This window comes from Flavobacterium sp. ZB4R12, assembly GCF_048276375.1.
Taxonomy (GTDB): domain Bacteria; phylum Bacteroidota; class Bacteroidia; order Flavobacteriales; family Flavobacteriaceae; genus Flavobacterium; species Flavobacterium gawalongense.
Genome location: NZ_JBLNKS010000012.1, coordinates 57,672 through 115,342 on the forward strand (window position 1 = coordinate 57,672; position 57,671 = coordinate 115,342).

At 34.7% G+C, this 57,671-nt stretch carries 60 protein-coding genes and 1 pseudogene (2 of these 61 cut by a window edge); 31 read left to right on the forward strand and 30 right to left on the reverse strand.

The window, feature by feature from the left end:
- The 4 genes from cobT to ACNO7W_RS10160 all read right to left on the reverse strand — a co-directional run.
- Positions 1-1,548: the 5' portion of a nicotinate-nucleotide--dimethylbenzimidazole phosphoribosyltransferase gene (gene cobT / locus ACNO7W_RS10145; RefSeq protein WP_417938045.1), read on the reverse strand. Its footprint begins 138 nt before the window's first position; the window shows 1,548 of its 1,686 coding nt (coding positions 1-1,548); the start codon lies at positions 1,546-1,548; the stop codon falls past the left edge of the window.
- A 240-nt stretch (positions 1,549-1,788) separates the two neighbouring features.
- Positions 1,789-2,433: a diphthine--ammonia ligase gene (locus tag ACNO7W_RS10150; RefSeq protein ID WP_417938046.1), complete on the reverse strand. Its 645-nt coding sequence runs from the start codon at positions 2,431-2,433 to the stop codon at positions 1,789-1,791.
- On the reverse strand, positions 2,430-2,945 hold the full coding sequence (gene cobU, locus ACNO7W_RS10155) for a bifunctional adenosylcobinamide kinase/adenosylcobinamide-phosphate guanylyltransferase (RefSeq protein WP_417938047.1): 516 nt from the start codon (positions 2,943-2,945) through the stop codon (positions 2,430-2,432). The genes ACNO7W_RS10150 and cobU overlap by 4 nt, the downstream gene beginning before the upstream one ends.
- Before the next feature lie 2 nt (positions 2,946-2,947).
- Positions 2,948-3,160, reverse strand: a complete 213-nt coding sequence (locus ACNO7W_RS10160; RefSeq protein ID WP_417938092.1) for a DUF5522 domain-containing protein — start codon at positions 3,158-3,160, stop codon at positions 2,948-2,950.
- On the opposite strand from ACNO7W_RS10160, the gene ACNO7W_RS10165 reads away from it, so the two are divergent.
- The 4 genes from ACNO7W_RS10165 (at position 3,072) to ACNO7W_RS10180 (ending at position 6,594) form a co-directional block, all read left to right on the forward strand.
- A complete protein-coding gene (locus ACNO7W_RS10165) occupies positions 3,072-3,332 on the forward strand; it encodes a hypothetical protein (RefSeq protein WP_417938095.1) in 261 nt (86 codons plus the stop codon). The genes ACNO7W_RS10160 and ACNO7W_RS10165 overlap by 89 nt on opposite strands.
- A gap of 90 nt (positions 3,333-3,422) precedes the next feature.
- Positions 3,423-4,565: an ABC transporter substrate-binding protein gene (locus ACNO7W_RS10170; RefSeq protein ID WP_417938048.1), complete on the forward strand. Its 1,143-nt coding sequence runs from the start codon at positions 3,423-3,425 to the stop codon at positions 4,563-4,565.
- A gap of 123 nt (positions 4,566-4,688) precedes the next feature.
- Positions 4,689-5,720: an iron chelate uptake ABC transporter family permease subunit gene (locus ACNO7W_RS10175; RefSeq protein WP_417938049.1), complete on the forward strand. Its 1,032-nt coding sequence runs from the start codon at positions 4,689-4,691 to the stop codon at positions 5,718-5,720.
- A gap of 88 nt (positions 5,721-5,808) precedes the next feature.
- Positions 5,809-6,594 carry an ABC transporter ATP-binding protein gene (locus tag ACNO7W_RS10180; RefSeq protein WP_417938050.1) on the forward strand — a complete coding sequence of 262 codons (786 nt, stop codon included), beginning with the start codon at positions 5,809-5,811 and terminating at the stop codon, positions 6,592-6,594.
- Between the two features lie 124 nt (positions 6,595-6,718).
- On the opposite strand, the gene ACNO7W_RS10185 is transcribed toward ACNO7W_RS10180, so the two are convergent.
- The 4 genes from ACNO7W_RS10185 to ACNO7W_RS10200 form a co-directional block, all read right to left on the reverse strand.
- The gene (locus ACNO7W_RS10185) at positions 6,719-8,326 is read right to left on the reverse strand and encodes a class I SAM-dependent methyltransferase (RefSeq protein WP_417938051.1); all 1,608 of its coding nucleotides are present in this window, start codon (positions 8,324-8,326) and stop codon (positions 6,719-6,721) included.
- Between the two features lie 113 nt (positions 8,327-8,439).
- Positions 8,440-8,895, reverse strand: coding sequence for a tRNA (cytidine(34)-2'-O)-methyltransferase (locus ACNO7W_RS10190; RefSeq protein WP_417938052.1), 456 nt, complete (start codon positions 8,893-8,895; stop codon positions 8,440-8,442).
- 58 nt (positions 8,896-8,953) lie between these two features.
- Positions 8,954-9,529: a pseudouridine synthase gene (locus ACNO7W_RS10195; RefSeq protein ID WP_417938053.1), complete on the reverse strand. Its 576-nt coding sequence runs from the start codon at positions 9,527-9,529 to the stop codon at positions 8,954-8,956.
- Between the two features lie 151 nt (positions 9,530-9,680).
- Positions 9,681-10,322, reverse strand: a complete 642-nt coding sequence (locus ACNO7W_RS10200) for a Pr6Pr family membrane protein (RefSeq protein ID WP_417938054.1) — start codon at positions 10,320-10,322, stop codon at positions 9,681-9,683.
- Between the two features lie 138 nt (positions 10,323-10,460).
- On the opposite strand from ACNO7W_RS10200, the gene rmuC reads away from it, so the two are divergent.
- The 4 genes from rmuC to ACNO7W_RS10220 all read left to right on the forward strand — a co-directional run bounded on the left by rmuC (position 10,461) and on the right by ACNO7W_RS10220 (position 13,483).
- Positions 10,461-11,840: a DNA recombination protein RmuC gene (gene rmuC, locus ACNO7W_RS10205; protein ID WP_417938055.1), complete on the forward strand. Its 1,380-nt coding sequence runs from the start codon at positions 10,461-10,463 to the stop codon at positions 11,838-11,840.
- A complete protein-coding gene (locus tag ACNO7W_RS10210; protein WP_417938056.1) occupies positions 11,837-12,202 on the forward strand; it encodes a 6-phosphogluconate dehydrogenase in 366 nt (121 codons plus the stop codon). Before rmuC ends, ACNO7W_RS10210 begins: the two co-directional genes overlap by 4 nt.
- A 5-nt stretch (positions 12,203-12,207) precedes the next feature.
- On the forward strand, positions 12,208-12,756 hold the full coding sequence (locus tag ACNO7W_RS10215; RefSeq protein WP_417938057.1) for an acyl-CoA thioesterase: 549 nt from the start codon (positions 12,208-12,210) through the stop codon (positions 12,754-12,756).
- Between the two features lie 187 nt (positions 12,757-12,943).
- Entirely contained in the window at positions 12,944-13,483 is a 540-nt protein-coding gene (locus tag ACNO7W_RS10220; RefSeq protein WP_417938058.1) for a YceI family protein, read from the forward strand.
- Here ACNO7W_RS10220 and ACNO7W_RS10225 read toward each other — a convergent pair.
- From ACNO7W_RS10225 to ACNO7W_RS10235, 3 genes are all read right to left on the reverse strand, one after another.
- Entirely contained in the window at positions 13,422-13,568 is a 147-nt protein-coding gene (locus ACNO7W_RS10225) for a hypothetical protein (protein ID WP_417938059.1), read from the reverse strand. The genes ACNO7W_RS10220 and ACNO7W_RS10225 overlap by 62 nt on opposite strands.
- A 165-nt stretch (positions 13,569-13,733) precedes the next feature.
- The gene (locus ACNO7W_RS10230) at positions 13,734-14,609 is read right to left on the reverse strand and encodes a DUF5777 family beta-barrel protein (protein WP_143388861.1); all 876 of its coding nucleotides are present in this window, start codon (positions 14,607-14,609) and stop codon (positions 13,734-13,736) included.
- 13 nt (positions 14,610-14,622) lie between these two features.
- Positions 14,623-15,015: an OB-fold protein gene (locus ACNO7W_RS10235; protein WP_417938060.1), complete on the reverse strand. Its 393-nt coding sequence runs from the start codon at positions 15,013-15,015 to the stop codon at positions 14,623-14,625.
- Positions 15,016-15,111: 96 nt separating this feature from the next.
- Between ACNO7W_RS10235 and ACNO7W_RS10240 the strand changes: the two genes are divergently transcribed.
- Together ACNO7W_RS10240 and ACNO7W_RS10245 are read left to right on the forward strand one after the other, a co-directional pair.
- Positions 15,112-15,480 carry a hypothetical protein gene (locus ACNO7W_RS10240; RefSeq protein WP_417938061.1) on the forward strand — a complete coding sequence of 123 codons (369 nt, stop codon included), beginning with the start codon at positions 15,112-15,114 and terminating at the stop codon, positions 15,478-15,480.
- On the forward strand, positions 15,410-16,039 hold the full coding sequence (locus ACNO7W_RS10245) for a YceI family protein (protein WP_417938062.1): 630 nt from the start codon (positions 15,410-15,412) through the stop codon (positions 16,037-16,039). Before ACNO7W_RS10240 ends, ACNO7W_RS10245 begins: the two co-directional genes overlap by 71 nt.
- A 191-nt stretch (positions 16,040-16,230) precedes the next feature.
- Here ACNO7W_RS10245 and ACNO7W_RS10250 read toward each other — a convergent pair whose 3' ends face one another.
- From ACNO7W_RS10250 to ACNO7W_RS10285, 8 genes are all read right to left on the reverse strand, one after another.
- The gene (locus ACNO7W_RS10250) at positions 16,231-17,145 is read right to left on the reverse strand and encodes a TIGR01777 family oxidoreductase (RefSeq protein WP_417938063.1); all 915 of its coding nucleotides are present in this window, start codon (positions 17,143-17,145) and stop codon (positions 16,231-16,233) included.
- A gap of 126 nt (positions 17,146-17,271) precedes the next feature.
- Complete coding sequence (locus ACNO7W_RS10255) at positions 17,272-18,567, reverse strand: cryptochrome/photolyase family protein (protein ID WP_417938064.1); 1,296 nt, start codon at positions 18,565-18,567, stop codon at positions 17,272-17,274.
- Positions 18,567-19,028: an SRPBCC family protein gene (locus ACNO7W_RS10260; RefSeq protein ID WP_417938065.1), complete on the reverse strand. Its 462-nt coding sequence runs from the start codon at positions 19,026-19,028 to the stop codon at positions 18,567-18,569. Before ACNO7W_RS10260 ends, ACNO7W_RS10255 begins: the two co-directional genes overlap by 1 nt.
- 164 nt (positions 19,029-19,192) lie before the next feature.
- Positions 19,193-19,633: a sterol desaturase family protein gene (locus ACNO7W_RS10265; RefSeq protein ID WP_143387923.1), complete on the reverse strand. Its 441-nt coding sequence runs from the start codon at positions 19,631-19,633 to the stop codon at positions 19,193-19,195.
- A gap of 210 nt (positions 19,634-19,843) precedes the next feature.
- Positions 19,844-20,683, reverse strand: a complete 840-nt coding sequence (locus ACNO7W_RS10270) for a phytoene/squalene synthase family protein (RefSeq protein WP_143387924.1) — start codon at positions 20,681-20,683, stop codon at positions 19,844-19,846.
- Positions 20,684-20,685: 2 nt separating this feature from the next.
- On the reverse strand, positions 20,686-22,155 hold the full coding sequence (locus ACNO7W_RS10275) for a phytoene desaturase family protein (RefSeq protein WP_417938066.1): 1,470 nt from the start codon (positions 22,153-22,155) through the stop codon (positions 20,686-20,688).
- 36 nt (positions 22,156-22,191) lie between these two features.
- Positions 22,192-23,088, reverse strand: coding sequence for a MerR family transcriptional regulator (locus tag ACNO7W_RS10280; protein ID WP_417938067.1), 897 nt, complete (start codon positions 23,086-23,088; stop codon positions 22,192-22,194).
- 74 nt (positions 23,089-23,162) lie between these two features.
- Positions 23,163-24,125, reverse strand: coding sequence for an ion channel (locus ACNO7W_RS10285; RefSeq protein ID WP_143387927.1), 963 nt, complete (start codon positions 24,123-24,125; stop codon positions 23,163-23,165).
- A gap of 286 nt (positions 24,126-24,411) precedes the next feature.
- On the opposite strand from ACNO7W_RS10285, the gene ACNO7W_RS10290 reads away from it, so the two are divergent.
- From ACNO7W_RS10290 to ACNO7W_RS10325, 8 genes are all read left to right on the forward strand, one after another.
- Complete coding sequence (locus tag ACNO7W_RS10290) at positions 24,412-25,047, forward strand: phosphoribosyltransferase (RefSeq protein ID WP_417938068.1); 636 nt, start codon at positions 24,412-24,414, stop codon at positions 25,045-25,047.
- A gap of 43 nt (positions 25,048-25,090) precedes the next feature.
- Positions 25,091-25,744 carry a dienelactone hydrolase family protein gene (locus ACNO7W_RS10295; protein ID WP_143387929.1) on the forward strand — a complete coding sequence of 218 codons (654 nt, stop codon included), beginning with the start codon at positions 25,091-25,093 and terminating at the stop codon, positions 25,742-25,744.
- A 166-nt stretch (positions 25,745-25,910) separates the two neighbouring features.
- Positions 25,911-26,306 (forward strand): hypothetical protein, encoded by a 396-nt coding sequence (locus tag ACNO7W_RS10300; RefSeq protein ID WP_417938069.1) that lies wholly within the window; start codon positions 25,911-25,913, stop codon positions 26,304-26,306.
- Positions 26,307-26,376: 70 nt separating this feature from the next.
- Positions 26,377-26,814 carry a VOC family protein gene (locus tag ACNO7W_RS10305; RefSeq protein ID WP_417938070.1) on the forward strand — a complete coding sequence of 146 codons (438 nt, stop codon included), beginning with the start codon at positions 26,377-26,379 and terminating at the stop codon, positions 26,812-26,814.
- An 86-nt stretch (positions 26,815-26,900) separates the two neighbouring features.
- Complete coding sequence (locus tag ACNO7W_RS10310) at positions 26,901-27,509, forward strand: sterol desaturase family protein (protein ID WP_417938071.1); 609 nt, start codon at positions 26,901-26,903, stop codon at positions 27,507-27,509.
- A gap of 17 nt (positions 27,510-27,526) precedes the next feature.
- Positions 27,527-28,486 carry a DUF6695 family protein gene (locus ACNO7W_RS10315; protein ID WP_417938072.1) on the forward strand — a complete coding sequence of 320 codons (960 nt, stop codon included), beginning with the start codon at positions 27,527-27,529 and terminating at the stop codon, positions 28,484-28,486.
- Between the two features lie 222 nt (positions 28,487-28,708).
- On the forward strand, positions 28,709-29,602 hold the full coding sequence (locus tag ACNO7W_RS10320) for a dienelactone hydrolase family protein (RefSeq protein ID WP_417938073.1): 894 nt from the start codon (positions 28,709-28,711) through the stop codon (positions 29,600-29,602).
- A gap of 237 nt (positions 29,603-29,839) precedes the next feature.
- Positions 29,840-30,361: a DinB family protein gene (locus ACNO7W_RS10325; RefSeq protein ID WP_417938074.1), complete on the forward strand. Its 522-nt coding sequence runs from the start codon at positions 29,840-29,842 to the stop codon at positions 30,359-30,361.
- A gap of 280 nt (positions 30,362-30,641) precedes the next feature.
- On the opposite strand, the gene carB is transcribed toward ACNO7W_RS10325, so the two are convergent.
- A complete protein-coding gene (carB, locus tag ACNO7W_RS10330; protein WP_417938075.1) occupies positions 30,642-33,494 on the reverse strand; it encodes a carbamoyl-phosphate synthase large subunit in 2,853 nt (950 codons plus the stop codon).
- A 155-nt stretch (positions 33,495-33,649) separates the two neighbouring features.
- A complete protein-coding gene (gene rpmH, locus ACNO7W_RS10335) occupies positions 33,650-33,811 on the reverse strand; it encodes a 50S ribosomal protein L34 (RefSeq protein WP_007136275.1) in 162 nt (53 codons plus the stop codon).
- Positions 33,812-33,975: 164 nt separating this feature from the next.
- Between rpmH and ACNO7W_RS10340 the strand changes: the two genes are divergently transcribed.
- Positions 33,976-34,491, forward strand: a complete 516-nt coding sequence (locus ACNO7W_RS10340; RefSeq protein ID WP_416847158.1) for a DUF2892 domain-containing protein — start codon at positions 33,976-33,978, stop codon at positions 34,489-34,491.
- Between the two features lie 206 nt (positions 34,492-34,697).
- Here ACNO7W_RS10340 and ACNO7W_RS10345 read toward each other — a convergent pair whose 3' ends face one another.
- On the reverse strand, positions 34,698-35,591 hold the full coding sequence (locus ACNO7W_RS10345) for a lytic transglycosylase domain-containing protein (RefSeq protein WP_417938076.1): 894 nt from the start codon (positions 35,589-35,591) through the stop codon (positions 34,698-34,700).
- Positions 35,592-35,620: 29 nt separating this feature from the next.
- Positions 35,621-36,304 (reverse strand): alpha/beta hydrolase, encoded by a 684-nt coding sequence (locus ACNO7W_RS10350; protein WP_417938077.1) that lies wholly within the window; start codon positions 36,302-36,304, stop codon positions 35,621-35,623.
- 217 nt (positions 36,305-36,521) lie between these two features.
- Here ACNO7W_RS10350 and ACNO7W_RS10355 point away from each other — a divergent pair, with 217 nt between their 5' ends.
- On the forward strand, positions 36,522-37,139 hold the full coding sequence (locus tag ACNO7W_RS10355) for a pirin family protein (RefSeq protein ID WP_417938093.1): 618 nt from the start codon (positions 36,522-36,524) through the stop codon (positions 37,137-37,139).
- A gap of 24 nt (positions 37,140-37,163) precedes the next feature.
- Positions 37,164-37,448: a GNAT family N-acetyltransferase gene (locus tag ACNO7W_RS10360; RefSeq protein ID WP_143387979.1), complete on the forward strand. Its 285-nt coding sequence runs from the start codon at positions 37,164-37,166 to the stop codon at positions 37,446-37,448.
- Between the two features lie 75 nt (positions 37,449-37,523).
- Here the strand turns inward: ACNO7W_RS10360 and ACNO7W_RS10365 are convergent, their stop codons facing one another.
- Both ACNO7W_RS10365 and ACNO7W_RS10370 read right to left on the reverse strand, forming a co-directional pair.
- Complete coding sequence (locus ACNO7W_RS10365; protein WP_417938078.1) at positions 37,524-38,615, reverse strand: hypothetical protein; 1,092 nt, start codon at positions 38,613-38,615, stop codon at positions 37,524-37,526.
- A 250-nt stretch (positions 38,616-38,865) separates the two neighbouring features.
- The gene (locus ACNO7W_RS10370; RefSeq protein ID WP_417938079.1) at positions 38,866-40,500 is read right to left on the reverse strand and encodes an ABC-F family ATP-binding cassette domain-containing protein; all 1,635 of its coding nucleotides are present in this window, start codon (positions 40,498-40,500) and stop codon (positions 38,866-38,868) included.
- 318 nt (positions 40,501-40,818) lie between these two features.
- Here ACNO7W_RS10370 and ACNO7W_RS10375 point away from each other — a divergent pair.
- Both ACNO7W_RS10375 and ACNO7W_RS10380 read left to right on the forward strand, forming a co-directional pair.
- Positions 40,819-41,166, forward strand: a pseudogene (locus ACNO7W_RS10375) (S8 family serine peptidase); the annotation flags it as partial.
- Positions 41,167-41,241: 75 nt separating this feature from the next.
- Positions 41,242-42,186, forward strand: coding sequence for a S8 family peptidase (locus ACNO7W_RS10380; protein WP_417938094.1), 945 nt, complete (start codon positions 41,242-41,244; stop codon positions 42,184-42,186).
- Positions 42,187-42,369: 183 nt separating this feature from the next.
- Here the strand turns inward: ACNO7W_RS10380 and ACNO7W_RS10385 are convergent, their stop codons facing one another.
- Together ACNO7W_RS10385 and ACNO7W_RS10390 are read right to left on the reverse strand one after the other, a co-directional pair.
- Positions 42,370-43,545 (reverse strand): GlmU family protein, encoded by a 1,176-nt coding sequence (locus tag ACNO7W_RS10385; RefSeq protein ID WP_417938080.1) that lies wholly within the window; start codon positions 43,543-43,545, stop codon positions 42,370-42,372.
- A 329-nt stretch (positions 43,546-43,874) separates the two neighbouring features.
- On the reverse strand, positions 43,875-44,126 hold the full coding sequence (locus ACNO7W_RS10390; protein WP_066077760.1) for a type B 50S ribosomal protein L31: 252 nt from the start codon (positions 44,124-44,126) through the stop codon (positions 43,875-43,877).
- A gap of 241 nt (positions 44,127-44,367) precedes the next feature.
- Between ACNO7W_RS10390 and ACNO7W_RS10395 the strand changes: the two genes are divergently transcribed.
- From ACNO7W_RS10395 to ACNO7W_RS10415, 5 genes are all read left to right on the forward strand, one after another.
- Positions 44,368-44,901: a DUF4199 domain-containing protein gene (locus tag ACNO7W_RS10395; protein WP_143387948.1), complete on the forward strand. Its 534-nt coding sequence runs from the start codon at positions 44,368-44,370 to the stop codon at positions 44,899-44,901.
- A 5-nt stretch (positions 44,902-44,906) separates the two neighbouring features.
- On the forward strand, positions 44,907-45,866 hold the full coding sequence (locus ACNO7W_RS10400; protein WP_143387949.1) for a glycosyltransferase family 2 protein: 960 nt from the start codon (positions 44,907-44,909) through the stop codon (positions 45,864-45,866).
- Between the two features lie 308 nt (positions 45,867-46,174).
- Positions 46,175-47,902: a phospho-sugar mutase gene (locus tag ACNO7W_RS10405; RefSeq protein ID WP_417938081.1), complete on the forward strand. Its 1,728-nt coding sequence runs from the start codon at positions 46,175-46,177 to the stop codon at positions 47,900-47,902.
- Positions 47,902-49,731 carry an ABC transporter ATP-binding protein gene (locus tag ACNO7W_RS10410; protein WP_143387950.1) on the forward strand — a complete coding sequence of 610 codons (1,830 nt, stop codon included), beginning with the start codon at positions 47,902-47,904 and terminating at the stop codon, positions 49,729-49,731. Before ACNO7W_RS10405 ends, ACNO7W_RS10410 begins: the two co-directional genes overlap by 1 nt.
- Before the next feature lie 75 nt (positions 49,732-49,806).
- Positions 49,807-50,508, forward strand: a complete 702-nt coding sequence (locus ACNO7W_RS10415; RefSeq protein ID WP_143387951.1) for a hypothetical protein — start codon at positions 49,807-49,809, stop codon at positions 50,506-50,508.
- Positions 50,509-50,584: 76 nt separating this feature from the next.
- On the opposite strand, the gene ACNO7W_RS10420 is transcribed toward ACNO7W_RS10415, so the two are convergent.
- From ACNO7W_RS10420 to ACNO7W_RS10430, 3 genes are all read right to left on the reverse strand, one after another.
- The gene (locus ACNO7W_RS10420) at positions 50,585-51,307 is read right to left on the reverse strand and encodes a hypothetical protein (protein ID WP_143387952.1); all 723 of its coding nucleotides are present in this window, start codon (positions 51,305-51,307) and stop codon (positions 50,585-50,587) included.
- 124 nt (positions 51,308-51,431) lie between these two features.
- A complete protein-coding gene (locus tag ACNO7W_RS10425; RefSeq protein WP_417938082.1) occupies positions 51,432-53,900 on the reverse strand; it encodes a TonB-dependent receptor in 2,469 nt (822 codons plus the stop codon).
- 12 nt (positions 53,901-53,912) lie between these two features.
- Complete coding sequence (locus ACNO7W_RS10430) at positions 53,913-55,610, reverse strand: M23 family metallopeptidase (RefSeq protein WP_417938083.1); 1,698 nt, start codon at positions 55,608-55,610, stop codon at positions 53,913-53,915.
- Between the two features lie 180 nt (positions 55,611-55,790).
- Between ACNO7W_RS10430 and ACNO7W_RS10435 the strand changes: the two genes are divergently transcribed.
- The 3 genes from ACNO7W_RS10435 to rny all read left to right on the forward strand — a co-directional run.
- Positions 55,791-56,081 carry a hypothetical protein gene (locus ACNO7W_RS10435; RefSeq protein WP_143387955.1) on the forward strand — a complete coding sequence of 97 codons (291 nt, stop codon included), beginning with the start codon at positions 55,791-55,793 and terminating at the stop codon, positions 56,079-56,081.
- 8 nt (positions 56,082-56,089) lie between these two features.
- Positions 56,090-56,383 carry a cell division protein ZapA gene (locus ACNO7W_RS10440; protein WP_035667727.1) on the forward strand — a complete coding sequence of 98 codons (294 nt, stop codon included), beginning with the start codon at positions 56,090-56,092 and terminating at the stop codon, positions 56,381-56,383.
- Between the two features lie 208 nt (positions 56,384-56,591).
- Positions 56,592-57,671, forward strand: partial view of a ribonuclease Y gene (rny, locus tag ACNO7W_RS10445; RefSeq protein WP_314897254.1) — the 5' portion only. The gene runs 486 nt beyond the window's last position; the window shows 1,080 of its 1,566 coding nt (coding positions 1-1,080); it begins with the start codon at positions 56,592-56,594; its stop codon lies beyond the right edge, outside the window.

The window sequence follows — 57,671 nt, forward strand, 5'->3', positions numbered from 1 at the left end:
ACGAACTTTTAGATAATCTAATATTTTTTGATGCCCCTGTTCTGCGGAGCTATGGCAAAAAATAGCGTTTTTGGTAATGGATGGATTTTTTTTATACGCTATCAAAAAAGCCACACTGCAAATAAATCCATCTACAAGGATAAGCATATTCTCTTCTTTTGCCTTAAGCATTCCACCAACCATTTGCATAATTTCGAAACCTCCAAAATAGGCTAATTTGCTGTCCAAATCATCTGACCCTTGGTAATTATCAATGGCTTTTTTAAGGATATTTTGCTTTTGGGTTAACTTTTCATCAGTCACACCTGTCCCTTTTCCTACGCAATCTTCTATTGGTAATTTCAAAATAACACTCATTAAAACAGAAGCTGTAGCTGTATTCCCGATACCCATTTCACCAAAACCAATACAATTACTTCCTGTTTTTGCAACGATTGCTACAATTTCACTTCCTTTGACAAAACACAATTCCAGTTCCGTTTTACTCATTGCGGCTCCATGCAAAAAAGAGTGTGTTCCTTTTCCTGTTTTTGCCGAAATCAAATTGGCATTCATGGGAAAATCATAATTCACACCCGCATCCACAATTGATAATTGGATGTTATTTTGTTTGCAAAACACATTGATTGCTGCACCTCCTTCGAGAAAATTAATCACCATTTGTCTCGTAACATCTTGCGGATAAGCACTCACGCCATGATTAGCAATTCCATGATCGGCAGCAAAAACGACCATATTAGGTTTTGTGATTTTTGGTTCTAAAGTTTGAAATACCTCTCCTATTTGTTTCGCTACCACTTCCAAAATTCCTAATGACCCTAATGGCTTGGTTTTATTATCGATTTTGTATTGCAATGCTTTGGAAAAATCAGATGAAGTCTCCGTTCTATCTTGATTTTCAAAATTTATATTTTCGATTTTACTTACGTGTAAAACTGTAATTTCTTCTATAAAAGGAGCTTCTTGTTTTTGTTTCCAATTCAATTGTTGCAACATCGGTTGGTTTTCATAATTGGTGGCAGGTTTGCCTACACAGAAATAACCCAAAGGCTCAATATTTTCAGGTAAACCCAATAATTGCTTGAACTGATAATAATTCAAAATTGAAACCCAACCCATAGAATAGCCTTGTTCTGTAAGCGAAAGCCATATATTTTGTACTGCACAAACCGAACTGAATTTTATTGCTTCATTACTACCAACTGTTCCAATGGTAAAACTATTCAATACCGAACGATCATAACAAATCACTAATCCAAGTGGCGCTTCCTCAATCGCTTCAAGTTTTAGGGCTTGGTATTGTGTTTTTTGATTTACATCATCAGTTAGATTTGCCGCTTTTATATCATATTCCAAAAACAATTCCTTAATTGCCTTTTTAATTTCAGTCGACTTGATAAGATAGTATTTTGTAGCATCAGTCAAACCCACAGAAGGTGCCCAATGTCCCGCTTGCAGTGCTTTTTGAACCACAGCATCAGGTACTTCATCATTCGTAAAATGACGGGTGTCGCGACGGGATTTTAAAATTTCATCTAAATAAGTCATCTTAAAATGATTTTATTATAAGGTTATAGCAACAACTACTAATTTAAAACATGTAAGGAATATAAGTCCATTTAAGTTAAGCTTCAATTCCAGAATAAGTTCAAAACAATTTAACATTTCAGTAAGTTTACTAAACAATAACCATTTTGTTCTTTTATGCCCTTATATTCCTTATATGGTTTAACTTGTTTTCTTTTGTTATAAATTATATTCCAACTAATCATATATAGTTGCTTTTGGTTATTCATCCCAAACGATGAAACAATAATTCTCATAGGTAATTCTAGTGAATTCAGGCAGTTCAATCGCTCCAGAAAATAACGGACAATTGATTACCAAAGTATGAAACTCCCCATTTTCTCCGCAAGGATCAATACCTTTTTCGAGTAATTCTCGTGCTAATTCTTTAGTTAAAATTTTACCCAAATAACTTTCACCCATTGTTGTATTGCAGGAAACAATCATCGTTACAATGCCGCTTTCAAGCATTTGGTTTACCAAAACAATTCGGTCTTGTTGCCACAAAGGCAAAATTGCTTTTAGCGAAGCCGCCTCACATACTTTGTCCTCCCAATCTTTATGCGGTTGTAAATCGATGTCACCAAAAACGGCTGCTTCCAAATCATACTTGCCTTTTAGCATTTTCAAAACAGCAATAAACTTTGCTTCATAATCACCCCAAGTTGCAGGAATTGCTTCCATAGGCAACTGCATTTTTTGGGCTTGCTGATTCAATATAGCTAAAGGTAATCCATGAGAACGGGACACTTTCCCGTTCTCATTCATCATATTGAGTAGCACTTTTGGAATAAATCCTTGCTGAACTGTTTGCATCATTGCATAACAACTGTCTTTTCCTCCACTCCAGGAAGTTACAAAATTCATATTTTTTCTTTTATTGTTACAGGAATTCCAGAAACCATGAGCACAACGGTATCGGCATTTTTGGCTAAATATTGGTTCATCCAACCTTGAAGTTCTGTGAATTTTCTACCAATATGAGTTTCGGCATGAACGCCCATCCCTATTTCATTGGTTACAATAATAATAGTTGCATTTTCTTGATTGGCAATGGCATCAAATTCGGTTTTAGCTTGTTCTAAACACAAGGCAACATCATTTTTAGTATCCACGAAAAAGTTCGTTAACCAAAGTGTAACGCAATCTACAATTGCTACTTTTCCTGAAAAATCAATTTCGCTCAAATGTTTTTCTTTTTCGATATTAATCCATCGTTCATCACGATCTTTTTGATGGCGATCGATTCTCTTTTGGAAATCATCATCCCATTTTCTGGCTGTAGCAACATACATTGGTTTATCAGATAATTCTTTTGCTAAATTTTCGGCATAACTACTTTTACCGGAGCGTTCGCCGCCAGTTATTAAATATATCATTTTTATATTTTTTTAAATCCATACGGACAATGTCGACATCCATTGTCACAACAATGCCCTCTTTTTAGATGAAACCAAGCCTTAAAAACATAATTCCCATTTTCTAAATAATAGTCGATTCCTTCTATGAGATTAGTAGTCTTTGGTAAATCTTTGGCTCTGTTTTCAGTTGCGGTTTCGGGAGTTACTGTTGCCACATACTCCTCTATTTTCATCGAACAAGCGGCGGCAAAACAACTGGGACAAAGGCAATCAATACTATCTGAAGGGTTAAAAATAGGAGGAAAATCATTACACCAACATTGGCACCCTTCTGAAGTATCACCACAATTAAAGGGCTTTTCGCAAGTAGAGCAATTTTTGACTTTTATGCTATTCATTTGGTAAAGATACTATTTGTTCATTTTTTTACCACTAAAAATAAACAAGAAATTTTATAAATTTGATATACCTTTGTCGTTATCGAAAAATTAAATTATGAAATTTCCCTTTTATAAAATCCTTTTTGTTCTCTCTTTTTTAGCTTTCATTGGATGTAAGAAAAATGAAAAATCGGATGTCGCAAAAACAACTATCGCAAAAAACACAATTGAATATGCTTCAGGACTCGCTATTTATGAATACGACGGTTATTCAGTTGTAAAGGTGATTAATCCTTGGCCTGATGCCAATAAAAATTTCACTTACGTTCTAAAAGAAAAAAACAGTATCGTTCCGGATAGTTTACAAAAATACACTGCCGTTCAAGTTCCGTTGCAATCGATTGTGGTAACCTCAACTACAAATATTCCTTTTTTGGAAATACTTGGCGTAGAAAAATCATTGGTAGGTTTCCCACATACAGATTATATTTCCTCCGAGAAAACCAGAAAATTAATTGATGTGGGTTCCGTTAAAAACGTGGGACAAAATGAGAAATTAAACATGGAACAACTCATCGAATTGACTCCTGACCTTATTGTGACTTTTGGCGTAGACAATAACAACCCGATGATTAAAAATTTAGAGAAAAGCGGCTTAAAAGTAATGATTCAGGGCGATTGGATGGAGCAATCCCCTCTTGGAAAAGCAGAATGGCTAAAACTGTATGGTGCGTTATTTGGTAAAGAAAAAGAAGCCAAAACACTTTTTGATAACATTGTAAAAAACTATAATGAGGCTTTAAAATTAGTTTCAAATAAAAAACCGGAATCAACTGTATTATATGGTTCGATGTATCAGGACCAATGGTTTGTTGCCAAAGGAAATAGCTGGGTGGCACAATTTATGAAAGATGCAAAAGCCAATTATCTTTGGTCTAATGTTGAAGGAACAGGAAGTCTGGGTTTGTCGTTTGAAAACATATTAGATAAAGCAAAAAGTGCTGATTACTGGATTGCCTCGGGTCCGTTTAAAACAATATCCGAATTAGGGGACAGTAATCCGCATTACAGCCAGTTTGATGCTTTTGCAAGCAAAAACGTTTATACTTTTGAAAGTAAATTAGGGGCAAAAGGCGGAACAATTTATTATGAATTAGCACCAAGCCGACCTGATTTAGTTTTGAAGGATTATATTAAAATCTTTCATCCTGAATTGCTTCCTAAGTATACTTTTACTTTTGCACAAAAACTAAATTAAATCCTCACCCCTCCCGAAGCGTCGGGACTCTCCAAAGGAGAGGGAGCCAAAACTGAATTTCAATTCATTTTAAAAATTAAATATAGTATCGCAAAACATAATACAGGTATAAACAAACGACAATTGAACAATCAAAAACGAAATACAATTCTATTTATCCTGATCGGTTTAGGGCTGATTATCATGTTTTTTCTAAACATTAGTCTCGGTTCGATTACGATTCCTTTCAAAGAAATCTACACTAGTTTGACAGGTGGCCAGGCAAGTAAATCAACTTGGGAATATATCATTATCAATTATCGTTTGCCCAAGGCCATCACTGCCGTTTTAGCAGGAATGGGATTATCGACAAGTGGTTTATTAATGCAAACCTTGTTTAGAAACCCATTGGCAGGGCCTGATGTTTTAGGACTGAGTTCAGGAGCAAGTTTGGGTGTTGCTTTTGTTATATTGAGCGCTAGTTTGTTACCTCCATTTTTAAGCACTCTTTTATTGTCCTCTTACGGAGTAGTTTTGGCATCTACATTAGGAAGTACTGCGGTTTTATTATTGGTTTTATTAGTTTCGCAACGTTTACGTGATACGATGGCAATCTTAATTGTGGGCTTGATGTTTGGCAGTTTTACCAGTGCGATTGTGGGCGTACTCACCTATTTCAGCTCAGCGGAACAATTACAGAAATTCACTTTTTGGTCTTTGGGAAACCTTGGAAATTTGTCTTGGACATCGATCCTAATTTTATCCATTTGCGTGGGAATTGGTTTGCTTTTGAGTATTTTCAGTATCAAATCATTGAATGCTTTACTTTTGGGTGAAAACTATGCCCGTAGTTTAGGCCTGAATTTCAAAAAAGCACGCCTGATTATCATTTTTGCAACGAGTATTTTAGCTGGTAGCATTACCGCTTATGCAGGTCCAATTGCCTTTATTGGTTTGGCAGTTCCTCATATAGCAAAATTGATATTTAAAACTAGTGACCATTCCGTATTGTACTGGAGTACATTATTTTTAGGAGCTGCAATAATGCTTATTTGTGATGTAATTTCACAAATGCCGGGCATGGAAGTTACTTTGCCTATCAATGCTGTGACTTCGATAATTGGTGCACCGATTGTGATTTGGTTATTGGTTCGCAAACGAAAAATGATGGGATAGTTTAGAGGACAGTAAACAGTTTTCAGTTTTCAAAACTTTGAGTCTTTGAGCCTTCGTGGCAAAAAACTCATATAATTAGTGGTAAAAAATGAGCAACAAAAAAAACATACTTACAACATCACATTTAAGCATTGGTTATAAAACCAAAAACTCGGTGATATCTATTGCCAAAAACCTCAACTTGAATTTACAAGAAGGAAAACTGATTGCTTTAATTGGGGCGAATGGAATTGGAAAATCGACTTTATTGCGAACAATAACTGGAATTCAAAAACCGCTACACGGTGATGTTTTTTTGAATGATAAAAAAATCACATCCTACAATCCTTTAGAGTTAGCTCAAAATTTAAGTATTGTTCTTACCGAAAAATTACCTCCAAGCAATCTAACCGTTTTTGAGTTAGTGGCGTTGGGTAGACAGCCCTATACCAATTGGATCGGGACATTGACTGATCTAGATATAGTAAAAGTGAACGAAGCGATGGAACTGACTCAAATCAGTCACTTAGCTACTAAAAAACATTATGAAATAAGTGACGGGCAATTGCAAAAAGTTCTTATTGCACGTGCTTTGGCACAAGACACACCTTTAATCATCCTCGATGAACCCACCACTCATCTGGACTTATTACACAAAGTGGCACTTTTCAAATTACTTAAAAAACTGACGCACGAAACGGAAAAGTGCATTCTTTTTTCTACTCATGATATCGATATGGCAATACAATTGAGTGACGAGATGATTATCATGACGCCAGAAACCGTAGTGCAAGACGAGCCGTGCAATTTGATTAGCAAAGGAAGTTTTAATACCTTATTCAAAGACGAACATATTGTTTTTGATAGCGAAAAAGGAAAATTTTTGATTGTTTAATTAGCCTGCTTTTACTACAAAGACATTCTTTTTTGCCACGAAGGCTCAAAGACTCAAAGTTTTGAAAACTAAAAACTATATAATGGTGCCTTCTGAAATCTGCCATCTGAACACTGAATACTCATCACCCCCCTTTCAATAAATTAATACTCACTGTTGCAATAGCAGCATCTGGAAATCTCCTGAAGAAATTATTATCCGGATACAATCCCGCTTCAGCAGCTATTTTGTGTAATACAGGAATTTCCACTATATATTGATCCGAAAAACCGTGCGTGGCATCATAAGCGGTAGCGGCAGTTTTTCCTAAATTGGCAGCGGTCAAAGTTGGGGCAATGGTATGCAATTCAATCATTAACAATCCGAATTTTCTAACATAAGGCGACCATTTATTGAAATGTTCCAATAGATTATCTTCGACTAAACTATTACTGATTCGCTCTCCTCTATGCGCAAATGCTCCTGTTGAATGACTCACTCTGTCTTTGGTGATATGTTTTGGCATTTCCCAAATTCTGTTGTGATCCAAGAAGGTTCTCACATTCAGCAAATCTTTCAAATCGATGTTATAATTTTCCAATAAATCATTGGCTAACAAATCAGGCTGACCAATATCTCCCCAAATTACTTTGGCCCAAATATCTGCTTTGATCAAATTGGCTCGGGTTACTTTCAAAGCCGCTTGATTATAATCGGCACCAACAAGGAACAAAGGATACTCATCCAGCATTTTTCCGCGTAGGGTTTGTCTTTCGATTACAGTATAAATATGTTCTATAAATGCCCCATTGCCACAACCCATATCCAAGATTCCTTTGGGTTGGTCTTCTATAGGTAAATTAAATAATTTGATGATAATCTCATCTACGACTTTAAAATAAGTATCGTGCGCACCCCCGCTTCCCCAAACATTCATTTCTCGATCCACATGAATTTCATCTTCGCCTTCGGCAACGGTTCGGAGTATATTTGGGTTACCAAAAAGCAAATCCTCCATTTTACTGAAAGTGGGTAAATAAGAAACCGTCACCCCATAAGCAGTGGCTCTTTTGGCAAAAAACAACCCCTTTTCCGTAAACTGATAATTGCCTTTTTTTTGTGTAAACCAACCTAAATCAACAAAGAAATCCAGAATGATTTTGAAATTTTCGGGTGATTTATGAAATTCTTCGGGGCGGAAGGAAATTTCCATAAAATACTTATGAAACATCCCACTCATACCAAGTCTTACTAATATTGGTCCAACCAAACAACCTTCAATATGCGTTAAAATCTGATGTTGAATTTCATTGGTTGTGGGATCATTGGAGAATAAAATCCCATAATTAGTTGCATATAAATCGAAAATTAAACCCAATCGAACGAATGGAATATCATCTAATAATCGCGTACGAAATTGCATCGTGAAATTTAGTAAATCAAGTACATCTTCATACAAATAGAACATCGAAAAAGCAATGGCACTTTTGTCGTTTATGCTATATTTAATTTGATCTGTACTATTATTGATACGATAATCCAAGAATCCTTGAGAACACAAAACACGCAAACCTACATTGAGATAACCCTCATTGGCTTTAAACTGCGAGGTAAGTTCCTTCAGCGTCACTTCTTTTCTGTCAAGAATATAGGACAGCACTCCTTTTTCATGCAAAATATACGCTACAGGTGCGGTAACCAAACCATCTAAATGTTTGAAAATGGCACTTCTAAGGATAACTTTATCGATCATAAAAGTAAATTTTAAAGGAGAAAAAAACACAATTCAATCCGGAATGACCTACTCAAATATATGAAATTCCATCCACAAAATTGCCTTACTTTTTACAATTCTAAATTTCCAACTTACCGTTTACTAGTTATTTGTCTTTTTGCTTCGCCAATGACAAACGCAACAGAATTTGCGATATTAAAACTTCTAATTAGTGGTGACATTGGAATCGTCAAATGATTGGGAAATTCGTTCAAAACAGCTTCGCTCAAACCCACACTTTCTTTCCCAAAAACCAACCAGTCACCATCCTGAAAATCATTCTCTAAATACGATTTATCGGCGTGAGAACTCATCAGAAAAACTCGGGATAAATCAGGAATCCGTGCTTTCCATTCGGTTACATTTTGATATTCCGTAACATCAAGATGCACCCAATAATCCAAGCCGGAACGTTTCAGATTTTTATCATTGATAACAAACCCAAAAGGATGAATTAAGTGTAAACGGCTTTCGGTGCCCACGCACAATCGACCAATATTCCCAGTATTATTAGGGATTTCAGGTTCTACTAAAACGATGTTTAACATTTTATACTTTATTAAAAGATTGAAAAATTAAAAGATTGAAAAATTCATATCCTATCCCTTAAATTTCTATTTGAAAATTTTCTACTTCTTTAACTTCTCCCGACTGTAAATCATTCAGATGTACGTTTCCTATTCGAACACGAACCAATCGCAAGGTAGGAAAACCAACAGCGGCAGTCATTTTTCTGACTTGGCGAAACTTTCCTTCATTCACCGTTATCGAAGCCCAGGAAGTTGGACCGTGACGTTCATCTCGTATCTTTTTTCCTCTTGCGCCAAAAGCAGGAATTTCATTAATTAAAAAAGCTTTGCAAGGTTTAGTGATGTATTTAGTGCCATTAAAACCTATTTCGACCCCTTTTTGCAATTCCTCAATCGCTTCCTGATTGATAATGCCATCGACTTGGACATAATATTCTTTGTCGACTTTTTTACTTCTGATGATTTCGCTCATCATCCCATCAGTAGTCAATAGCAATAATCCTTCGGAATCTTCGTCAAGACGACCTATAGCCATCGTTCCTTTGGGGAAATCATATAGTTCACCCAACAGTTTCTTTTTTCTTTTTAATTCGTAAATAAACTGACTCAGATACCCGTAAGGTTTATGAATGATGAAGTGATGTTGGCTCATGCTGATGAAATTGTAATAAAGAATCACAAAAGTACCATAACCAAAGGGATTACAGAACATTTCATTAAAATGAATTCAAAAATATAATGATTGTACAACTCAATGAATAAGCGTAAACCATAAATGATTACAAATTCTTCCTTTCAATCACTTATTTAGAATTTACTCGTTTCATTTTCCCAATCCCAATCAATAAAGTTCCAAAAAAAAGAAAAGCCAATAGCATAAAAAAGCTGTTAAGCAGCACTTTGCTGTATCCCAAAACAGTTACATTGACAAACGGATACGGATAAAAACTAAAAAAAGCACCCCGAACTAACGTGTAAACCAAATACACGGAAGGAAAAATCAACCACGGAAAGATGTTTTTGAATTCCAATTCTTTTTTAGGAACAAATACTATCCAAAATACGAAAACCAATACCGGAATGACCAAATGCAATAACTCATCCACTACTTTTTGAGAACCCGTTGGAGCCCATAAAAATCGCAGAATCGCATTGTAAACAAGCCCTACAATGATGATGTATAATGTAATTGCTGTTGTGTTTTTAGGTTTCGAAAAAAACAAACCCCATTTGGATTTTGGCTTTAGCCAAAGAAAAGTAAAACACAACGCAACCAGAATATTCGATTGAATCGTAAAAAAACTAAAAAATCGGACAATCGTTTCCAGAAGTGAAGCCACACGATTCAAAATTATAAGATACAATTGCAATAAAACAGCAAACCAACCGACAATAGCTATAATTGCAAAAAAACGAGAATGGAATTTTATTGATTGATCCTGCATATTCTTAAAGTATAAAAAATTAATTGATAGCTAAAATTTACAAATCCATGTATGCTAAAACTTGAGATAGTATTTTGATTTCGGAAAGGAAACAAGGAAACTTTTGTTTATTTTTACAAACTTACAAAAAGAAATTTTATGTCAAATATGCTTCCGTTTTTATTGATTTTCATCGTTGCTCTCGCCATCGGCATTTTCATTGGGAAACTCATTTTCTCTGCCCGATTTCAGTCGGAAAAAATTAGTTTAGAAGAAAAGCTAATTGCATTTTCTTTCCAATTCAATCAACTAAAAGAGCAAATTGCTATTGACAAAACAGCCTTTGAAAAGCAATTAGAAAACACCAATTCTGAGAAAGAAAGCATTCGAAACGAAAAAGACAGTCTGGCAATTCAGCTTTCTAAAAAAGAAGTAGATTTCGAGAATCTTTGGGAACGCAACAAGGAACAAAAAGAAGAAGTCGAGAAACTACAAGAAAAATTTACCAAGGAATTTGAAAATCTCGCAAACAAAATATTAGAAGAAAAGTCCAATAAATTCACGGAACAGAACAAGGAAAACATGAAAAATATCCTGTCGCCTTTGCAGGATAAAATTCAATTATTCGAAAAAAAAGTAGAAGACACACACAAAGAAAGTATTGATTATCATGCGGCTTTGCGTCAACAAATTCTGGGCTTGCGAGAAATGAATATTCAAATGAGCAAGGAAACCATTAACCTGACCAAGGCTTTGAAAGGCGATAGTAAAATGCAGGGGAATTGGGGCGAATTAGTTTTAGAACGCGTTTTAGCAAAATCAGGATTAGAGAAAGGCCGTGAATATGAAGTACAACAAGCGTTCACCACCGAAGATGGCAATCGCGTTTTTCCTGACGTTGTCATCAATCTGCCTGACGGCAAAAAGATGATTGTCGATTCCAAAGTCTCTTTGACTGCTTATGAAAAATACATCAACGAGGAAGATGACGATGTAAAAGTTGGATTTTTAAAAGAACACGTTAACTCCATCAAACGCCACGTAGAACAATTAGGCAATAAAAACTACCAAGATTTATATCAAATAGAAAGTCCTGATTTCGTATTGTTATTTATTCCAATTGAACCCGCTTTTGCCATGGCGCTTAACGAGGATACGACTTTATACAACAAAGCATTCGAGAAAAACATTGTTATTGTTACGCCTGCTACTTTATTAGCTACTTTACGAACTATTGATAGCATGTGGACCAATCAAAAGCAACAGGAAAACGCTTTGGAAATTGCGCGTCAGGCTGGTGCATTGTATGATAAATTTGAAGGTTTTGTGGGTGATTTAATCAAGATTGGCAAGAAAATAGACGAAAGCAAAATTGAATACAGTGGCGCCATGAATAAACTGGTGGAAGGAAAAGGAAACTTAATCGTAAGTGTGGAGAAATTGAAAAAGATGGGAGCCAAAGCGAAAAAAGCACTTCCTGAAAGCATATTGAACAGAGCGGAAAAAGACGAAAATCAATTATTAAACGAATCAATATGAAAAGAATTTTAGGAATTATTTTAGGGATAAGTACTCTTGCCTTAATTTGCTATTTTGCATTTCTCTACTACGTTCCTTACAGCGAAGGCATTCGCTCTGGTGAACTCATAAAATTAAGCCACAAAGGAATGGTAATAAAAACATGGGAAGGCGAGTTAAGCCAAGGAATTTCCGGAGCTCAGATTTTTAGTTTCTCCGTTTTGGACAGCGACAAAAAAGTGATTGAAGATTTGAAAGGACTTCAAGGAAATTATGTCAAATTAACCTACGTAGAAAGATACCGAACATTTGCCTGGTGGGGAGAAACGAGATATTTTGTAACATCCGTTCAAAAAGAAGCTTCACCCTTTAATCAAAAATAAATTTTATGAATACTATTTTTAAAACTGTCGCCTCTTCTAATATCAGTATTTCAGAATTAATGCTACCGTCCCACACTAATTTTAGCGGAAAGATCCATGGTGGTTATATATTATCATTACTCGATCAGATAGCTTTTGCCTGTGCCTCAAAATTTTCAGGGAATTATTGTGTAACCGCCTCAGTGGATACAGTAAATTTCCTAAAACCGATAGAAGTAGGCGAATTGGTTACGATGAAAGCCTGTGTGAATTATGTAGGTAATAGTTCTATGATTATAGGTATTCGTGTAGAGGCCGAGAATATTCAAACAGGCAAAACAAAACATTGTAATTCCTCCTATTTTACCATGGTTGCCAAAGACAAGGAAGGCAAGAGCATGCTTGTTCCAGGATTAATCCTGTCTAATCTAAATGAAGTACGCCGTTTTTGCAATTGCATCAAACAAATAGCCTTAAAAAAGGAAAAAGACCTACACGAAGAAGTCTTTAATTACAGCTCTATAGAAGCGCTAGCAAGCTTAGAAAAGTACAATGTTAGGTTAGAATTGAACTAGGTGATTTAATTCTCGTTTTTGGGCTAAAATCAATTGGTTAGAAACTTTAAAATTCAGAAATCAACTACAACTTCTAATTTACATAAACTGCCCTATAAATTCATTTTAATTAGGTTATTTTCCCCATATCGTAAGTTTTATTTCCTTGAAATTTCGTAACTTTAAGTAATTTAATTCATAGAAGATTATGAAAAAAATTACGCTCCTTTTCCTAATTTTTATTGCTAATACGACTATTGCCCAAGAAAAAATGATGACCGATAAAGGAATTATAAATTTTGAGGCTTCAGTACCATTCTTTGAAGAAGTAAAAGCGATAAATCAAAAAACATACTGTGTTTTGGTTACCAAAACGGGGGAGATAACCTGTTGGGCTATCATTAAAAATTTTCAATTTGAAAGAAATTTGATGGAAGAACATTTTAATAAAAATTACATGCAGAGTCATCGTTTTCCTAAAGCCACTTTCAAAGGCATTATTGAAAAATTTGATTTAAAAAACATTAACTCAACTGCAAACGAATACCTGATTAAAGGAAAAATTACTATGCATGGAAAATCAAAAAAAATCATAGTAATTGGTACCATTAAAAAGGGAGCTCAAGGAATCGAACTAATTTCAAATTTCCCGCTAAATACCGATGATTTCAAAATCGAAATTCCTTTTATAGTACGAAGTAAAATATCCAAAAACGTGAATACTCAGCTTTATTGTGTTTTACAATAATTTTCGTTAAACAATTCCTAAGTGCTTGCTCTAAGTTTGTAAATTGAAATTGAAATCCTAATTTTTCAAATTTTTCTGACGACACTCTTCACCCATTCAATACTATTTTGGACATTTCACTCCTTACAATTTTATCTATAAAAGGAGGGCCTTTGTCTGCCTAATCAAGTAAAAATGATGTCTTATTTTTTCTTATAAAAAATTTTATTAGAAAGTGAAAATATTCTATTTAAATCAATTCCCCCATATTTTAGAAAACTCTTACTAGGTTAAACCCAAAAGCAATTTCTCCTTTGCTCCAATCACCAGTAGTCTGTCCTAAAAAACCAGATTCATGCATCGCTTTGGAATTGGTAAAATGCATTTGAAAAACATGTCCTCCTGTTTCTAAATCGACACCTATAGAAAGAGGATTTTTATAGATAGATTGACTTGCCCGATTTAAATGAGCCGCATAATCCATATTAACAGACCACCGTTTTGCAAATTTATATCTTCCTCCTAAACCAATTGCATACTGATTATTATCCTGTGGGTTGGGTAATATAACCTCTTTATTTTCATCCAAAATATCCCTAACAATATTTTCATGAAAATAAGTAGGAGCAATCTCAAGAGATAATTTCTCGGTTACTTTTCTAGAAATTAATAGTTGAGTCACATACGTCAAACGATTTTCAAATTGAATCAGTGGATAATTAACTTTTTTCATTTCAGTATTTATAGCTAGACTGTTAAATCCGACAATTGTTACAGGAAATCCTTCTGTTTTTTGTGAGATTAATAAATACTTTATTCCCAAATCATATGTTTCCTGAAAACCACTTCTAGAAACATGCACTGTCAACCAATCTTTCAATCCAAAAGCAAATTTTAATTGCGTATTAGCATTATCCAGTCCAAAAAAATCATCAAAACCCTTATTCAAATAGTCAAATCGATGTGCAACAATAAAATAAAAATCACCTTTCCCAATTAATTTAGTAGATTCTAAGTTTACAATTTTTAACGATTTAAATGCAGATACCTCATTTGTATTTGTCTTTTGAACATCAATTTCAGACAACAAATCATCTTGAGCAAAAGCGAAAATCGGAAACATTAATGCAAAAAGTAATTTTTTCATATTTATCCATATTTCAATTTATAATTATACATTGATCTAATTTTAGTTCTTCCAATAAGGAATCGTACCCTATAAGACGCCCTTTGATTGTTACCTCAGAGTTGGGCAGGATGGTTATGGGGATTTCTTCTAAAAACGTAGCAAACAACTTTTCATCAAGAACCATAGATTGAGTTTCAAAATCTACACTAAAAATTTTTCCACTTACAATAATGGTTTTATCTAAATATTTTGTGTTAGCCGCCGATTCATTAGTTTGAAACTCTAAAATAATTGCTTTGGCGCTCACATTATAACTTCCTTCTTCATTTGCTATATCACGATGTTTCTTATAAATAAACAAATACCCCCCAACAAGAACTATAATCAGTAAAAGTGACGCAGCTATTATTTTATATTTCTTCATGTAATTTTATGATTTATTTATCAAAAATATCTAAAAATAATCAAACCTCAGTTTTTTTTCTTATTTTTATAAAATAAACAATCTTTTTTACATACAATGAAAATAGAAAAAGTATTTACCTTAGCAATTTTGGCCTTTTCAATTGTAAGTTGTTCCAGTGGATCAGAATCTGATATTGCACCATCCCCTAATCCTACTCCGGGATCAATAACCTATACGAACAACATTAAATCAATTATAAACAATAACTGTATTTCTTGCCATGACAATAACCCTACAAACGGAGCATCCGTTTCATTAGACACATATGCAAGAGTCAAAAGCGCCACTGAAAACAACGGATTAATCGATAGGATTTCAAGAGCTCAAGGTACAGTAGAAATGATGCCTAAAAATGGAACTAGATTACCCCAAAGCACTATTAACATGTTCATTAATTGGAAAAATAATGGCTATTTGGAATAATAAACAGATACAAATGAAGTTAATGAAATTACTCTCTATATATATTTTTTATATAGGAACTGTTGGTTTTGCGCAAGATCGAAAAATAACTAAAACGGGAGAGATAATCTTTGAGGCTTCTGTCCCTTCCTTTGAAGAAGTAAAGGCCATAAATGAGACAGTCAGTTGTATTTTAAATACAAAAACCGGAGAAATTGCCAGTTTAGCATTGGTAAAAGGGTTTCGATTTAAAATCGCTTTAATGGAAGAGCATTTTAATGAGAACTATATAGAAAGCAAACGTTATCCAAAAGCTACTTTTAAAGGGATACTAAAGAATTTTGATATGAATAGTCTCGGTATATCCCCAAAAGAATTTATACTAAACGGAAAACTTGAAATACATGGAAAATCTAAGGATGTAACAACAACTGCCATTCTCAGAAAAAAAGGAGATAGCATAGAAATTACTTCAAATTTTAATGTAAATCCGGCTGACTTCAATATTAAAATTCCAAAAGTGGTAAGTGAAAAAGTAGCTAAAACAGTCAATATAAAAACTACCTTTTTATTAAAATAAAGCGAATTAAATTAATTTACTAAGAGAACTTTTACACTCTAAAGATGCAATACTATTTAATTAATAGTTATTCCAATCATTACTCAGTACAAATTTCACTTTAAAAACCTATGCAAATATCAAAATTACAGACATTAATTAGAAACAAAATATCAAAAAAAGTTAAATATTAGAACCTATTCTGTTTAAATTTATTTCATTAAACAATCCCTAAGAGCCTCCTCCAAGTTTTTGTATTTAAATTGGAATCCTAATTTCTCCAGTTTTTCTGATGACACTCTTCGCCCATTCAATACTATTTTGGACATTTCGCCCATTGCTAATCTTAATACAAAAGCAGGAACATTTGGCAACCAAATAGAATACCCAAAAACTCGCGCCAATGTTTTAGAAAAAATCGCATTTGTCGTATTATCATTAATGGCCGCATTATAAGGACCATTCATCCCCGCATTTACAATAGCCTCAAGATATACATTACATAAATCATTAACGTGTATCCACGGCATATATTGTTTTCCGGAACCTAATACGGAACCCAATCTATACTTAAATAAAGGAACAAGTTTCTTTAAAAAACCATCATTTTTTCCCAACACTAATCCGGTGCGGATTTTTACAGTTCGAATATGTAAATTTTCAATAAAATCTACCGCACCTTCCCATTTTTGACACGTAGAACCCAGAAAGTCATGAGCTAAAGCTGTTTCTTCAGTACAGATTTCTTCTCCGTTCACAGCACCATAAATCCCAACTGCTGAAGCCGAAACAAAGGCGTCCAGTTTTTTATTGTTTTTTTTCAAAACAGAATAAATCAACTGAATTGATTGCACTCTGCTATCAATGATTGCTGCTTTGCGCTTTGCCGTCCATCTTTTTTCGGCGATATTTTCACCCGCTAAATGGATTATGTAATCCGCATTTAATACTGCCGCTTCATCAATCATCTGATTTGAAACGTCCCATTTAAAATAAGAAATATCGGTTGTGCTTTTTCTATCACTCCTACTCAATATAGAAACTGAGAATCCTTTCTCAATTAATAAATTAGTCAAGTGCTTTCCGATAAATCCTGAACCCCCGCTTATTAATATATTTTTTTTCATAACAAAACAAATCTAGTCATTTTGAATGACGTAAGCATGAACATTAATTTTTGCTTAACATTATAATGTTATAGTTAAACATTAACCTCTTATACTCTTGTTCAATAAACTACATGACAATATTGTTTACTTCAAAATCCCGGCTTTATATGTGCCAATCGCTCTGTCTCTAGCCATAGCGTGCTCTACCATTGGTTTTCCATATCCTAAATCAAATTCCGGAATCCATTTTCGGATGTAGATTCCTTTTTCGTCGAATCTTTTTTGTTGGATTTCAGGATTGAAAACACGGAAAAAAGGAGCTGCATCACAACCGGTTCCTGCTGCCCATTGCCAGTTTCCAACATTAGCAGACAATTCGTAATCCAACAGTTTTTCGGCAAAATAGGCTTCTCCCCATTGCCATTGAATCAATAAATGCTTGCAGAGAAAACTCGCTACCACCATTCGGACTCTGTTGTGCATGTATCCGGTTTCATTGAGCTGACGCATTCCGGCATCAACCATAGGATATCCAGTTGTTCCCGAACACCAACGCTTGAAATCATCTTCGTTATTGCGCCACTGAATTCCATCATACGCTGATTTGAAGTTTTGCGTAACGACTTTTGGAAAACTGAATACTATTTGCATGAAGAATTCTCTCCAAATCAATTCACTCAAAAAAACATCGTTTTTGTGAAATGCCCAATTGACTAATTTCCGAATGCTTACTGTTCCAAAACGCAAATGTGGCGAAAGATAGGAGGTTTGATCCAAAGCTGGAAAATCCCTTATATCTTGATAATTTGCAATGAATTTTAAATTGTGCGGCTTTACTTTTATTGGACTTTCTTCGAAACCTATCTGTTCCAAAGTGGGAAAAGTAAAACTGTTTTTATGGAAGTTAGAAAACATATCCGTGGCATCGTATTCTTTAACAGGAGCCAGTGATTTGTATTTTTCTAACCATTTATTTTTAAAAGGAGTGTAAACCGTGTACGGCAATCCATCAGCTTTTGTGATTTCCTTTTCTTCGAAAATAACCTGGTCTTTGAAAGAATGCGGCGTTATTTTATTTGCTTCCAATAATTCACAAATAACTGTATCTCGTTGTATCGCATACGGTTCATAATCTTTGTTGAAGAAGACTTCTTTGACATCAAATTCTTGAAGGAGTGCTTGCCAAACATCAATAATTTTTCCTTTTTTTACCAAAAGAGAACTTCCTATTTCTTGCAGTTGGGCATTTATTTTCGAAAGTGATTCGTGAATGAATCCTACTCTAGCATCGTTTTTTGGTAAACTGTCTAAAATAGAATCATCAAAAATAAACAATGGAATCACTGGATATTTAGATTTCAAAGCATGGAATAATCCAACGTTATCTTCTAAACGTAAATCGCGTCTGAACCAAAAAAAGGATACTTCTTGTTTCACCATTATTTAGAATTAAACATTTGATCTACCATAACACGTCTGTGATCAAAAATGGTTTTCAATTTATTTTTAACTATCAATGTGTTCATGATTCGGCCAATGAAACCCAAAGGCAAAGCATAATGAACTAAATCGGTCATTTTAGTACCGTTTTCAGTAGCTTCAAAAAAATGTTTGTGATGCCACAACGCGTAAGGGCCAAAACGTTGTTCATCGATAAAATAACTATTCTCTTTTACAAACGTAATTTCGGTTACCCAAGGCAATTTCAATCCCAAAAGTGGCGACACTTTGTATTGTATTATTTGCCCGGCATACATGGATTTATTATCGAAATCGGCGATTTCGAAACCCATTGTTTCCGGTGTGATTTTTTGAAGATTACTTGGACTGGAAAAAAAAGCCCAACATTCTTCTAAACTTGCATTAACCTGTTGAACGGTTTCTTTTTTATAGAGTTTCATCTGTCTTAATTGTTGTTTTTAATTAAAAAATGTATTGAACTGGGTTTCGCGTGAGGGGTAGTAGTGGAGCTCTTTTTATAGCAGGCATTTTTTCGCCTGATACAAAAAAGCGGGAACGTATAACCCGACCCGCTTTTTTTGCGGGTCACGCCCAAATAAAATTGCTATATTTTATAATATTTGAAAGGCACGAACAACATCCCGAAGCATTCGCCATCTTCCTTACCCAAATGCTTGTGGTGTACTTTGTGTGCTTTTCGCAAGCCAATTAAATACTTATTATTGGTATTTTTAAACCACTTAAATCGTTGATGAATCAAGACATCATGAATCATGAAATAGCAAAATCCGTAAAATGTGATTCCCAAGCCTATGAAAAAAAGATAGTTCATCTCTCCTTCTACTCCATAGTAAAAAAGAACGATGCTGGGTATCGCAAAAATCACAAAGAAAACATCGTTTCGTTCGAAAACATTAGCGTATTTAGGTTGGTGATGATCGGCATGAAAATACCACATCAAACCGTGCATAACATACTTATGCGTAAGCCAGGTCACACATTCCATAAAAAGGAAAACACCTAAAAAGATTAAAAAGGAAACCATTATTTTTTTATTTAATTAAAATATACTTTTTCATAATAAGCCAACCATACTATCCGTAAATAATACTAAAGAAAAATTTAGCCACAAATTTCACGAATTTGTCACGAATTTTTATTCTTAAAAGAAAAATTAAACACTAATTTGTGAAATTTGTGGAAATTCGTGGCTAAAAAAATAATTATAGTCTTCTATGCGGACAGTTAAAAAAAATTATACTAATTTCAACTTGTAAGTTACAAAAGATTGCGCCAATAGCCCCGCTTTCGTATAATTAGAAACCCGAATTCTGGCATTCCCAATTTCATGGCAAGGCGTATTTTCTAGTTTTTTCAAGAGCTTTTTATAATAGACAAATGCGGTGTAAACCCCAAATTTAGCCTCAATAGGCAGTTTTAAAATTCCTTTATACGCCACATTAAAATCTTCTTGTATTTCCTTTATAATAATTTTCTTCGCATTTTCATCGAATGAATTCAAATCGACACCTGGAAAATAATTTCGGTTCAAAACCAAATTATCGTCTCTCAAATCTCTCAAAAAATTAACTTTCTGGAAAGCAGAACCCAATCGCATGGCTTCGTCTTTCAACTGCTCGTATTTTTGGTCTTTTCCGGCTACAAAAACTTTAAGGCACATCAATCCAACTACATCTGCAGAGCCATAAATGTATTCTTCATATTCCGCTTTGCTATTGTAATCTGATTTTACTAAATCCAATTTCATACTTTTCAAAAAAGCCTGAATCAAGTCGTCAGTAATATTGTATTTCTTAACCGTATGCTGAAAAGAGTTCAAAATTGGGTTCAGACTTATCCCAGAATTATACGATTTGTAATATTCTTTTTCGAAATCATTAATCAAATTTTCTTTATCAAAACCATGAAATGAATCTACAATTTCATCTGCAAAACGCACAAAACCATAAATGCTGTATATCGCATCCCTAATGATTGGCGATAGCATATATACCGCCAATGAAAATGAAGTGCTATAGTTTTTGGTAACCAGTTTACTGCATTTGAAAGATACATCATCAAATAATTGCTTCATGGCTATTGTTCTAAAAATTGCTTATTTATTAACTCCGACACTAGTTTTCCTGAGATTAATGCTGGCGGAACACCCGGTCCCGGAACGGTTAATTGTCCTGTAAAATATAGATTCTTTACTTTTTTACTTTTTAATTTCGGTCTCAAAAAAGCGGTTTGTAATAAGGTGTTCGCCATTCCATAGGCATTCCCTTTATACGAATTGTATGCTGAAACAAAATCATTTTTACAAAAGGATTGCTTAAATATGATGTTGTTTTTCACGCTTTGTTGCGTTATAGTTTCAAAACGATCCATTATTTTATTGAAATATTCCTCACGTAATTCCTCTGTATCTGTAATCCCCGGTGCTAACGGAACGAGAAAAAATCCGGTTTCCATTCCTTCAGGGGCCGCCGTTGTATCAGTCAACGACGGGAAATTTGCATAAAACAATGGTTCTTTTGGCCATTGCGGTTCATCGTAAATATCCTTTGCATGCTGATAAAAATCAACATCAAAAAATAATGCGTGATGCGAAATATTTTTTATTTTTTTATCAAACCCTATGTAAAACAACAATGAAGAAGGAGCAAAAACACGACAGTCCCAATATTTCTCGGAGTACGCACGATGTTCATTATCCAGTAAAGTTTCCGTGTGATGATAATCAGCTCCACTCAAAATCAAATCTGACGCAATCGTTTCACCATTTACAACTATCGCTTTTGCAACTTTATCCTCAACAATTATTCTTTCAATATTTGAATTCGTGTGAAACGTAACTCCCAATTCTCTTGCTAAACTTTCTATCGCACGAACCACATCAAACATTCCAGTTTTAGGATGCCAGGTTCCAAGACCAAAATCAGCATAATTCATAAAACTATAAAACGATGGCGTATCGGATGGTTTTGCTCCAAGAAATAATACCGGAAATTCCAGAATTTGAATTAATCTTTCATTCTTAAATTTCTTGCGTACCTCTTTACTGATGTTACTAAAAAACTGTCCTAATTTCTTAACTGTTTCCACCGTTATCAATTCCAATGGAGAAACTCCGGGACGATATACTAAATCTTTAATGGCAATGTCATAATTGCTTTTGGCTTCAGCCATAAATTCATTTAATATTTTACCACTTCCTTTTTCAATGGCTTCAAAGGTGGATATAATATCGGGTAAATTATCAGCTATCCTTATAAAATCATCTATACCATAATATACTCGGTATGCCGGAGATAATTTTATCAACTCATAATAATCAGATGTTTTCTTTCCAAAATCAGCAAAAAAACGATCAAATACATCGGGCATCCAATACCAACTTGGCCCCATATCAAAGGTGAATCCTTCTCTTTTTAATTGTCTGGCTCTTCCTCCTATTGTTGCATTTTTCTCGAAAACGGCAACCTGATGACCACTTTTTGCCAAATAACAAGATGCAGCTAATGCTGAAAATCCTGAACCTATAATTGTAATTTTCTTTTTCATTTGTTTATCAAATATACAAAAAGTTCAAACAAAATATTAAATTCTGTCTACTAATTCAGTAATGGAATCGAAAATTGATATTTTATCCGAATATCCTTCTCTTTTAATAAATTCGACCAATCTACCTATATACCATAACTCAGTGGTATCATCAACCAATTCTTCGGTCATTTTAGCCACATATTCATTTATAGAATCTCGCTCTGGCTGAACAGTCAGATAAGAAATGAAAACAATAGGATTAAAATGTTTCTTTAAATCTTTCAAATTTTCAATCGGCATACTTTCACCTAAATAAATTGTTTTGTATCCATTCAAAAGAATTTCATAATTCAAAAACATAAGCCCCAGCTCATGTATTTCATTCATAGGAAGAGACAAAACAAAGACCTTATCAAATTTTGTTTGTTTCAAAACTTGCAATTTTTCAGTATTAACTAATAATTTTTGCTTAACCAAATAACTGATAAAGTGCTCGTGTGCAGGAGTAATCGTATCTGTCTGCCACAATAATCCCAACTCATTCATTAAAGGAATAAAAACTTCATAGAAAATTTCCCTGAATGATTTTTCAGCAATTAACCAATTGTAGGTATTAAAAAACAACTCTTGATCAAAATTCATCATTGCCATTTTAAAGGCGCTGATAGCATGGTTTTTAGCGTTTTTTGTCGAAATGATTTCTCTAACAAGGGATGGGATTTTGTCTTGAGGATAAGTAGCAATTTTTGATATTTTATAACCATAATCATGCAACAAAGTAATATTCAAAAGCTTTTGCAAACTAGCCAAATCATACAACCGAATATTTGTATCCGTACGCATCGGCTGAAGTATATCGTATCTTTTCTCCCAGATTCGTATGGTATGCGCTTTTATCCCAGAAAGATTTTCAAGATCTTTTATACTGAAAATGCTTTTTATATTGTTCATTGTTTATACAAATTTAATAAACAAATGTAAAATATTTTTCCCTATAAATTTGAAATAACCTAAAAACTCTTGTTTTATTCTAAAGTGATGCTGTCAAATGCATTTAATTTATCTAAATTCAGAATCGTTTTAGAATTATCTGTACTTCGTGCGTACATAGGTTCGAATTTCGCACCATAAACAACCTCATCAAAGGTGTATGAAGTTCGGATTGCAACCGTATTACTAAACATATCATCAAAGGTTTTGATGAAAACAAGAATTTCACCATGAGTATTTTCAAAATCGGCTGCCGTAAAATTATAAAGAGGGCTATCCTCGGTTATAGGATGTACCAAAGTCCAGCTTAAGGTTAAAGCATTTATTTTATCCAATTCTAATTCCAAAGAATAGAAATTATTAGTCATTATACCATTTTCTTCAATACTCATCCCAAGAGTCATTTTGGCTTCAGCATCAGTGAAATTCGTATTTTTAAAAGGTGTGGTTCTAATCATTAAACCCTTGATTTCTCCATAAGGCGCTATCAGGGCATTGTGGGAAAATTTCAAAAATGCAGTGGGTTTGCTAAATCGCCCGAAGAACAAACCAGTAGCAATAGCAAAACTCAACAACCCAAATAAGGCTTCGGCAGCAGAAACCAGACTTGCCAGAAACCCAGAAGGACTAATATGCCCATACCCTACTGTAGTAAAAGTTTGCGCACTAAAAAAATATGCCTGACCAAACTGCACCCAATTAGATCCTGAAGGACTAATACCATCCAAATGTTCGATTCCTATCCCATAATAAATAGCGGCAAAGACAAAATTGATTCCAACATAGAAAGATAAAATAATAAGCATAAATTTCCATATTGGCATATCAATCATAGTGTGATACCAACTGATGCGATGAAACACATGCATACCGCGTTTCTCCACATTTGCAGACCCATTTTTATTAACAAAACGCCCTCCATAACTACTGGCGTTTGTTCCAAAACCAGTGTTTTTATCTGCTTTAGCTTTTACATTTATGTTTTTTAACAATGCCATTTTTCCCTATTAGTTATGAAGTAAAAATAGCTAAAAATATTTTTATAAAAACAGAACACTTTTGCCTTTCAAATGTGTCTCTTTAATTCGAACAAAAGCATTTTCATAGCTTAACTCTTTCGTTTATAAATTCTTTTTTTAATACGTTATTTTATAGTTATGGCAAGAAATATTTTCGAACTTAATTTGAAAATTCAGTGAAAAATAACTGATTAAAACAAATCAAAGTAACTGAAAATCAGTACCTTTATGTTAAATTTTACTTTTTTATATAAAACTAAATGTTATGTATAACGAGATATTAAAAGATAGAATTGAAGCAGGTTTATTGCTTGCAGAGAAATTAAAAAAATATCAGAATAGCAATACTATAGTTCTTGCCGTGCCCAGAGGCGGAGTGCCCATTGGATCCATAATTGCTAAAAGTTTGCAGCTCCCTTTAGATATTGTACTCTCCAAAAAGATTGGACACCCTTACAATAAGGAATTTGCCATAGGTGCCGTATCGATGGACTCCATGATTATTGATAAGCATCCTGAAATTCCCCAGGAATACATAGACGATGAAATCATTCGGCTCAGGAAATTGTTGCGGGGGAAATACGAACTCTACATGGGCAATCGGGAACCTCTCGATATCAAAGAAAAAAACGTAATTCTGGTAGATGATGGTATAGCAACAGGAAACACCTTACTGGCCAGCATAAGTATGTTGCGGAAAAGAAACCCTGCAAAAATAATTGTTGCGGTGCCTGTTTTACCTTATGACACGGTACCGGTATTTGAGAAAAATACGGATGAATTTGTCTACTTGATCGCTTCCAAATATTTTAGAGGAGTAGGCGGATTTTATGAAGACTTTAATCAGGTGGAAGATGACGAAGTGATTAAGTTGTTGAGTGTTACACGCCCCATTGAATAGAATTTTTAAATCTACTATTGTTTATTTTAAATGTAACTCAATTATGAAAAAATTAGACATGGACATTCCTTTATCTTCTGTAACGTTGAAGGGGGATTTAGTGGTTCCTGAAAATGCAATTGGGATTGTTGTTTTTTCACACGGAAGTGGCAGCAGTAGATTCAGCTCCCGAAACAGAATGGTAGCAGAACTGATTCAACAACAAAAAATAGGCACGTTCCTCTTTGACTTGCTTACTGAAGAAGAAGATCAAATTTACGAAAACCGGTTTAATATCGATTTACTAACCAACCGATTGATAGAAACCACACTATGGCTAATGGGATATAAAGGTGCAAAAAACGTACCCATAGGCTACTTTGGAGCAAGCACCGGAGCAGCATCAGCATTGAGGGCAGCAGCCCATTTTGGAAAAAGAATAAAAGCGGTAGTTTCAAGAGGCGGACGTCCTGATTTAGCCCTGACTGAATTGCCATTAGTAACCGCTCCTACGCTACTCATCGTGGGCGGTGAAGATGTTCCGGTTATTGGAATGAATAAAATGGCTTATGATGAACTACAATCTGTAAAAGAAATGAAAATAATTCCGGGAGCAACCCATTTGTTTGAAGAACCAGGAAAATTACAAGAAGTCGCTGATTTAGCGATTGTCTGGTACAAAAGATATTTGACAAAAAAAGAGGAATTCGATTATTAATGAAGTTTCTATATGCAGTCAAAAATAATCAAAATCAAATTTATTATTGCTTTTTTTTAACTCAAAACATATTGGAATATAATAACTTTTCTGTCCCATTAGTTGAAGCCAAAAACAGGTAAGCCGAAAACTGCATATTGAAAGAGTAGGCAAAAAAGGTACTATTATGAAAAAGACGATTACTTTTCTAATGCTTTTACTTTTTACTACAAATGCATTTAGTCAGGAATTTTCTAAAGAGTATTATTTGCAAAAAAGCAAAAGCCAAAAATCTACAGGTTGGATTTTGCTCACGGGCGGGACCATTATGACAGTAGTGGGAGCATTTAGTTTTAATAATAGTTGGGATGACAGTTCAAATTCAGGAACCGATGCCTATGGTTTTGTTATGTTGGGAGGCGTAGCTTCTGTTTTGGGAAGTATTCCATTTTTTATAGGCTCTGGAAAAAATGCCCGAAAAGCGGCAACTATTTCTTTTATTAACCAGCCCATTCTCATTCCCAAACAAGGTTCGCTTGTTCAAAATTCTCAACCAGCATTATCTTTAAAAATTACTTTTTAATGGTCGCTTATTTATCTTTTAAAAAAAATATAATCAATTAAAAAATAGTCTAACTTTAAATACAAATATCATGGCAACAGTAAATACCTATATTACCTATAATGGAAATTGCGAAGAAGCGTTCCTATTTTACAAATCAGTTTTTGGTGGTGAATTCTCCTATTTTGGAAGATTTAAAGATATGCCAATGCCAGAGGGTAAAACCTGCCCTCCCGGAGAAGCAGAAAAAATAATGCATGTTTCCTTACCCATTAGTAAAGAAACAGCCATAATGGGAAGTGACAGTTTTGAATCCTTTGGTAGTAAAACCGTTTATGGGAATAATTTTTCGCTATCCATCGAGGCCGAAAGTAAAGAAGAGGCCGATAAACTGTACAATGCACTTTCAGCAGGCGGAAAAGTGGGAATGCCAATGGAAGACGCTTTTTGGGGTGGTTATTTTGGGACTTTTACTGATAAATTTGGTGTGAATTGGATGGTGAATTTTGAGAAAAACCAAGGAGAATGAAAATTATTTCATAACTCTTGTCGACAAAATCAAAACATTAAATATTTTCAATTTTACAGCGTTGGAAGCATTAAAAACAAACATATATGAAAAACTCAAAGGAATCAATACGACTTTTTGAAAATCCTATCTTGGAAAGTCTTACAAAAACCAATGCTTTGTTTGTAATCGCCACTTTAGCACTTATATCGCTAAGCATACTCCTCTTTGGTATAATCAAAATAAAGCTGTCAATACTTGGCTATATAGTGTTATTTCTTTCGGGAACCTTTGTTTATACACTTGCCGAATATTTAATACACCGGTTTATTTATCATTCGGGAGAATATAAAAACCCAAAGAAATGGATATTCAAGATTCATGGAATGCATCATACTACTCCCCGGGACAAACAACGATTGGTTTTACCTCTTCCTGTATCCATACCACTCGCTGGCTTATTTATATTTATTTTCTGGCTTATTATGGGCAATTATGTTCTTTTATTTTTTCCAGGTTTTTTAATGGGGTATTCGTACTATCTTTCCATACATTATTTTATACATACAACCAAACCTCCCAAAAACTTTTTTCGTTATCTATGGAAACACCATCTTCTACACCATTACAAAAATGAAACGGTAGCTTTTGGTCTTACATCTCCTCTTTGGGACATTATTTTTGGAACAATGCCGAAAGATAAAAAACTTGAATAACCCCAAAACATTTTAAAATGACTAAACATAACGGAATGGCAATCGCTATTGCCTGGCCTGAATTTACTGGCAAACAGCCAGGTTCTTGGTATGATGGGCCTATGCGATGGTTGGGCCACAACAAAGACTTCCAATATAAAGTAGGACATGCTTCATTAATATTGGTGGATGGCACCTCAGGCACTTGTTCTTATTTTGATTGTGGAAGATACCATGCCCCTTATCAGCATGGACGGATACGGGATTTTTCTACGGATGCAAATCTTGAAATTCACACAAAGGCCAACTTCTCCAATAATAAAATAACAAATATTAGAGAACTCTTGAGTGAAGTACAGAACAACAAAACCTGTTTTGGTATGGGCCCTTTATACGCTTCCTATTGTCCTGTAAATATTGAGTCGGCTCGGACAACGATTAAAGCTCTGCAAAGTAAAGATGTGATTCCTTTTGGCCCATTTGTAATTAACGGCATCAATTGTTGCCGATTTGTGAGAAACGGAATTCTGGCGGGAGCGCCTCTGCTAAAACACCGTTTTAAACTGCGCTATTTATGGCCTTTCAAACCCATGCCGATAACCAACGTCAACTTTCTTTCGGATAAAATTATCATCCCGGAAAATAGTGCTACTGATAATCCAGAAAAACAGGATTATCACTCTCATACACCCTACACCAAAGAAAACGTAAAAGGCACGCTACCGGCTCCAGCAAGACCCGAAAATATTCCCCTTGACAGTCAATGGCTCGGTGGTGAAGTCGCCGGAGGGTGGTTTTGGTTGGAACCAAATGATGAAGATTATACCATAACACGATTTTCTTCAGAAGGCGTTCCCGAATGTACTGGGAAATTCAGATTAGCCAGCAGTGGTTTATTCAATCCCAGAAGACCTTATTCCTTTACACATCTTTCGCATTGCAGCAAAGTAACTGTCATTCAAGATGATAAATTATTTGAATTTTTAAGAATGGAGTGATTAGTATATACTATAAATAAAGTCGAGTGGTAACAACTCCCAATCAAAGAGTTTTTTTATGGTTGCTTTGAATCTATTTTTAGAGAAAGTAATCTCAATAAATTATAAACCGGACCATAATGACATCTTTCTAGTTCAAAAGCATGGATTAAAACAATGCAATCACTACTGATGCTAAAACAATCGCTTTTTTCCCTAAATTAGTTGTATCAAATAAACAACATGAAAAAGCTAACCAAAGAAGATATCAGTCAGGAGATTTTTGATTTATATGATGACTATGCCCATAATAAAATAGAAAGAAGGCAATTTGTTGAAAAGTTATCGCTGTTTGCGGTAGGAAGTCTTACGCTTCCATCACTTCTTAGTTTTATGACGCCTAATTACATTGATTCTATTTTGATAAAGCCCGGAGATCCAAGGCTGAAATCAGAATTTATAACCTACGATTCTCCGAAAGGCGGAGGAAAAATTAAAGGACTTTTATCCCAACCGACCGACACCAAAAAAAAATTACCGGGAATTATTGTCGTACATGAAAACCGCGGACTGAATCCGTATATTGAAGATGTAGGCCGAAGAGCCGCAATAGAAGGATTTATCACTTTGGCACCAGACGCTTTATCCCCTTTGGGCGGTTATCCCGGAAATGATGATGCAGGAAGGGAATTACAAAAAAAACGCACCCGTGAAGAAATGCTCGAAGACTTCATTGCAGCCTACCAATACCTAAAATCACACAAAGATTGTAATGGACATATTGGTGTGGTAGGATTTTGTTTTGGCGGTTGGATTGCCAATATGATGGCGGTCAAAATCCCAGATTTGTGTGCTGCAGTACCTTATTACGGCGGACAACCCACTGCTGAGGAAGCCGAAAAAATAAAAACACCTATCATGGCGCAGTATGCCAATTTAGACACCCGGGTAAATGAGGGTTGGCCCGCTTTTGAAGCCATCCTTAAAAAGAACAAAGTAGAACACACCGCTTATTTCTATGAAGGTGTGAATCATGGTTTTCATAACAATACCACGCCCAGATACGATGAAAAAGCTGCCACTTTATCGTGGACACGAACCATTGATTTTTTCAAGGAGAAACTGAAGAAGAAATAATTTCAACCCATTGGCTGTAATTAGTTTTTAATTATAATTTTCGTCAGTTCGAGTAATCCGCGGCGGCGGATCGTATCGAGAACAAGAAAATTTTGAATTAAAAACAATTCTCGATACATTTTTTGTTCCGTTTTACTCCACAAAAAACACTCGAACTGACGTTTTGAATATATACAGGAGTTAGCGGTCATGCTTGCGAAGCTCTTAAATTACTTGAACAATCAAATAATAATTTATATGATAACAGAAACATCTACCAAAGACGAATTATTTACGGCAATTAATCAAACCTTATCGGAAATGGTAGGTTTGACATCTCTTCTTGATGAAAATAAGATTAACTCCATTCCTTATAAAGATAGCTGGACAGCAGGGCAGCTCATACGACATGTTACAAAATCAACTAACGAAATGGCAAAGGCTATGAGTATGGAGTCAAAACCTGCCAAGAGAGATCCAGGCGAAAAAATACTCCACCTAAAGAAAGTATTCCTTGACTTCTCAAATAAAATAAAATCGCCTGACTTTATTGTACCAGAAGATGGCCCATATAAAAAGCAGACTTCTATTGATGAGATAAATAAATCTTTTGAACAGTTTAAAGACAGTACAAACAATGCCAACCTAAATGATATACTAGAAGGCCTTCCACTTGGAGAAATAACCAAGTTAGAGGCACTTCATTTTGTTTTATATCATACACAGAGACATTTGCAACAGATGAAAAAGATTTGCGATACTTTAAAAATACAAGAATAAACAACTTCAAAAAAGCACGAACCGCCAACAGCTAGGATTTCGTTGCGTGCACAGTACGAACAATGAAGCCCCGCTCTACGAAGAGTTAGTCGGATTACGCTGGGCAAATATCTCCGACTTTGACCCCGTAACTACCCCTGCTCCGCAAAGTGTTTCCGAAATTCGTCGTGATAGGCTGCGCAAATGTCTCTGACTTTGCGCCCACAACAATGAGCCACTAACAGAAACTATCCCACAAAAAAAGCCCCAAACGGGGCTTTTTACTATAATAAATTCAAGTTTATTTACTCAAATACATTTTTCTTCTGGAGTACAATTCGTAGAATTGGTCGTCTTTCAAGTCATCAATAAACAAGATGCTTTCTCCTGTTGATTTCATTTCTGGTCCTAATGCTTTGTTCACATTATGGAACTTGCTGAAAGAGAAAACTGGTTGTTTGATGGCAAATCCTTTTAATTGCGGGTTAAAAGTAAAGTCGGTTACTTTATTGTGACCTAACATTACTTTCGTCGCATAGTTCACATAAGGCTCTCCGTATGCTTTCGCAATAAATGGAACCGTACGAGACGCTCTAGGATTCGCTTCAATGATATAAACGATATCATCTTTTATCGCAAACTGAATGTTGATTAAACCTACCGTTCTCAAAGCCAACGCGATATTCTTGGTATGGTCTTTTATCTGTTGCATTACAAATTCACCTAAGTTAAACGGTGGCAAAGTGGCATTACTGTCTCCAGAGTGTACTCCGCAAGGTTCGATATGCTCCATAATTCCTATGATGTACACATTCTCCCCATCGCAAATCGCATCGGCTTCGGCTTCAATTGCACCATCCAAATAATGGTCTAAAAGCAATTTATTTCCTGGAATCGTTTTCAACAAATTGATTACGTGCTCTTCTAATTCTTGTTTGTTGATTACAATTTTCATTCCCTGACCACCCAACACATAAGAAGGACGAATCAATAATGGAAAATCTAAAGTATCAGCCAAAGCAGAAGCTTCGTCCGCTGTTTCTGCAATTCCAAACTGAGGGAAAGGAATTTTTAATTCCGTTAAAAGTTCAGAGAAACGCCCTCTGTCTTCGGCTAAATCCAAAGCATCAAAACTAGTTCCCAAGATTTTTATTCCGTATTTAGACAGTTTTTCAGCCAATTTCAAGGCAGTTTGTCCACCTAATTGTACGATAACACCTTCTGGTTTTTCATGTTGAATAATATCGTAAATATGTTCCCAGAAAACTGGTTCGAAATACAATTTATCGGCTGTATCAAAATCAGTCGAAACCGTTTCTGGATTACAGTTGATCATAATCGTTTCATAACCACATTCTTTGGCGGCAAGCACCCCGTGAACGCAAGAATAATCAAATTCGATTCCTTGTCCAATTCTATTTGGGCCTGACCCAAGAACAATTATTTTCTTTTTATCCGTAACAATACTTTCGTTGTCAACGTAACGTTCTCCGTTTGCTTTTTCTATTTCAGCTTCAAAAGTCGAGTAATAGTAAGGCGTTTTTGCCTTGAATTCCGCAGCACAAGTATCAACCAGTTTAAATACACGATTGATGTTCATTTCTGAACGTAAATTGTGAACTTGACTTTCTAAACAACCCATCATGTGCGCGATTTGTCTGTCGGCAAAACCTTTTTGTTTCGCTTCCAATAACAATTCCCTTGGCAAAGATTCTACTTTATAGTTAGAAATTTCTTTTTCTAACGTATAAAGTTCTTCGTATTGTTTCAAGAACCACATATCGATTTTAGTGATTTCATGAATGCGGCTCAATGGAATTCCCATCGCGATAGCATCATAAATCACAAAAACACGATCCCAACTCGCAAAAGTCAGTTTCTCGATAATTTGTTCGTAGTTTTTATATCCTTTTCCGTCAGCACCTAAACCATTTCTTTTGATTTCCAATGATTGAGTCGCTTTGTGCAATGCTTCTTGGAACGAACGTCCAATTCCCATCACTTCACCAACGGATTTCATTTGAAGTCCTAACGTTCTGTCAGCTCCTTCGAATTTATCGAAGTTCCAACGAGGTATTTTTACAATCACATAATCCAAAGTTGGTTCGAATAAAGCCGAAGTTGATTTGGTAATTTGATTTTGCAATTCATCTAAGTTGTAACCCAAAGCCAGTTTGGAAGCAATTTTTGCAATAGGATACCCCGTTGCTTTTGATGCCAAAGCAGATGAACGAGATACACGAGGATTGATTTCAATCGCAACGATATCTTCTTTATCGTCAGGCGAAACGGCAAACTGCACGTTACAGCCTCCGGCAAAGTTTCCGATGCTGCGCATCATCAAGATTGCCATATCACGCATTTTTTGGAAAGTCGTGTCAGATAATGTCATTGCTGGTGCAACAGTAATGGAATCTCCGGTATGAATTCCCATTGGATCCATATTTTCGATAGAACAGATAATCACAACATTGTCGTTTTTATCTCTCAAAAGTTCCAATTCGTATTCTTTCCAACCCATTAAAGCTTTATCAATTAAAACTTCGTGAATTGGTGATGCTTCTAATCCTCTGGTTAAAAGCTCATCAAAATCTTCTTTTTTATAGACAATAGCAGCTCCGGTTCCTCCAAGTGTAAACGAAGGACGGATTACTAACGGAAAACCAAATTCCTGGGCAATTTCTTTTCCCCTAAGATATGAAGTACATATTTCTGCAGGTGCAGAAGGCACCCCAATTTTTTTAAGAAGTTGTTTGAACTGCTCTCTGTCTTCGGTAATATTGATGGCATTGACATCAACCCCGATTAATTTTACTCCAAAATCAGACCAAATTCCTTTTTCATCGGCTTCCAGACACAAGTTCAAAGCGGTTTGTCCACCCATAGTAGGCAAAACGGCATCGATTTGAGGATGTGCTTTAAGGATTTCAATAATTGATTTGGTCGTTAATGGTTTCAAGTAAACGTGATCGGCCATAGTTGGGTCGGTCATAATAGTGGCCGGATTCGAGTTGATTAGAATCACTTCAATTCCTTCTTCACGAATAGAACGTGCAGATTGTGATCCTGCATAATCAAATTCGCATGCTTGACCAATAACAATTGGGCCTGAACCTATTATTAAAACTGATTTTATGGATGTATCTTTTGGCATTGTATGGTATTATTGTGTTGTGTAGTTATTTTTTTCAAAGTTCAAAGTTACTCAACTTTAACCCCTTAGCATTAAAACTTAACAATTTTTAACGATAAGGTATAAAAAAAGGCGATACTAAAGAAAGTAACGCCTTATTGATGTTTATAGAAACATTATTTTTTGTGTCTTGGTTCACAAGAAACAGTCAATTTATGTCTTCCTTTAGCTCTTCTACGCGCAAGAACTTTTCTTCCATTAGCAGAAGCCATTCTGTCCATAAATCCGTGCTTATTTCTTCTTTTTCTTTTCGATGGTTGAAACGTTCTTTTGCTCATTGCTTTGTATCTTTAAAATCTTATTTATATGTCTTCCTATTTTTGAATAACTGTTATTCTAAAACCGAGTGCAAATATACAAAGACTTTTTTTTCTCACAAGCAGTTTTGTAAAAATATTTTCAATTCATTTTACTATATTTGTGATCTTAAAATAAACACACTATGTTTCACAGAAATATTAAACTTATTATCGCCGGACTTATTATAGCTACTGGCATTTGGCAATTTACAGAAGGAAATATCGGTAACGGAATATTCCTTATTTTATTGAGTGCAATTCCTATTTTTCTTTACTTCAAAAACGAATTCATCTTACTTGCCTTCTTAAAACTAAGAAAACAGGATTTTGAAGGGGCTAAAAAATGGTTGGCTTACATCAAAAACCCAGAAACTGCTTTAGTAAGAAAACAACAAGGATATTTCAATTACTTACACGGAATCATGCTTTCGCAAACGAATATCAATCAAGCAGAGAAATATTTCAAGAAAGCGATTGAGTTAGGATTATCAATGGATATGGACTTGGCTGTAGCCAAATTAAATTTAGCCGGAGTTGCCATGACCCGTCGCCGAAAATTAGAAGCTACTTCCCTATTGAATGAAGCTAAAAAATTAGACAAACAGAATATGTTGAAAGATCAGATTACAATGATGAAAGAACAAATGAAGAAAATATAATTTATTACAATTATTGAAAAAGGGTCAAATGTGTATCATTTGACCCTTTTTTTTTGGCTTATATCCTAATTTTTGGAAGAACAAAGCTACTCCACATTTTTTTTATCAACCATATAAGAAATATAAGTTCATTTAAGCATTTGCTTATCTTAGTTTTTACGTGACTTATATTTTCTTAAATATCTTATATGGTTCAAAAAAATCAGTTAATATCCCTTCAAAGGAATTTCGATTTGGTATTTTTTACCGGTATCATTTATTAATTTTGTTTCCCTTAGCCAAGGATTGTGTATTTTCAAAATCTTATAGTTAATCCCTTGACTTTTTGCAAAACCGGCCAAATCAGTAATCGAACTGTCAATTTCAATTTTCTTGGTCGGCAAGATTCCGTATAAATCTTCAGCAGCAATGGAAAACCCATATTTTACCGGATTCTTCATAATTTCTTTCAAAGCTAAAATTCTGAAAACATAGCGAGACGTTTCTTCCGTCAGCAACAAATCGTAATAATTAGACACTTTTTGAATGTCAATTTGCTTATTCACACCCGTCATTCCTCCATTATAAGAGGCTGCCGCCAAGGTCCAGCTTCCAAATTTCCCTTTGGCACTCAAAAAATAACTGCAAGCCGCTTCCGTTGATTTTTCTAAATCATAACGCTGATCCACATTTTCATTGACTTCCATTCCACGCTCTTTTGCAGTATCGGGCATGAATTGCCAAATTCCTCTGGCTCCTGCCGGCGAAACCACATTCACCAATCCACTTTCTATAACCGCCAGATATTTAAAATCATCCGGAATACCGTTCTTTTTTAAAATAGGTTCAATTACAGGAAAAGCACGATTCGCTCTTTTAATGGCCAAAATAGTGGACGCATGCAGATTTACATTTACTAATAATTCCCTGTCCAAACGTTCTTTAACATCCGATATTTTCAATGGCGTTTCTTCGCCTGCAAAATCCAGTTTTACAGGAAAAATCGACACTGATTCTCTTTTTAAGTCTTTTTCTTCGTCGGGATTTGCAGCTGCAAAAATAAATATTCCACTCGCAAAAACTACGGTAAAGAGTAGCGTAAACTTATTTATCAATTTCATATTTTTCTTTTTTTAAGTCTTTCGTTCCCTTACAAAAACACGTTTACTTCCTTTTTTGTCTCCAATATAATGGAAGGTAAATTTTCATTCAACCACTTGTATTTATTCAAAATCATAATGTGCGTCCCTCCTTTTACAACGACACAATTTTTAATGTTTTTTATAGGAAAAACATCATCCATATCTCCATGAATATGAATTACGTTTTCATCAACAACCGTTCTTTCCCAAAGAACAACTTGCTCTACTGCCCAATTCAAATAGCGAATATCCCGAACGGAAAGAAACTTTTCATACAATTTTAGTCTTTGATTTACTTTTTCTCCAAAAGAAAATTTAGCCAGACTTTCCATATTTAAAATCAGATTCACCGGAATTAGTTTGTATGCTTTAGTGGTTTTAGCTATTTTTAATCTGCGGGGAAATTCCAAATTACTTTTCACACTTGAAATGATAATTACTTTCCGGGCATCTATATATTTTGCCATTTCCTGAACCAAAATACCACCAAAGGAAACCCCGATCAAAACGGGATTCTTATGTTTAATTTTCTCCGCAATTCGCTTCGCATAATCCATTAAAGATTCATTATCCAGCGGAATCTCCCACTCTAATAAATGGGTTTCAAAAGTAGCTGACGGCAGTGCAATCCGTTCAAAAATTGCAGTACTTGCCGCTAATCCTGGCATTAGATAAACAGGGATTTTACTCATAATTGTTTTAATGATTTTACAACAACATTCCGCTTTTTATAGCGAATTTTGTATAAAAATAATTTTTTTATCGGAAACTCCCAGAATTACCACTCTATATTATCAATAATTTATGACTACACAACAATTTGAATCGAACACAAGAGGCAAAGCAGATTTTGGTTGGCTTAACGCCAATTTCTCCTTTTCGTTTGGAAATTAGTACAATCCGGAACGTCTGCAATTTGGAATGTTACGTGTTTTAAATGACGATACCATTGCAGGAGGGACAGGCTTTCGCACTCACCCGCACGCCAACATGGAAATCATCACCATTCCACTTGAAGGCGGATTAAAGCATAAGGATAGTATGGGAAATGAAGGCGTAATTCGTTTTGGAGCAGTGCAAGTAATGAGTGCCGGAACCGGAGTGGAACATTCTGAAATGAATGCCAGTCAGAAAGACGAGGCAAAAACATTACAGTTATGGGTATTCCCTGACAAAGAAGGAGTTACACCAAGATACGCACAGAAATCATTTGATATTGAGAATCAAATCAATACCTTTGTAAATATTGTTTCGCCAAAAGACAGTAATGACGGAAATGCGCTTTGGGTTTACCAGAGAACCTTTTTTTATTTAGGTATTTTTGATAGCAACACCACTACGACATACGAAGTTAACATTCCTCAAAACGGAGTTTATTTATTTTTGATTGAAGGCGAAATAGAAATTAACAATCAAATTTTGAAGGCAAGAGATGCCATGGGAATAACGGATTTCGATCAATTTGAAATCAAGACTATGACCAAATCAAAAATACTTTTGGTAGAAGTACCAATGAATAACAGTTAAATTATTATGGAGACAGCAATCACTATGGAAATCAAAGACAATACTTTTGCTAGACAATTTGAAACTGAAGTGAAAGAAGGATTAATTTCTGTTGAATATTCGTTTCAGGAGAAAAAAATATTTTTAACAAAGATAAATGTTCCTGAATCATTCAGTGACGAGGAATTCATTTCTAATTTCCTCAAAAATATCATGGAAATTGCGATTGAACGAAAATTTAAAGTTGTCCCTATCCTTCCTAAAATAGTCGTATTTTTCAAAAAAAATCCTATTTACAAAGAGTTACTTCCTCCCGGAATCAGACTATAAAAAAAAACGAGGCAGTGTTATTGACGCTGCCTCGTTTTTTTGTTTTAAAATCAAAACTATATTTCATAGCTCAAATTAATTTCTGTCTCTAGTACGACTTGGATTATTCGTTCTGGGTGCAGACTGACGATTCATTGGTGCATTAGGCTGAACTGAACGAGTTGTCGAAGGAGTTCTTTGACGGGCTCCTTCTATAGGTTGGCGTCTTGTTGGTTCATTAGGCCGTACTGAACGAGTTTCCGGTAATGCCTGGCGAGTTCTTGTGCGGGTCTCTGGAAATTCTTGACGAGTAGCCGGAGGATTTCCCGAACGTGTTCGGGGAATTGCCTGACGTGTTCTTGGAAGAACCGTTCCTTCTGGTCTTCTAAAATTCCTTCCTTGATAGGTTCCTCTATACGTATCATTTACCCTGTTTCTTCTAACTATCGGAGAACTGGTCCTTCTGGAATAATAATAGGAATAAGCAAGCGGATATCTTACATATCCCACTCTACGATAGTAATAATTTCTATAATAATGGCGATGATATCCCCAATAATTATAATAATAAATGGGCGACCACGGACGCCAATAAGACGGATAATAATCCCAACGCCATGGAGATATGTAAATTACAAATGACGGTGAAAATAAATTGATTATTATTGGCCAATCATTAACATACAAAACACCATTCCAATAATTACCTGTATACATCCTCTCATAGCCCAAATAACCAGGATTTGGAGTTAAAGTATCTCCTGCGGAAGGTTCCACAATATAATCATTACCATACAATTCTTCGTCTCCTATAATTTGAATAACAACCTTTCCAAATCGGTTTTTATTGACTTCTATAACAGCAACATCCTGATCTTCTAATCTATTTATCGCCACACGAAGCACAATGGAATAAGAAACACCATCTCTATAACTAATTACTCGAATGTAATCTATAAAATTATCATTATTCAAATCCAGATTATTGATATTTCTATCTTTGCTATTAATCGCTCTTTCAAATTCCTCTAATGTTTTTGATTTTTGAAAAACGTCCAATACAGCATACAGATTTAGGTTATCACCCGGCAAACCTAAAGCTACAGGTTCGTTTTCTATTTGAGAAAACACAGGAAAACTCAACAAACAAGTCGTTAAGAACACAAAGGATAAAATTAATTTTTTCATGATTTTAAATTTTATACATTGATACCAAATTTTTATACAAGGTACGAAAAAATTAAATTAAAAATCTGATTACAAACACTTTAACTATTATATTTAAAACAAGATTTAAAATAAAACAAGATTATTCCCTAAAATGAATAACCCTTTTCTAAATTTAAATTGAAGAAAACCATACCATGCAGAATAAAAAAAGGCATACGTCATACGTATACCTAATTTTTATTCTTTAAATGCTATTGTTATCTGAAGACTATTTCTCTATCTCTCTCATACTGTCCATTTTTTTGTGTGCCAAGAAACCAGCAATATCTTCAAAATGTTCCACTACTCTTTTGTTTCCAAATTCAAAAACTTTAGTCGCCAATCCGTCCAAGAAATCCCTATCGTGAGAAACTAAAATCAAAGTTCCGTCAAATTCACGCAAGGCATCTTTGATAATGTCTTTGGTTTTCATGTCCAAGTGATTCGAAGGCTCATCAAGAATCAACAAATTCACCGGCTCCAATAATAATTTAATCATTGCCAAACGGGTTTTCTCTCCACCTGAAAGTACTTTTACTTTCTTGGTTACATCATCACCATGAAACATAAAAGCCCCTAAAATATTTTTTATTTGAGTTCTAACATCACCAACAGCAATGCCATCAATAGTTTCAAAAATAGTGGCATTCTCATCTAATAAAGCCGCTTGATTTTGGGCAAAATAACCAATTTGTGCATTGTGACCAATTTCGAGATTTCCACCATCAATCCCAATTTCTTTCATAATGGCTTTGATCATCGTTGATTTACCTTCCCCATTTTTACCAACGAAAGCTACTTTTTGACCTCTTTCAATTACAATATTAGCCTCTTTAAAAACAATATGATCCCCGTAGGATTTTGATAAATCCTTTACAATCACAGGGTATTGTCCCGAACGAGCTGCTGGTGGAAATTTTAATTTCAATGCTGAAGTATCAATTTCATCAATTTGAACAGGCACAATTTTTTCAAGCATTTTTACACGCGATTGCACAGATAGCGTTTTAGAAAAAGTCCCTTTAAATCGTTCAATAAATACCATATTATCAGCAATCATGCGTTGTTGCTCGTCGTATGCTTTTTGCTGGTGCATGCGACGGTCTTTTCTCAACTCTAAATAATGAGAATACTTGGCTTTATAATCGTAGATTCTTCCCATAGTTACCTCGATCGTACGATTAGTAATCGCATCTACAAAGGCTTTATCGTGAGAAATCACCACAACTGCTTTGGCTGAATTAATCAAGAAATCCTCTAACCATTGAATACTTTCAATATCCATGTGGTTGGTAGGCTCATCCAGTAAAATTAAATCTGGTTTTTGCAAAAGGATTTTGGCTAGTTCTATTCGCATTCTCCATCCTCCTGAAAACTCCGAAGTCTGACGACTGAAATCTTCGCGAACAAAACCTAAACCGATTAGAATTTTCTCTACTTCGGCTTCGTAATTTACTTCTTCAATAGCATAAAATTTCTCACTCAGGTCAGAAACTCTTTCTATTAAGTTCATATACGCATCGCTTTCATAATCAGTGCGAATCGTCAATTGCTCATTGATTTCATCAATCTCCGCTTTCATTTTAAAAATCTCACCAAAAGCTTTAGAAGTTTCTTCCATCACCGTTGCACCATCCGTAGTCAATAAATGCTGAGGCAAATATGCCACAATTGCATCTTTTGGTGCCGAAATAGTACCGGTTGAAGGCTTGCTTTGGCCTGCAATAATTTTAAGAAGCGTCGATTTTCCTGCTCCATTTTTACCCATCAAGGCAATTTTATCATTTTCATTTATGGCAAAAGAAACATCACTAAAAAGTGTCGTGCCACCAAATTGCACTGAAATATCGTTAACTGTAATCATTATTTGTAGATAATTAGATTTTTCGATTGTTAGATTTTTAGACAACCGCTTTTTTTAAAAGTGCAAAGATAGGTTAATTAGAGAATTAGGCAATTTGGAAAATGAAATAATGAGACATGATCAATTTCATTAAATCTAAAAATTGACAAACAACCGTTTTTTTGCTATTTTATTCTGCCTGTGGAATTTGGAAAATTTAACAAATTTAGGCGCTTATCAGGCTATTTAAAACTGCAAAACGTCTTTAAAATCGTTAAATATTTTGTATATTTAATGTCCCCTAATCTTTTGTCCTTTTAATCCTTAAAAAGTTATATTATGAAACTAAATCGCCTTTTAACGATTGCGGTGGCAATAGTATTGACACTGACACTATCCTGTGAAGATGACTTCAACGACACGCAAGAACCTGTACAAAAGACAGTTCAACTTAAATTTGTACCTGATGAAATACTCATTAAATTTAAAGACGGGGACAAATCCAGCAACAGAACAAAATCGAGTGCTTTGTCTCTGATTAAGGGTAATGTCGTTGAAATAATCACCACAAATGCCATGAAAACCACCAGCAAAAGCACCAACAGAGGAGATCTTATGCTAGTCACTTCAAAATTAGGCACTATGGAAGCCATTGCACTCCTAAAGGATTTACCTGAAATTGAGTATGCAGAACCCAACTGGATTTACCAGCATTTTGCCACTTCCAATGATACGTATTATACCAACGGATCGCTGTGGGGCATGTACGGAGAGGGTACGACACCATCTAACCAATACGGCAGCCAAGCGGGAGAAGCATGGAAGAAAGGCAATACTGGGTCAAACACTGTATATATTGGAATAATAGATGAAGGTTATATGTACACCCATGAAGATTTAGCAGCCAATGCAGGCACTAATCCTGGAGAAGTTGCCGGTAATGGAGAAGACGATGACCGCAACGGATATGTTGACGATGTATATGGCTGGGATTTCGCTGGAAACAACAATTCCGTTTTTGATGGTGTGGATGATGACCACGGAACCCACGTGGCAGGCACGATTGGTGCTGTTGGTGGAAACGGAAAAGGTGTGGCTGGTGTATGTTGGTCAGTAAAAATATTGAACGCCAAATTTTTGGGCACCAGTGGTGGCACAACTGCAAACGCCATTAAGGCGGTTGACTACTTTACTAGTTTGAAAAATAAAGGCATTAATATTGTGGCAACGAATAACTCTTGGGGTGGCGGTGGCTTTTCTGAGGGATTATATGAAGCCATAGGAAGAGCTAACGATGCCGGAATCCTTTTCATCGCAGCTGCGGGTAACTCTTCTAAAAATATTGATAAACGTAAATCTTATCCAGCATCCTATGACAACGCAAATATTATTGCTGTTGCTTCGATAACTTCAACTGGTGCAAAATCTTCATGGTCAAATTATGGAGCAACCACGGTGGATATCGGCGCTCCGGGTTCAGCTATTTATTCCACTTTACCTAATTCTACTGGTAATGGTTATGGTTCTTACAGTGGCACCTCTATGGCAACACCGCATGTAACTGGAGCTTGTGCTTTATATGCATCAACTCACTCTACAGCAAAGGCAATCGAAATTAAAGCCGCTATATTAGGCAACGCTATTTATACCAGTTCATTAGATGGCAAATGCGTTACCAATGGTCGTTTAAATGTCAGTGGCTTTTAATTAATAAACTAATTGACCTGATAAAAATGGTTCTCTTATTTATAAATGCCAATAAAAAACAGACTAAAAAAGCCTCTAATTGAGGCTTTTTGTATTAGCCATATTATCCTATAAAATTATTTTCAAACTCGAATTTTCTTCAACGAAAAAGAGATTCCTCCTTTGTCGGAATTGACAAAAAAATTATTCTTTCCTCCATTTTTTAGTTTCCTCAAAAACATGTTCTAAAATGGCTGCTTCTCTTTCGTCGAATTCCACGTTTCTGCGGCTCATTACTAATCGAGCAGTTTCAAAAGCTTTTTTGGTTATGTAAGTTGTAAAACCGGAAGCGCCACCCCAAGAAAAACTAGGTACAAAATTGCGTGGAAACCCACTTCCAAAAATATTAGCGCTTACTCCCACTACCGTTCCTGTATTAAACATGGTATTAATTCCGCATTTACTGTGGTCTCCCATCATCAATCCACAAAACTGAAGTCCAGTTTTTGCAAAACCTTCGGTTTCATAACTCCACAATTTTACTTCTTCGTAATTATTTTTTAAGTTCGAATTATTACTGTCGGCACCAATATTGCACCATTCGCCAAGAACAGAATTTCCTAAAAATCCGTCATGACCTTTATTCGAATAACCAAACAATACCGAATTATTAACTTCGCCTCCAATTCTGGAATACGGACCAACAGTTGTTGCTCCATACACTTTGGTCGCCATTTTTACCACCGCATTTTCGCACAAGGCAAAAGAACCTCTGATTACGGAACCTTCCATAATCTCAGCATCTTTCCCTATATATATAGGTCCTGTAGATGCGTTTAAGGTAACAAACTCTAACTTAGCTCCCTCTTCAATGAATATATTTTCAGGTGCGATGACATTGACACTTTTTGGAATGGGTTGTGATTTTCTATCTTCGGTTATGAATTCAAAATCCTCTCGTATTGCTGCATCATTTTTGGAAAAAATATCCCAAGTATGTTCTACCGTTAAACAATCGTCTTGATATTCTATAATTTCATACGTATCAAAATCTACTTCTTCCTGATTTTCGTTGGTATGAAAAGCAATTACTTCATCTCCTTTAAAAATCGCCTGATTCGACTCCAAATTACTGACCATTTCGACCAAAACATCGTTAGGCAGAAAGGACGCATTTATCATTACATTTTCTTCTAATTCTACCATTGGAAATTTCTCCGACAAATACTCTTCTGTCAATGTGGTAGTAGTGGAACCCAAACGCATTTCCCATTTTTGGCGAATGGTCATTATCCCAATAAGAATATCAGCAACTGGTCGCGTAAAAGTAAAAGGTAATAATGCATTTCGTGATGGACCGTCAAAAAGTATGTAATTCATAAAAATTGTTTATTTGTTGATTCGGTTATTTGTTGATTCGAAAATTAATTTTACCAACCTACTCTTTTAATAATATTGACACCAAAGTTACAAAGTTTTCAAATAGATAAAAATAAAATATGACTGTCCGCTTAGCGGACTAAAGTTATTTTTTAGCCCCGAATTTCCACAAATTTCACAAATTAGTGTTTGATTTTTCTTTTAAGGATAAAAATCCGTGACAAATTCGTGAAATTTGTGGCTAAATTTTTCTTTAGTATTAGTTACGGATAGGCATAAAAAAAGCCTCCCGAAAGGAAGGCCTCAATGTATTTAGAAACAAGTTAAAATTATTTAGCGTGTTTAGCGTATTTAGTTTTGAATTTATCAATACGTCCTGCAGTATCGATAAGTTTAGATTTACCTGTGTAAAAAGGGTGAGAAGTTCTAGAGATCTCCATTTTAACAACTGGATATTCAACACCATCAACTGTTAATGTTTCTCTTGTATCTGCAGTAGATTTAGTGATAAAAACCTCATCGTTTGACATGTCTTTAAATGCAACTAATCTGTAATTTTCTGGGTGAATTCCTTTTTTCATCTTGTTAATCTTTTTTATTTGTTAATTATAACTTGTTTTGAAGCTTTTCTTCTAACAGAAAAGGTATAAACTCATTATAACTTTTTGTTTTACATTATTATTTTGAGTTTGCAAATTTACAATTTTTTTCCAATAATCAAATCTTTGTTTCACTTTTTTTATATAATCGTAAAAAGTGTTTTTTATCTTCGAATATATCGGGAATTGCTATCTTTGTGGATTAATAAACAAACAGCTACTAATGGTTAATGAAATTATAAAAAGAAACGGAATTACATTCGGGATAATCACGGGAGTAGTATTATCATTAATCACTGCTTTAATGTATGCGTTAGACATAAAATTATTCATCGCTTGGTGGACTACCCTTTTAAGCTTTTCTGTTTTTATCATTGTGCCAATTGTATCGCTTTCTAAAACAAAAAAAGAGTTAAATGGCGTTTTTCCTTTTAAAGAAGCTTTCACTACCTATTTTATTACCGCAGTAATCGGAGTGATTATTTCTGTCGCTTTTAAAATTATTTTATTCAACTTGATCGATCCATCAGTAAAAGCTATGCTACTCGATTTAACAATAAAATATTTGATTAGCACTTCTGAAAAATTTGGAGTGACAGCATCCTCTTTAAATGAAACTGTTTTAAAACTAAAAGAAACTGATCCTTATTCCATTGTTGAACAACTAAAAGGGTCTGTTTTCAACATCTTTTTTTGCGCCATATTAGGATTGATCATGGCTGCATTTTTTAAAAGCAAATCTCCATCACAAGAATAACAGTAATGAATTTATCTATACTCATACCGCTTCTCAACGAAGAGGAATCACTTAAGGAACTTTACACTTGGATTATTAAAGTGATGCAATCCAATAATTACTCGTATGAAATCATTTTTCTGGATGACGGAAGCACGGATGATTCCTGGAATATTATCGAACAATTTGCTCATGAAAATCCTCATGTAAAAGGAGTTCGTTTCATGAAAAACTTTGGAAAATCACAGGCATTACACGCTGGTTTTGCCAAAGCCCTAGGCGATGTGATAATCACCATGGATGCCGACTTACAAGATAGTCCCGAAGAAATTCCGGGATTGTATGATATGATTATCAATGGCAAATATGATTTAGTTTCCGGTTGGAAAAAGAAACGCTACGATTCTGTGGTTGCTAAAAATTTACCTTCTAAATTATTCAATTGGGCTGCCAGAAAAACATCGGGAGTTGAGTTGAATGATTTTAATTGTGGATTGAAAGCCTATAAAAATGTTGTGGTAAAAAACATTGAAGTTTCGGGTGAAATGCACCGTTACATTCCGGTTTTGGCAAAAAATGCCGGTTTTGGAAAAATTGGCGAAAAAGTAGTACAGCATCAAGCGAGAAAATATGGCGAAACCAAATTTGGAATGGAACGTTTCATCAATGGTTTTCTCGATTTGATTACCATTTGGTTTCTTTCCCGATTCGGAAAAAGACCAATGCATTTATTCGGTGCGATGGGATCGTTAATGTTTATTATTGGTTTTATGCTTGCTGGATATATTGGTATTTCAAAACTATACCACATGTATAATGACATGCGCTATAGTCTGGTAACTAACAATCCTTGGTTTTATATCGCGCTTACCACAATGGTATTGGGAACGCAATTATTTTTGGCTGGGTTTCTTGGCGAAATCATTTTGCGCACAAAAAACAATGAAGAGCGCTATAAAGTTTCGAGTGAGGTTAATTTTTTATAATTTTCACTCTAAATAAAAAAACCCAAAATTTAATGTGAATCATATTGATTGATTTTGCAAATTGCATATCGAGAGAATTATTGAAATTTATGTAAACTATTTCTCGTAAGGACACGAACTAGCCCTGATAATAGCGGCATCCTTTTTCTTTTTTTCTTTAAAAAAAGAAAAAGATACAGCGAATAGCAGGACACGAGCGTAGCGAACTGACGAAGTAAATAGCTCCTAAAAAAAATTAAAATTGATTCGCCGAAGTAACTATATAAAAAATTTAAACTAAGAATTTAGAAACTAAAAAACACACAAAAATGGATATCAAACAAAACATTTTGGATGCGGTAAATGAATGGCTTACCCCAACATTTGATACAGCAACGCAAGAAGCTATTAAAGAATTGATGACTACATCGCCTAAAGATCTGGAAGAAAGTTTTTATAAAAATCTGGAATTTGGAACGGGCGGAATGCGCGGTGTGATGGGCGTAGGAAACAATCGTATCAATAAATACACCCTTGGGAAAAGTACTCAAGGACTTTCGGATTATTTGCATACCGCATTTCCAAATCAACCCTTGAAAGCGGTTATCGCTTATGATTGCCGTCATAATAGTGATATACTGGCCAAAGTGGTTGCGGATGTTTTCTCTGCAAATGGTATTCAAGTGTATTTATTTTCGAGTTTGAGACCAACACCAGAATTGTCATTTGCACTTAAATATTTAGGTTGCCAATGTGGAATTGTTCTTACAGCTTCTCACAATCCGCCAGAATATAATGGCTATAAAGTGTACTGGGAAGATGGCGGACAAATTGTTCCACCGGAAGATGAGGGAATCATCAATGTGATTGAAAATTTGAATTACAATCAAATCAAGTTTACTGCAAATGAGGATTTGATACAGTATATTGATACCGAAGTCGATCAGGCTTTTATTAAATCATCAGTTGAAAATGCCAGTTTCAATACTCCGGCTGCAGCCAAAGAAAATTTAAATATTGTTTTTACTTCGTTACACGGAACTTCTATAACACTAGTTCCAGATACGTTATCACAAGCCGGGTATACTAATGTAAATATTGTTCCGGAACAAGCTGTTCCAAACGGTGATTTCCCAACCGTAAAATCTCCAAATCCTGAAGAACCGGAAGCATTGGCAATGGCATTAGCATTGGCTGATAAAACAAATTCGGATATCGTTATTGGTACTGATCCAGATTGTGACCGTTTAGGAATTGCTGTTCGTAACAATGAAGGGCAAATGACTTTGTTGAACGGAAATCAGACGATGATTTTGATGACTGCCTTTTTATTGGAAGAATGGAAAAAAGCAGGAAAAATTAATGGTAAACAATTCGTTGGTTCGACTATCGTCTCTACACCCATGATTATGGAATTAGCCACAGCTTATGGCGTTGAATGTAAAGTAGGTTTGACCGGTTTTAAATGGATTGCCAAAATGATTAAAGATTTCCCAGAGCTAAAATTCATTGGTGGTGGTGAAGAAAGTTTTGGATACATGGTAGGCGATGCGGTTCGTGATAAAGATGCCGTAGCAGCTACTTTATTAATTTGCGAAGTGGCGGCTCAGGCAAAAGCCAAAGGCAGTACGGTATACAAAGAGCTTCTTAAACTATATGTAGAACACGGTTTTTATAAAGAACATTTGATTTCTATCACTAAAAAAGGAATGGAAGGTTTAGCCGAAATCAATCAGATGATGGTGACTTTGCGTGAGAATCCTTTGAAAGAAATTAACGGCCAAAGAGTAATTATGATGGAAGATTATAAATCATCCGTTGCTAAAAACTTACTTACTGGCGAAGAAGAGATTATGAATATGCCAAAAGCGGATGTATTGATTTATTACACCGAAGACGGTTCTAAAATATGTGCACGACCAAGCGGTACGGAGCCAAAAATAAAATTCTACATCAGTGTGAATACTGAATTGGATTCTGTTGAGAATTTCACGAAAGTGGAGGCTGTTTTGAATGAAAAAATAAAAAATATTATTATTGCAATGCAATTGAACTAATGGACAAAAGCTTATTAAAACTAATTCCTTATACAAAACCTTATAAGTCTCATATTATTTGGAACGTAGTGTACAACATTTTGTATGCCTTGTTTAGCACCATTTCTATGCTGACACTTCTGCCTGTGCTTGAAGTACTTTTTGGTAAAACCAAAATAATAGAAAAAGAACCTGTATATACGGGAATAGGAGATATAAAGCAGTTTGGTTCCGATTTTATGTACTATAAAATTTCAGAATTAACAAAAGAAAATAGTATTCAAGTTGCGCTGTTATTTGTTGTTTTAATGGTTATTACAACATTCTTATTCAAAAATTTATTTAATTATCTCGCTTCGCATCACATCATGCACTTAAAAAATGGGGTATTAAGAGATTTGAGAAAATCAATGTATAATAAAATAATAGAATTGCCCATTTCCTATTATTCAGAAAAAAGAAAAGGAGATATTATGGCTCGAATGCTTGGCGATGTCAATGAAGTCCAAAACTCCTTTTTTTCTATATTAGAACTTGTCGTAAAAGAACCCTTAACTATTATTTTCGCATTAGTTACAATGTTTTTTATAAGCACAAAACTGACTTTATTTGTTTTGATTTTCATACCGATATCAGGATTAATCATTTCAAAAATCGCTAAAAATTTGAGAGCAAAATCATTGCAGGCACAAAAAGAAAGCGGATTCCTTATTTCTATTGTAGATGAAAGTTTGGGAGGTTTAAAAGTTATAAAAAGTTACAATGCAGAAACAAATTTCAAAAGCAGATTTAACGATTCTGTAACCCGATTATTGAATTTATCAAACAGTATAGGAAATAAAAACAATTTAGCCACACCATTAAGCGAATTTCTGGGAATCACAACAATTGCTGTCTTACTTTTTTATGGCGGGAATTTAGTGTTAGTGGAAAAAACGCTGGATGGCTCTGCTTTTATCGTTTATCTCACCTTGGCTTTCAATATTCTTACTCCAGCCAAAGCTATTTCTAAAGCTTCGTATTCCGTAAAAAATGGGTTAGCCGCTGCAGAACGGGTTTTTGAAGTTTTAGAAGTCGAAAACGAAATCACTTCAAAAGAAAATGCGGTTGACAAAAACACTTTTGATTCTAATATAACAATCAAAAACATCAACTTTAAATACGAAGATGAACCTGTGCTAAAAGACTTTTCACTTGAAGTAAAAAAAGGGCAAACAGTAGCTCTTGTTGGACAATCCGGGAGTGGAAAAAGTACAATTGCCAATTTGCTTACCCGTTTTTATGATGTTAATGAGGGAACAATTTGTATCGATGGAATTGACATCAAAGACATGAATATCCATTCTCTTCGTGATTTAATGGGATTGGTAACTCAAGACAGTATTTTATTTAATGACACTATCAAAGCAAATATTTCTTTAGGCAAATTAGATGCTACTGATGAAGAAATAATTGAAGCCCTGAAAATTGCCAATGCGTATGAATTTGTAAAAGATTTACCTCTGGGAATTCACACTAATATTGGCGACAGCGGAAACAAACTTTCCGGTGGTCAAAAACAACGATTGTCTATTGCACGTGCCGTTTTGAAAAACCCTCCGATTATGATTTTGGATGAAGCCACCTCAGCATTGGATACTGAAAGTGAAAAATTTGTGCAAGTGGCCTTAGAAAACATGATGCAAAACAGGACTTCTATTGTAATTGCGCACCGTTTATCCACTATTCAAAAAGCCGATTTAATTGTGGTAATGAAAAAAGGAAAAATTGTAGAACAGGGCAAACATGAGGGACTAATTGCTATGGATGGCACCTATAATAAATTGGTTACGATGCAATCATTTGAATAATGACTTAAGGTTGCTGAGTTTTGATTTAAGGTCATTAGGAAAATGTTAAATTATTTTAATTTTTAAATCTAAAAAATGTACCTCAACAATTCAAATATAAAACTTCCCGAAGATTCAAACACCATTGTTTGGAAATACCTCGATTTATCAAAGTTTCTGGATTTGTTACTGTCGCAAAAACTATTTATGTCGCGATCTGATAAATTTGAAGATCAATATGAAGGCACTTTTAGCGAACCCACATTTGAAGAAATAAAAAAATTATCAATCGACAATCCTGAATTTCTTAATTACTACAAAACACATCGGGAAAAAGTAGCCATTAGCAGTTGGCATATTAACGAATACGAATCCTTTGCGATGTGGCAAATTTTCACTCAAAACAGTGAAGGTTTAGCTATTCAATCCACGATTGGCAGATTACAAAATGCGCTTCAGCCTGAAACGAATTTCAATCAATACATTGGGGAAGTAAATTATATTGACTACAAAAAAGAGTATATCCCGTTTGACGATATGTTTTTTCCTTTTTTATTCAAAAGGAAAAGTTTTCAATACGAACGTGAGGTACGAATCATCTCTGATGTTGCCGATAATAGCATCAAAATCAACGATGGGCTTAAAATTAATGTAGATATCAACGAATTAATCGAAAAAATTTACATTCATCCAAAATCAGAAAACTGGTATAAAAACCTTGTCATACAATTAGTGAAACAACTTGGTTTTGATTTTTGTATTGAAAAATCCGATTTAGAAAGTGATATTTTAATTTAATACTTTGGCAACGCTCAGTGCGACAAAACTGCAATTTTGGATTTGGTCCTGCATAACTAAATACCGATTTAAAATCTTAAACCGGCTCGTAACTAATTAATTTCCATTCCTTGTTTGACAAATCGATATAGCTATAATGCACCACATCCATTTTGTCAAATTTTCCATTTTTATTGGTATCTTCAACGGTTCTAAAATACAAACGATTTTTAGATTCTATCAATTTCCAATCAATTAACTCCTGATAACTGGCAGATATTTTAGTAAGTTTATCTCCACTTATTTCGCTAAGATATAAAGCTTTAATATCACTTGTATCTAGCTTCCCATCTTTATTGGTATCCATATCGACCATCGTGTACACCATGACTTGATTTTGGGTTTTATCGGCGACTGATTTTAAATAAGTCGCAGTTTGGATCAAAACAGGTTTGTCTGTCAATACTCTTATGGAATCAGAATTCATTCTTTGAAACTTTAGATTCTGCAAAAACCCTGTGATTTCATATTCACTATAATTAGATATCGTAAAACTTAAATCATTCACACTAGAAGATCCATATCTCGTTTTTATCCCTTTTTCACGTATGCTTAAATCTCCTACGGGATGAATCAAATAATTGGTTCCCTCCATATGAATAGGTAAATCGGCAATTTTGACTTGTGCCGAATCAGATTTCGTAATTGCTCTCCCTTTATTCGAAGCATCGTAGATTACTTTAGGCTTTTCTGATTCGTCTTTACAGCTAGCTAAAAGCAAAAGGGAAATCCCTAATAATGCAATATGTAATTTTTTCATGATGTCTTATTAAAAAATAAATTCAAATGTAATCATTTTTAAAAATGCTTATGCCATTCTGTAAATGATTTATGATATAGAAAGGGTTTAAAACTTTAATAAAAAAGCTCATATTCCTTTTCTCTTATAACTTCGCACTCAATTTTACATTAAAAACCCTGGTAGTCATATAATTAGGGATTGCGTATTGATTTTTTGAATAAACATCTCTAACCCAAGTATTGGTAATCGCGTTTTGATTATCAAAAAGATTAAAAATTTCTAACCCTAAAGCTAACTCCTTAAAACTTTTGAACCAACCCTTATTTCCATTCCCTGAATTATTCTCCATAAATACTTTAGAAAAACCAACATCCGCTCGGCGATAATCTCTCAATCTATTTTGATACAAATAAGGGTCTGCATATGAAGGCGAGCCTCCAGGTAAACCCGTATTGTAAACCAAATTCAGGTATATCTTCACACTTGGAATATTAGGCATATAATCTTGAAACAAAAGCCCAAATTTTAATCTTTGATCCGTTGGTCTGGCTACGTATCCTTTGTTCTCGCTATTTTCTTCCGTTTTAAGATAACCAAAACTAAACCAAGATTCAGTTCCAGGGACAAATTCACCATTTAATCGAACATCCAGTCCTTGTGCATATCCTTTAGCATTGTTATTAGCCGTATAACGTATACGAACATTGTCAATAGTATACGTATTTACATCTGTCAAAGATTTATAATACAATTCTGAAACCAGCTTAAAAGGACGATTCCACATTTTGAAACTATAATCGTTGCTCAAAACGAAATGAATCGATTGCTGCGCCTTAACATTAGGCTGCACTACTCCATCAGCATCTCTCAACTCTCTATAAAATGGTGGCTGATGATACACCCCTCCCGAAATCCTGAAAACCATATCCTTATCCCAATCCGGTTTTATGGCAAATTGCACTCTTGGACTAAAAGTAACTTGAGATTTACCCATTACATTGTCCCCGAAAACTTCCCAGTTATGCATTCGCACTCCGGCATTACACCAAACTTCACTCGAGCCTATATTCTTTTTTCTACTCCATTGAGCATAACCTGAAAATCTATTAATCGTATTGAAATTAGTAGCTCTCACATTCTGATAAGGTACTAAAGGTCCTGTGTAAGGAGTATATGGCTGATCATTTTTAGGAAAGATAATTATTGGTGGATTTATGGAAAAACCAGCTGAATCAATTACTTCCCATTCCACTATTCTGTCGCGAATGGATTCCCGTGTATATTTGATTCCCCACTCGAATTGGTTTTCTTTCCAATCGTGGAATCCTTTCACTTCCGAATTTATAATTAACGCATCTAAATCATTGCGTGCGTGGTTTAGCTGTGACCCAATTCCTCTTGTAAAAGAAACATCACCATACGTTTCAGATCCAATATTTGTATCCACTTCACCCAGCCGATATTGTGCAAAAATATCAAAATATTCTTGTTCTAAAGTATGAAAAACGGATCCAATAAATTTCAACGTAAAGTTATCAGAAGCATTAAATGTTGTTTTTATAGCTCCAAAATAAGTATCGTATTTGTCTTTTTCCTGACCTTCATAATAAATAGAAAGTGCCATAGGATTATCAATGGTTCCAAAATTAGTTTGGCGGGTCAATGGTTGATATTGGTATTTATTTTGAGAAATATTTCCCAGAAAACTCCATTGCCATTTAGCCGATGCCTGATAATTTACATTGGTTTGAATATCAGCGAATGTTGGCGTAAAATTAGTTTGTGTTTCTTGGCTTTTCACCAAAAGACTATTGTTGCGGTAACGTATTCCCGTTACTGTCGACCATTTTTTATTCTTGGAAACGGCATCAACGGACAGGCTTCCGCCAAGAAAACTAGCTTCAAGATTTGCGCCAAATTTGACCGGTTTTCTATAGGTAATGTCTAACACCGAAGATAGTTTGTCTCCAAATTTCGCCTGAAAACCTCCGGCAGAAAAATCAATATTTTGAACCAAGTCGGTATTGATAAAACTCAATCCTTCTTGCTGCCCCGAACGAATCAGAAAGGGACGATACACTTCAATCTCATTGACATAAACCAAATTCTCATCATAATTTCCTCCACGAACGGCGTATTGCGTACTCAATTCATTATTAGAATTCACTCCAGGCAATGTTTTCAAAATATTTTCGATACCCGCATTGGCTCCGGGAATTTTTCGGATAACTTCAGGCTCAATTGTGGTAATTCCCTGAACTCTTTTTCTGTTTTTTGCAATAACGATAACTTCGCCCATCTGCTCCTGGTAATCACTCATCACCAAGTTGAACTCCTGTTCTTCATTTTCTTTTAAAACAATCGAAACCGTAACCTTTTTCAAGGAAATATGGGTAAAAACAATCGTCACTTTTTGATTAGCGGGAACTCTTAAATCAAAAAAACCATTCGGATTGGATTGGGCAGTATTACCAGGACATGAAACATTAACGTTAGCTACAGCTTGGTTATTTTTATCAAGAATAATTCCTTTTATTCTAGCGGATTGTGCCAATGCAGCAAACCCAAAACAGAAAAAAAAGAAAACAAATATTACTTTATTAGCACTCAAATGGTTTGGTTTTTATTTTTTTTGACTTCTAAAAAAATGAGTTTCAAAGGTAGTTGAATTTCCTACATTATCTGTTACAACTACTTTTAAATCATTGGCACCTTCAGCCACTATACCATCACTAAAATTGTGCGTTATTTTTTTAGTTTTATTATCATATTCGAATAATACCCAGTTTCCATTCAAATAGCCGTTATAGGATTTTATTCCTGATAATTCGTCATTTATAGTCAGTTGAATCGTCTTTTGATCACTCAACCATTTTCCTTCGATTGGTTTAGCTATCGTAATTTTGGACATGATAGTATCCATAACCAAAGCATACTTTCCCAACGTTTTTACTTTAGCATTAAAAACACTATCTTTTCTATACGTTGGATTATAAGTCACTTTTTTACCTTCGACTAAACCTATAAATATTTTCTCTCTCTGAGTTTCGCTGTATTTATTGTCTTCTATAGAAATCGTAAAATTAGTATGAGCCGGAACAGTGTCCTCATGAAGGAATAAAGTATCATTTTTCACATCAAAATTCAAATCAAAATCATCATAAAACGTCCCCGCAGGAAAGAAAACTGACATATTATCTTTGGCAAAATTACTGTCTTTGTTTGCTCTCACAAAATAGTTAGACACAACAGGCTCTTGCTCAATAATGGTGGATAATAAATCATATTGAACAGGAATGGAAACCGTACTTTTATTTCCAAAAAAATCTGAAACTTCAACTCGATAAATAGAAGTCAAGTTAGGAACTACAGAAATGATTCCATTGTTTTCATCAGTCTGAATAATGCTTAATCCGTACTTATTTTTCATGAATAATTTCTGGACTCTTTGCTGCGTTTTCTTATACTTCGAATAATCGATCAGTGCATTTACATAACGCATATCGTCAAAAGAATAGGTGCCAAATTGATAACCAAAATTTGGTTTTCCGTTGTAAAAAGACTGCACCTTAAATACTCCATTACTATTGAAAGAAACATCATCATAATCAAAAGCCGTAATACCAAAACCTATTTTTCCATTGGCAACCACTTTTTCAGACAGATAGGTTCCGTTTTTTTGTAATGATAAATTAAGCAACAAAGGACGCTTCGAATGATTCACCGAAGTTTTTGTATCTAAAGGATATACATAAACGCCTGAAATAAGAGGTTTTTTTGTGTCCTTAATATTCTTATCAAATCCAAAAAACATAGGATTAATAATTTTCTCCGTTTTAGTATCTCGAAATTCAAAATGCAAATGCGGTCCCTCAGAACCACCTGTATTTCCTGAAAAAGCAATTACTTGCCCTTTTTTAACAATCAATTCATCTGGCTTTAAGAACAACTCGATTTCAAAAGATTTTAAGGCATATTGGGCTTTTTTGATGTAATTTTCAATAGGATCATTTGCTTTTTGTAAATGCCCATATACTGATGTATACCCGTTAGGATGAGTAATATAAATTGCCTTTCCGTTACCAAAAGTGGAAATTTTCATTCTTGATATATACCCATCGGCAACAGCGTAAACCTTTAATCCTTCTTTCTGTAACGTTTTTAAATCAAAGCCTGCATGAAAATGATTGGGTCTCAATTCACCAAAATTTCCTGAAAGTTGCATTGGAACATCAAGTGGCGGACTGAAATAATCTTTGGGATAGTCCACTTGGGCAAAAAGGGCGGGGCAAAAAAATATAAGAAATATAAAAATTTTCATGGAGGTTCATTTTTGCTAAGATAAAAAAAAGTAGTTAATAAAAAATCATAAAAGAAGTCAAATCACAACGCACTGAATTACATATAATTAATTTTTTTAACGTAAAAAAATCAATAAAATATTGTAATAATAAAAAGGAATACTAACTTTGTAAGATTAAGTAATGAATTAGAATTAATAATGAGTGTAATTGCAGAAATAATTGATACTCTTGAAAATAAGGTTGAAAAACTTTTCAGCAAACTGAAAGGTTTGGAGAAAATCAATCAAGATTTAAAAATTGAATTAACGAAATCTGCAGCAACCATACAAACTCAATATCAAGAGATTGAAGCGCTAAAAACGCAATGTGAAACACTCAAAATTGCTAATACATTATTAGGCAGTGACGATAATAAAAGAGATACAAAGCTTAAAATAAATTCATTAATTCGCGAAATTGATTACTGTATAGCACAACTATCAGATTAATAATAAATATGGACGATAAGCTTAAAATTAAAATATCAATCGCAGACAGAGTTTACCCGTTAACGGTCGAATTGTCTCAGGAAGAAGGACTTAGAAGCGCCTCAAAGAAAATTGATGTAATGATAAAGCAATTTGAAGAAAATTATGCTGTTCGTGACAAGCAAGATGTATTAGCCATGTGTGCGCTACAGTTTGCCTCGCAAGTAGAACAAAAACAAATTGATAATGCAATTGATGGTGAAGCAACCATTGAAAGATTAAAAAAAATCAATGCGGTTTTAGATCAATATCTCGACAATTAAACGTTCTTTACAAAGACTAAGATACTGCCTACATTAGTTCATATTTGGTAAACTCAACACTAACAATTTAGAATGAGCAAATCATCACTACTAAAGCATGCCACGCTCCGGCGAGGAAACTTGAACAGTGAGTTAGCTCAAAACTTGTCTTTCCGAGTTTATTCAATTACCCTAATGTAGGCTTTTTTATATATAAATTTTAACAAACATGGACAACATATTAACGATCATTATTACCGGTTTTATAGGTATTGCAGGGGGGTTTGGAGTAGCCAAAATTATAGAGAAAAGCAATATTTCTAACTTGATTAAAAACGCAAAAAAAGAAGCAGCATCGATCCTAAAAGATGCCAATCTTGAAGCCGAAAACATAAAAAAAGATAAAATTCTTCAAGCAAAAGAGAAATTTATCGAATTGAAATCAGAGCATGAGCAAGTAATTCTTTCTCGTGACAAAAAAGTAGCAGAAATAGAAAAAAGAGTTCGTGACAAAGAATCTCAAATCTCTAATGAATTGTCTAAAGCAAAAAAAGTTAATGATGATTTTGAATCAAAAACTTTAGAGTATACCACTAAAGTAGAAGTTTTAGATAAAAGACAGGCTGAAGTAGACAAATTACACAAAAGCCAATTACAACAACTGGAAGTAATCTCTGGATTATCTGCTGAAGAAGCTAAAAATCAGTTGGTAGAAGGATTAAAAGCAGAAGCTAAAAGCAAAGCGATGTCTCATATTCAAGACACCATTGAAGAGGCTAAATTGACCGCACAACAAGAGGCCAAGAAAATTATCATTAATACAATTCAAAGAGTTGGAACAGAAGAAGCGGTAGAAAATTGCGTATCTGTTTTTAATATTGAATCAGATGACGTAAAAGGTAGAATTATTGGTCGTGAAGGTAGAAATATCCGTGCCCTTGAAGCTGCAACTGGAGTTGAAATCATTGTAGACGATACACCAGAAGCTATTATTCTTTCTTGTTTTGACCCTGTACGTAGAGAAATAGCTCGTTTGGCATTACACAAATTGGTAACTGACGGAAGGATTCACCCGGCACGTATTGAAGAAGTTGTTGCGAAAACAGCCAAACAAATTGACGATGAAATTATAGAAGTTGGTAAACGTACGGTTATCGATTTAGGAATTCACGGCTTACATCCTGAATTGATTAAAGTTGTGGGACGTATGAAATACCGTTCTTCTTATGGGCAAAATTTACTACAACACTCCCGTGAAGTTTCTAAACTTTGTGGAATTATGGCCGCTGAGCTTGGCTTAAATGTAAAA

Coding starts and splice junctions, on each gene's coding strand:
- ACNO7W_RS10150 (WP_417938046.1), bottom strand. CDS start 2,433: ATGAATTTTGTAACTTCCTGGAGTGGAGGAAAAGACAGTTGTTATGCA.
- cobU (WP_417938047.1), bottom strand. CDS start 2,945: ATGATATATTTAATAACTGGCGGCGAACGCTCCGGTAAAAGTAGTTAT.
- ACNO7W_RS10165 (WP_417938095.1), top strand. CDS start 3,072: ATGAGATTAGTAGTCTTTGGTAAATCTTTGGCTCTGTTTTCAGTTGCG.
- ACNO7W_RS10160 (WP_417938092.1), bottom strand. CDS start 3,160: ATGAAAATAGAGGAGTATGTGGCAACAGTAACTCCCGAAACCGCAACT.
- ACNO7W_RS10170 (WP_417938048.1), top strand. CDS start 3,423: ATGAAATTTCCCTTTTATAAAATCCTTTTTGTTCTCTCTTTTTTAGCT.
- ACNO7W_RS10180 (WP_417938050.1), top strand. CDS start 5,809: ATGAGCAACAAAAAAAACATACTTACAACATCACATTTAAGCATTGGT.
- ACNO7W_RS10185 (WP_417938051.1), bottom strand. CDS start 8,326: ATGATCGATAAAGTTATCCTTAGAAGTGCCATTTTCAAACATTTAGAT.
- ACNO7W_RS10190 (WP_417938052.1), bottom strand. CDS start 8,895: ATGTTAAACATCGTTTTAGTAGAACCTGAAATCCCTAATAATACTGGG.
- ACNO7W_RS10195 (WP_417938053.1), bottom strand. CDS start 9,529: ATGAGCCAACATCACTTCATCATTCATAAACCTTACGGGTATCTGAGT.
- ACNO7W_RS10200 (WP_417938054.1), bottom strand. CDS start 10,322: ATGCAGGATCAATCAATAAAATTCCATTCTCGTTTTTTTGCAATTATA.
- rmuC (WP_417938055.1), top strand. CDS start 10,461: ATGTCAAATATGCTTCCGTTTTTATTGATTTTCATCGTTGCTCTCGCC.
- ACNO7W_RS10210 (WP_417938056.1), top strand. CDS start 11,837: ATGAAAAGAATTTTAGGAATTATTTTAGGGATAAGTACTCTTGCCTTA.
- ACNO7W_RS10215 (WP_417938057.1), top strand. CDS start 12,208: ATGAATACTATTTTTAAAACTGTCGCCTCTTCTAATATCAGTATTTCA.
- ACNO7W_RS10220 (WP_417938058.1), top strand. CDS start 12,944: ATGAAAAAAATTACGCTCCTTTTCCTAATTTTTATTGCTAATACGACT.
- ACNO7W_RS10230 (WP_143388861.1), bottom strand. CDS start 14,609: ATGAAAAAATTACTTTTTGCATTAATGTTTCCGATTTTCGCTTTTGCT.
- ACNO7W_RS10235 (WP_417938060.1), bottom strand. CDS start 15,015: ATGAAGAAATATAAAATAATAGCTGCGTCACTTTTACTGATTATAGTT.
- ACNO7W_RS10240 (WP_417938061.1), top strand. CDS start 15,112: ATGAAAATAGAAAAAGTATTTACCTTAGCAATTTTGGCCTTTTCAATT.
- ACNO7W_RS10245 (WP_417938062.1), top strand. CDS start 15,410: ATGGAACTAGATTACCCCAAAGCACTATTAACATGTTCATTAATTGGA.
- ACNO7W_RS10250 (WP_417938063.1), bottom strand. CDS start 17,145: ATGAAAAAAAATATATTAATAAGCGGGGGTTCAGGATTTATCGGAAAG.
- ACNO7W_RS10255 (WP_417938064.1), bottom strand. CDS start 18,567: ATGGTGAAACAAGAAGTATCCTTTTTTTGGTTCAGACGCGATTTACGT.
- ACNO7W_RS10260 (WP_417938065.1), bottom strand. CDS start 19,028: ATGAAACTCTATAAAAAAGAAACCGTTCAACAGGTTAATGCAAGTTTA.
- ACNO7W_RS10265 (WP_143387923.1), bottom strand. CDS start 19,633: ATGGTTTCCTTTTTAATCTTTTTAGGTGTTTTCCTTTTTATGGAATGT.
- ACNO7W_RS10270 (WP_143387924.1), bottom strand. CDS start 20,683: ATGAAGCAATTATTTGATGATGTATCTTTCAAATGCAGTAAACTGGTT.
- ACNO7W_RS10275 (WP_417938066.1), bottom strand. CDS start 22,155: ATGAAAAAGAAAATTACAATTATAGGTTCAGGATTTTCAGCATTAGCT.
- ACNO7W_RS10280 (WP_417938067.1), bottom strand. CDS start 23,088: ATGAACAATATAAAAAGCATTTTCAGTATAAAAGATCTTGAAAATCTT.
- ACNO7W_RS10285 (WP_143387927.1), bottom strand. CDS start 24,125: ATGGCATTGTTAAAAAACATAAATGTAAAAGCTAAAGCAGATAAAAAC.
- ACNO7W_RS10290 (WP_417938068.1), top strand. CDS start 24,412: ATGTATAACGAGATATTAAAAGATAGAATTGAAGCAGGTTTATTGCTT.
- ACNO7W_RS10295 (WP_143387929.1), top strand. CDS start 25,091: ATGAAAAAATTAGACATGGACATTCCTTTATCTTCTGTAACGTTGAAG.
- ACNO7W_RS10300 (WP_417938069.1), top strand. CDS start 25,911: ATGAAAAAGACGATTACTTTTCTAATGCTTTTACTTTTTACTACAAAT.
- ACNO7W_RS10305 (WP_417938070.1), top strand. CDS start 26,377: ATGGCAACAGTAAATACCTATATTACCTATAATGGAAATTGCGAAGAA.
- ACNO7W_RS10310 (WP_417938071.1), top strand. CDS start 26,901: ATGAAAAACTCAAAGGAATCAATACGACTTTTTGAAAATCCTATCTTG.
- ACNO7W_RS10315 (WP_417938072.1), top strand. CDS start 27,527: ATGACTAAACATAACGGAATGGCAATCGCTATTGCCTGGCCTGAATTT.
- ACNO7W_RS10320 (WP_417938073.1), top strand. CDS start 28,709: ATGAAAAAGCTAACCAAAGAAGATATCAGTCAGGAGATTTTTGATTTA.
- ACNO7W_RS10325 (WP_417938074.1), top strand. CDS start 29,840: ATGATAACAGAAACATCTACCAAAGACGAATTATTTACGGCAATTAAT.
- carB (WP_417938075.1), bottom strand. CDS start 33,494: ATGCCAAAAGATACATCCATAAAATCAGTTTTAATAATAGGTTCAGGC.
- rpmH (WP_007136275.1), bottom strand. CDS start 33,811: ATGAGCAAAAGAACGTTTCAACCATCGAAAAGAAAAAGAAGAAATAAG.
- ACNO7W_RS10340 (WP_416847158.1), top strand. CDS start 33,976: ATGTTTCACAGAAATATTAAACTTATTATCGCCGGACTTATTATAGCT.
- ACNO7W_RS10345 (WP_417938076.1), bottom strand. CDS start 35,591: ATGAAATTGATAAATAAGTTTACGCTACTCTTTACCGTAGTTTTTGCG.
- ACNO7W_RS10350 (WP_417938077.1), bottom strand. CDS start 36,304: ATGAGTAAAATCCCTGTTTATCTAATGCCAGGATTAGCGGCAAGTACT.
- ACNO7W_RS10360 (WP_143387979.1), top strand. CDS start 37,164: ATGGAAATCAAAGACAATACTTTTGCTAGACAATTTGAAACTGAAGTG.
- ACNO7W_RS10365 (WP_417938078.1), bottom strand. CDS start 38,615: ATGAAAAAATTAATTTTATCCTTTGTGTTCTTAACGACTTGTTTGTTG.
- ACNO7W_RS10370 (WP_417938079.1), bottom strand. CDS start 40,500: ATGATTACAGTTAACGATATTTCAGTGCAATTTGGTGGCACGACACTT.
- ACNO7W_RS10380 (WP_417938094.1), top strand. CDS start 41,242: ATGTACGGAGAGGGTACGACACCATCTAACCAATACGGCAGCCAAGCG.
- ACNO7W_RS10385 (WP_417938080.1), bottom strand. CDS start 43,545: ATGAATTACATACTTTTTGACGGTCCATCACGAAATGCATTATTACCT.
- ACNO7W_RS10390 (WP_066077760.1), bottom strand. CDS start 44,126: ATGAAAAAAGGAATTCACCCAGAAAATTACAGATTAGTTGCATTTAAA.
- ACNO7W_RS10395 (WP_143387948.1), top strand. CDS start 44,368: ATGGTTAATGAAATTATAAAAAGAAACGGAATTACATTCGGGATAATC.
- ACNO7W_RS10400 (WP_143387949.1), top strand. CDS start 44,907: ATGAATTTATCTATACTCATACCGCTTCTCAACGAAGAGGAATCACTT.
- ACNO7W_RS10405 (WP_417938081.1), top strand. CDS start 46,175: ATGGATATCAAACAAAACATTTTGGATGCGGTAAATGAATGGCTTACC.
- ACNO7W_RS10410 (WP_143387950.1), top strand. CDS start 47,902: ATGGACAAAAGCTTATTAAAACTAATTCCTTATACAAAACCTTATAAG.
- ACNO7W_RS10415 (WP_143387951.1), top strand. CDS start 49,807: ATGTACCTCAACAATTCAAATATAAAACTTCCCGAAGATTCAAACACC.
- ACNO7W_RS10420 (WP_143387952.1), bottom strand. CDS start 51,307: ATGAAAAAATTACATATTGCATTATTAGGGATTTCCCTTTTGCTTTTA.
- ACNO7W_RS10430 (WP_417938083.1), bottom strand. CDS start 55,610: ATGAAAATTTTTATATTTCTTATATTTTTTTGCCCCGCCCTTTTTGCC.
- ACNO7W_RS10435 (WP_143387955.1), top strand. CDS start 55,791: ATGAGTGTAATTGCAGAAATAATTGATACTCTTGAAAATAAGGTTGAA.
- ACNO7W_RS10440 (WP_035667727.1), top strand. CDS start 56,090: ATGGACGATAAGCTTAAAATTAAAATATCAATCGCAGACAGAGTTTAC.